At 36.6% G+C, this 46,551-nt stretch carries 41 protein-coding genes and 1 pseudogene; 18 read left to right on the top strand and 24 right to left on the bottom strand.

The features are described 5' to 3' along the window. Positions 1 to 77 precede the first annotated feature (77 nt). Positions 78 to 1,736: a hypothetical protein gene (locus GQ596_RS08895; protein ID WP_160401326.1), complete on the bottom strand. Its 1,659-nt coding sequence runs from the start codon at positions 1,734 to 1,736 to the stop codon at positions 78 to 80. A 527-nt stretch (positions 1,737 to 2,263) separates the two neighbouring features. Between GQ596_RS08895 and GQ596_RS08900 the strand changes: the two genes are divergently transcribed. Continuing rightward, positions 2,264 to 3,295: an AI-2E family transporter gene (locus GQ596_RS08900; protein ID WP_160401327.1), complete on the top strand. Its 1,032-nt coding sequence runs from the start codon at positions 2,264 to 2,266 to the stop codon at positions 3,293 to 3,295. Between the two features lie 131 nt (positions 3,296 to 3,426). Here GQ596_RS08900 and mnmE read toward each other — a convergent pair whose 3' ends face one another. From mnmE to GQ596_RS08915, 3 genes are all read right to left on the bottom strand, one after another. Further along, positions 3,427 to 4,788 (bottom strand): tRNA uridine-5-carboxymethylaminomethyl(34) synthesis GTPase MnmE, encoded by a 1,362-nt coding sequence (gene mnmE / locus GQ596_RS08905; protein ID WP_160401328.1) that lies wholly within the window; start codon positions 4,786 to 4,788, stop codon positions 3,427 to 3,429. Positions 4,789 to 4,926: 138 nt separating this feature from the next. Then, complete coding sequence (locus tag GQ596_RS08910; protein ID WP_160401329.1) at positions 4,927 to 5,520, bottom strand: YdcF family protein; 594 nt, start codon at positions 5,518 to 5,520, stop codon at positions 4,927 to 4,929. A 4-nt stretch (positions 5,521 to 5,524) separates the two neighbouring features. Further along, complete coding sequence (locus tag GQ596_RS08915) at positions 5,525 to 6,094, bottom strand: DNA-3-methyladenine glycosylase I (RefSeq protein ID WP_160401330.1); 570 nt, start codon at positions 6,092 to 6,094, stop codon at positions 5,525 to 5,527. Positions 6,095 to 6,332: 238 nt separating this feature from the next. Here GQ596_RS08915 and GQ596_RS08920 point away from each other — a divergent pair, with 238 nt between their 5' ends. Continuing rightward, positions 6,333 to 7,682: an MFS transporter gene (locus GQ596_RS08920; RefSeq protein WP_160401331.1), complete on the top strand. Its 1,350-nt coding sequence runs from the start codon at positions 6,333 to 6,335 to the stop codon at positions 7,680 to 7,682. Positions 7,683 to 7,745: 63 nt separating this feature from the next. Here GQ596_RS08920 and gorA read toward each other — a convergent pair whose 3' ends face one another. From gorA to ribE, 11 genes and pseudogenes are all read right to left on the bottom strand, one after another. Continuing rightward, positions 7,746 to 9,098, bottom strand: coding sequence for a glutathione-disulfide reductase (gorA, locus tag GQ596_RS08925; protein ID WP_160401332.1), 1,353 nt, complete (start codon positions 9,096 to 9,098; stop codon positions 7,746 to 7,748). A gap of 301 nt (positions 9,099 to 9,399) precedes the next feature. After that, entirely contained in the window at positions 9,400 to 10,824 is a 1,425-nt protein-coding gene (gene hldE / locus GQ596_RS08930) for a bifunctional D-glycero-beta-D-manno-heptose-7-phosphate kinase/D-glycero-beta-D-manno-heptose 1-phosphate adenylyltransferase HldE (RefSeq protein WP_160401333.1), read from the bottom strand. 47 nt (positions 10,825 to 10,871) lie between these two features. After that, positions 10,872 to 11,639 (bottom strand): twin-arginine translocase subunit TatC, encoded by a 768-nt coding sequence (gene tatC / locus GQ596_RS08935; protein ID WP_160401334.1) that lies wholly within the window; start codon positions 11,637 to 11,639, stop codon positions 10,872 to 10,874. Further along, complete coding sequence (gene tatB / locus GQ596_RS08940) at positions 11,636 to 11,992, bottom strand: Sec-independent protein translocase protein TatB (protein ID WP_160401335.1); 357 nt, start codon at positions 11,990 to 11,992, stop codon at positions 11,636 to 11,638. The genes tatC and tatB overlap by 4 nt, the downstream gene beginning before the upstream one ends. Positions 11,993 to 11,995: 3 nt before the next feature. Then, on the bottom strand, positions 11,996 to 12,217 hold the full coding sequence (gene tatA, locus GQ596_RS11265; RefSeq protein WP_160401364.1) for a twin-arginine translocase TatA/TatE family subunit: 222 nt from the start codon (positions 12,215 to 12,217) through the stop codon (positions 11,996 to 11,998). A 97-nt stretch (positions 12,218 to 12,314) separates the two neighbouring features. After that, positions 12,315 to 13,856 carry a ubiquinone biosynthesis regulatory protein kinase UbiB gene (gene ubiB, locus GQ596_RS08950; RefSeq protein ID WP_160401336.1) on the bottom strand — a complete coding sequence of 514 codons (1,542 nt, stop codon included), beginning with the start codon at positions 13,854 to 13,856 and terminating at the stop codon, positions 12,315 to 12,317. Between the two features lie 14 nt (positions 13,857 to 13,870). Beyond that, positions 13,871 to 14,647 (bottom strand): bifunctional demethylmenaquinone methyltransferase/2-methoxy-6-polyprenyl-1,4-benzoquinol methylase UbiE, encoded by a 777-nt coding sequence (ubiE, locus tag GQ596_RS08955; protein ID WP_160401337.1) that lies wholly within the window; start codon positions 14,645 to 14,647, stop codon positions 13,871 to 13,873. Positions 14,648 to 14,708: 61 nt separating this feature from the next. Beyond that, positions 14,709 to 15,668 (bottom strand): annotated as a pseudogene (gene nadR / locus GQ596_RS08960) (multifunctional transcriptional regulator/nicotinamide-nucleotide adenylyltransferase/ribosylnicotinamide kinase NadR); the annotation flags it as partial. Between the two features lie 135 nt (positions 15,669 to 15,803). Next, positions 15,804 to 16,859 carry a TrmH family RNA methyltransferase gene (locus GQ596_RS08965; protein ID WP_160401339.1) on the bottom strand — a complete coding sequence of 352 codons (1,056 nt, stop codon included), beginning with the start codon at positions 16,857 to 16,859 and terminating at the stop codon, positions 15,804 to 15,806. Positions 16,860 to 16,880: 21 nt separating this feature from the next. After that, positions 16,881 to 17,291, bottom strand: coding sequence for a transcription antitermination factor NusB (gene nusB, locus GQ596_RS08970; RefSeq protein ID WP_160401365.1), 411 nt, complete (start codon positions 17,289 to 17,291; stop codon positions 16,881 to 16,883). A 13-nt stretch (positions 17,292 to 17,304) separates the two neighbouring features. Beyond that, complete coding sequence (gene ribE, locus GQ596_RS08975; protein ID WP_160401340.1) at positions 17,305 to 17,775, bottom strand: 6,7-dimethyl-8-ribityllumazine synthase; 471 nt, start codon at positions 17,773 to 17,775, stop codon at positions 17,305 to 17,307. Positions 17,776 to 18,168: 393 nt separating this feature from the next. On the opposite strand from ribE, the gene lpcA reads away from it, so the two are divergent. Together lpcA and GQ596_RS08985 are read left to right on the top strand one after the other, a co-directional pair. Beyond that, positions 18,169 to 18,747: a D-sedoheptulose 7-phosphate isomerase gene (lpcA, locus tag GQ596_RS08980; RefSeq protein WP_160401341.1), complete on the top strand. Its 579-nt coding sequence runs from the start codon at positions 18,169 to 18,171 to the stop codon at positions 18,745 to 18,747. Position 18,748: 1 nt separating this feature from the next. Then, positions 18,749 to 19,528 carry a class II glutamine amidotransferase gene (locus GQ596_RS08985; RefSeq protein WP_160401342.1) on the top strand — a complete coding sequence of 260 codons (780 nt, stop codon included), beginning with the start codon at positions 18,749 to 18,751 and terminating at the stop codon, positions 19,526 to 19,528. Here GQ596_RS08985 and mdtH read toward each other — a convergent pair. The 6 genes from mdtH to pncB form a co-directional block, all read right to left on the bottom strand. Further along, positions 19,506 to 20,717 carry a multidrug efflux MFS transporter MdtH gene (gene mdtH, locus GQ596_RS08990; RefSeq protein ID WP_160401343.1) on the bottom strand — a complete coding sequence of 404 codons (1,212 nt, stop codon included), beginning with the start codon at positions 20,715 to 20,717 and terminating at the stop codon, positions 19,506 to 19,508. The genes GQ596_RS08985 and mdtH overlap by 23 nt on opposite strands. After that, positions 20,718 to 21,176 (bottom strand): methylglyoxal synthase, encoded by a 459-nt coding sequence (locus GQ596_RS08995; RefSeq protein ID WP_160401344.1) that lies wholly within the window; start codon positions 21,174 to 21,176, stop codon positions 20,718 to 20,720. A 135-nt stretch (positions 21,177 to 21,311) separates the two neighbouring features. Next, the gene (locus GQ596_RS09000; protein WP_160401345.1) at positions 21,312 to 22,457 is read right to left on the bottom strand and encodes a porin; all 1,146 of its coding nucleotides are present in this window, start codon (positions 22,455 to 22,457) and stop codon (positions 21,312 to 21,314) included. 302 nt (positions 22,458 to 22,759) lie between these two features. Next, positions 22,760 to 23,947 carry a porin gene (locus GQ596_RS09005; protein ID WP_160401346.1) on the bottom strand — a complete coding sequence of 396 codons (1,188 nt, stop codon included), beginning with the start codon at positions 23,945 to 23,947 and terminating at the stop codon, positions 22,760 to 22,762. A 285-nt stretch (positions 23,948 to 24,232) separates the two neighbouring features. Next, positions 24,233 to 25,636 carry an asparagine--tRNA ligase gene (gene asnS / locus GQ596_RS09010; protein ID WP_160401347.1) on the bottom strand — a complete coding sequence of 468 codons (1,404 nt, stop codon included), beginning with the start codon at positions 25,634 to 25,636 and terminating at the stop codon, positions 24,233 to 24,235. 157 nt (positions 25,637 to 25,793) lie between these two features. Further along, positions 25,794 to 26,987 carry a nicotinate phosphoribosyltransferase gene (gene pncB, locus GQ596_RS09015; protein ID WP_160401348.1) on the bottom strand — a complete coding sequence of 398 codons (1,194 nt, stop codon included), beginning with the start codon at positions 26,985 to 26,987 and terminating at the stop codon, positions 25,794 to 25,796. Positions 26,988 to 27,142: 155 nt separating this feature from the next. Between pncB and pepN the strand changes: the two genes are divergently transcribed. The 14 genes from pepN (at position 27,143) to citG (ending at position 42,283) form a co-directional block, all read left to right on the top strand. Continuing rightward, positions 27,143 to 29,776: an aminopeptidase N gene (gene pepN, locus GQ596_RS09020; protein WP_160401349.1), complete on the top strand. Its 2,634-nt coding sequence runs from the start codon at positions 27,143 to 27,145 to the stop codon at positions 29,774 to 29,776. Between the two features lie 136 nt (positions 29,777 to 29,912). Continuing rightward, a complete protein-coding gene (locus GQ596_RS09025) occupies positions 29,913 to 30,245 on the top strand; it encodes a rhodanese-like domain-containing protein (RefSeq protein WP_160401350.1) in 333 nt (110 codons plus the stop codon). A gap of 210 nt (positions 30,246 to 30,455) precedes the next feature. Further along, positions 30,456 to 31,271 (top strand): phospholipid ABC transporter ATP-binding protein MlaF, encoded by an 816-nt coding sequence (mlaF, locus tag GQ596_RS09030; protein WP_237398398.1) that lies wholly within the window; start codon positions 30,456 to 30,458, stop codon positions 31,269 to 31,271. Continuing rightward, positions 31,271 to 32,050 carry a lipid asymmetry maintenance ABC transporter permease subunit MlaE gene (mlaE, locus tag GQ596_RS09035; RefSeq protein WP_202113782.1) on the top strand — a complete coding sequence of 260 codons (780 nt, stop codon included), beginning with the start codon at positions 31,271 to 31,273 and terminating at the stop codon, positions 32,048 to 32,050. The genes mlaF and mlaE overlap by 1 nt, the downstream gene beginning before the upstream one ends. 10 nt (positions 32,051 to 32,060) lie before the next feature. Then, complete coding sequence (gene mlaD / locus GQ596_RS09040; protein ID WP_160401351.1) at positions 32,061 to 32,651, top strand: outer membrane lipid asymmetry maintenance protein MlaD; 591 nt, start codon at positions 32,061 to 32,063, stop codon at positions 32,649 to 32,651. 9 nt (positions 32,652 to 32,660) lie between these two features. After that, positions 32,661 to 33,305, top strand: a complete 645-nt coding sequence (mlaC, locus tag GQ596_RS09045; RefSeq protein ID WP_160401352.1) for a phospholipid-binding protein MlaC — start codon at positions 32,661 to 32,663, stop codon at positions 33,303 to 33,305. 5 nt (positions 33,306 to 33,310) lie between these two features. Further along, positions 33,311 to 33,583 carry an STAS domain-containing protein gene (locus tag GQ596_RS09050; protein ID WP_160401353.1) on the top strand — a complete coding sequence of 91 codons (273 nt, stop codon included), beginning with the start codon at positions 33,311 to 33,313 and terminating at the stop codon, positions 33,581 to 33,583. A 114-nt stretch (positions 33,584 to 33,697) separates the two neighbouring features. Continuing rightward, positions 33,698 to 33,955 carry a BolA family protein gene (locus GQ596_RS09055; protein WP_160401354.1) on the top strand — a complete coding sequence of 86 codons (258 nt, stop codon included), beginning with the start codon at positions 33,698 to 33,700 and terminating at the stop codon, positions 33,953 to 33,955. Positions 33,956 to 34,047: 92 nt separating this feature from the next. Further along, positions 34,048 to 36,075: an oligopeptidase A gene (prlC, locus tag GQ596_RS09060; RefSeq protein ID WP_160401355.1), complete on the top strand. Its 2,028-nt coding sequence runs from the start codon at positions 34,048 to 34,050 to the stop codon at positions 36,073 to 36,075. Then, the gene (locus tag GQ596_RS09065; protein ID WP_160401356.1) at positions 36,062 to 36,790 is read left to right on the top strand and encodes a class I SAM-dependent methyltransferase; all 729 of its coding nucleotides are present in this window, start codon (positions 36,062 to 36,064) and stop codon (positions 36,788 to 36,790) included. The genes prlC and GQ596_RS09065 overlap by 14 nt, the downstream gene beginning before the upstream one ends. A 25-nt stretch (positions 36,791 to 36,815) precedes the next feature. After that, entirely contained in the window at positions 36,816 to 37,505 is a 690-nt protein-coding gene (gene rsuA / locus GQ596_RS09070; protein WP_160401357.1) for a 16S rRNA pseudouridine(516) synthase RsuA, read from the top strand. An 85-nt stretch (positions 37,506 to 37,590) separates the two neighbouring features. Next, positions 37,591 to 38,115 (top strand): gamma carbonic anhydrase family protein, encoded by a 525-nt coding sequence (locus tag GQ596_RS09075; RefSeq protein ID WP_160401358.1) that lies wholly within the window; start codon positions 37,591 to 37,593, stop codon positions 38,113 to 38,115. Positions 38,116 to 38,227: 112 nt separating this feature from the next. After that, on the top strand, positions 38,228 to 41,272 hold the full coding sequence (locus GQ596_RS11270) for a DNA translocase FtsK 4TM domain-containing protein (protein ID WP_160401359.1): 3,045 nt from the start codon (positions 38,228 to 38,230) through the stop codon (positions 41,270 to 41,272). 99 nt (positions 41,273 to 41,371) lie between these two features. Continuing rightward, a complete protein-coding gene (gene citG / locus GQ596_RS09085; RefSeq protein WP_160401360.1) occupies positions 41,372 to 42,283 on the top strand; it encodes a triphosphoribosyl-dephospho-CoA synthase CitG in 912 nt (303 codons plus the stop codon). Positions 42,284 to 42,358: 75 nt separating this feature from the next. On the opposite strand, the gene GQ596_RS09090 is transcribed toward citG, so the two are convergent. The 3 genes from GQ596_RS09090 to GQ596_RS09100 form a co-directional block, all read right to left on the bottom strand. Further along, positions 42,359 to 43,501 carry an AAA family ATPase gene (locus GQ596_RS09090; RefSeq protein ID WP_160401361.1) on the bottom strand — a complete coding sequence of 381 codons (1,143 nt, stop codon included), beginning with the start codon at positions 43,499 to 43,501 and terminating at the stop codon, positions 42,359 to 42,361. Next, positions 43,501 to 44,361: an RNA ligase family protein gene (locus GQ596_RS09095; protein ID WP_160401362.1), complete on the bottom strand. Its 861-nt coding sequence runs from the start codon at positions 44,359 to 44,361 to the stop codon at positions 43,501 to 43,503. The genes GQ596_RS09090 and GQ596_RS09095 overlap by 1 nt, the downstream gene beginning before the upstream one ends. Positions 44,362 to 44,901: 540 nt before the next feature. Next, positions 44,902 to 46,551 (bottom strand): hypothetical protein (locus GQ596_RS09100; RefSeq protein WP_160401363.1); only part of this gene is annotated, 1,650 nt, incomplete at its 5' end.

The following is a 46,551-nucleotide window of genomic DNA, read 5'->3' on the forward strand; positions in this document are numbered from 1 at the left end:
TATTCTTTGTTATATTATCCCCTCAGGCACCATAATCGCCCCCCGCGCCCTAAGGATTAAGAACTAAACGCTAAAAGCTAAGGTGTGGTGCAAAGGACAGAACGGGAGAAGCTGGCTAGTAAGCTGTCGACGGCGCCGTTGTTCGAGCTGACAGTGAACTGGTTGCTACCCGTAGCGTCGCTCGTCCAGTAGGAGTTGTAGTAGACGAAGCCCGCATCAACGTAGGAGTACATGCGTCCCCACTCCATGAAAAATACTGATCCTATGTTACGCTGGTAATAATTACCTGATGAACGAGGTTGTGCGCCTAAACCGCCATAATTTGAATTGGTTAAATCACTTACCCTAGGCAATCGATAACCCAAACCTCTACACCATGCTGTTTGATTAGGAGGGGTGTCAGTTTTATTACCCCGATTGACGAACCACCGACTCAATACAAATCCATAACGAACCTCATTACCACTACTATCCCTTCCCACCAACTCAAACGTCTGTGGTAAAGATGGACGTGTAAGTCGACTTGGATTACTTGAGTTTATTTGACTACTATCAGCCCTAGGACCATGCAACGTTACCCGTGTTACATTTTTTGATTTATCCGTAATCCAAGCATCAGCGTCGTAAGTCTCCCCTTCTGGGGATGTGAATGTACCAGAACGCGGCCTTGTCCAACTCACCGTTGCACTTATACTACCACTTGTGTTAACTGTCCAACTTAACTGACTTCCGTCAATCACAGTAGGAATCTCCAAGTCAAAATACAAGCCATCTGCACCAGTCCTTGGAAAGTTTTGACCGTAAGATGACGGAGTTGTAAACGCGGTTAAAAAGCCCTTACTAGGATTCCATATGTTAGCCGGACCTGCATGGCGGGGGTGGTCGTTAGAAATGATGCCTGTTGTTCCACCATAAAACAAATTCGGCCTGACCGAACAAATTTTAGGACGAGCATTCGTACTAAAATAATAATCCACCGTAGCGCCACTAAAACTACTACTCCTTGGCACCCCATACTGCGTACTTAATGTGCCACCTGTACTTGTTAAAGTTACCTTATAAGGGGCTTTACATATATCTAACGCACTAGTACGACCAACCGTAGCACCGTTTTTATCGGTAAACGCCACCGATATACTCCCCGATGCCCTTACCTGTCCATCGCCATCATCATCACCCCACTTCCCTTGGCTAATCAAATCATCGATGGTGATTGAATTCTGAGTAGGCGGTACTATCGTCTTCATATCACGAAAAGAACGCCATCTTGATAATACTATTGGATTTGTTACACTTGTATTCGTCGAAGGTGTGTACTCGTCTCCATCTACCATCGTAATGGTGAACAACGATTCAAAGTCTGTTACCTTGGTTTGGCCTCTATCTAATGTTAAATACGGGCCGGAACCATGAATAACATTTGATGTCTGTGCCGATAACGCCTCTGTATCCTGTGTATATGACAATAACAACAATGGCGCTAAGAATAATGCCGATTTACATAATAATGGTGATTTAAATAGTAACGGCGGTTTGAATAACAATGGCGGTTTTAATAACCACTTGGATATCGGCGATAATTTTGCCAAAGATTTTGCCGATGACGGCGTCGATTTCGCTACGCGAAATGACTTCGGTGATGAAAATAACTGTGGCGCTCTATTTTGACCACTGTGCGAATCAATAAGATTTAGGGCATAGGTTTGGCAGGCCAGATGCCAGATGCCAGATGCCAACCATGGTAATGCATTTTTATTTCCTTGTCAAGTAATTTCTTGTTTTTTATCGATTTTTCTATCTGTTCGCTTTATTTTTGAGCGATTCCCTGCTTGAATAAGCAGGAAAATTATAGCTTGATGGTGCATAATCTGCCACTTTTTTTGTTAATTTATTGTAAAGAATTGTTAGAAGGTTGAGTGCGGTGGTTTGGTTTTTTGGGGGGAGTGGTTTTGTTTGATAAAAATGCCTTGAAAAAACTTCAATAAAATCAATACCTTTCCTGACTGATTTTTTAGGTTAAAAACTGTTATTTAGACGTGCTATTTTTGGTTTTGCTGATTTGTTAGCTGTCGGTATTTTGCTTGGGTGTGTAATTTTTTTTAGGCTATTAAATATTCTTAATTAGTGATGTGTAGTTTATATTTAATGAGTAACAAAAAGCGGACTAACAATTAGCCATCTGCTATAATCGCCTTTTATTTTTATCGTTATATCTATCTCGGTTTTAATTAAACAATTTGTTTATTAAAGGATATTTTTCTTTATGCTACTTAATAACAATCAAAAATTAGGTCTATTTTGTTTGGCGCTGTTTTCCGTTAGTTTCATTATTTTAATGCAAGTACATTTAATGCCAGCAGTGATAGCGGCGTTGTTGACCTATACGTTAACACAAAAATTAGATGATTTTTTGTCACGAAAAATGGTACGGTTTAGTCATCAGTCAAAATTAATTTCGGTATTAGTACTGACGACAGTGATTATTGGTATTTTTATTGGTGGTTTTTGGTATTTGTTTGCTTGGTTTGTTGATATGGTCAAGCATCCAACCGAAACGTTAACCAATATAAGATTAATCGTAAACAATGTAATAAACAGTCTACCAACAAACGTTACCCATTATTTGCCTGATAATATTGATGAAATTGAATCAACTATTATGGTTTATCTTAAAGAGCATGTTTTTTATTTACAATCGATTATCAAAAAAGTATTCCATGATTTCGTCATATTAATTGTGGGAATGATTATTGGATTAATTTTAGGCTATAAAGAAAACCAACGTAATACGGTTCATAATCCAGTGACACAAAGGCCATTAACTAAAGCGTTAAAGGCTAGTTTAAACCGATTAGTTGTGGTATTCCAATATGTCGCTATGTCTCAAGTTGTGATTGCTTTATTTAATGCGATAATGACTGCCATTTTGCTATTTATTATTTTGCCTATGTTTGGCATTCATTTACCGTTTAGTAAAAGTTTAGTGCTAGCCACATTTGTTTTTGGGCTTATTCCTATTATTGGAAATTTGATCGTCAATGTATTAATCTTTTTTGTTGCATTTACGGTATCGTTTACCGTTGCAATGGTAATTATTGTGTATTTAATTTTAATTCATAAAATGGAATATGTGCTTAATGCAAAAATAGTTGGGACTAAAATTCATGCGGGTATCTGTGAATTGTTAATTGCGATGCTTTTTTTAGAGACGCTTTTTGGCGTGATTGGTTTAATTTTTGCACCTATTTTTTATGCATTTATAAAATTGTCATTAAAAGAACTAAGAATTCTTTAAATTTATTCAAATTAAGATTTGTATAAATTAATATTTACCTAATTTTTATAAAATAAATTATCTAATTCATTTTATGGGCATTATCTAGTTTGTTATGAAACTAGATAATGTGACCATCAAGTAGTTTATCTCTACTTTCCAATACAAAATGAACTAAATATACGACCTAACAAATCATCAGAAGTAAATTGCCCTGTAATTTCACTTAAGGCTTCTTGCGCTAATCTTAATTCTTCGGCAAGTAATTCACCAGCATGGAATGTGATAAGTTGGTGCTTACCATTGTTTAAATGCCCTGCTGCCTTTTCAAGTGCTTGCAGGTGGCGACGTCGGGCTAAGAATCCACCTTCAGTACTACTAGTAAAGCCCATGGCCTGTTTTAGGTGTTCACGTAATAAGGTAATCCCTTCGCCTGTTCGTGCCGAAAGTTGAATGAGTGAGTAGCCGTTTACTTTGCTATATCCTAGTGCTTCACCCGTTAAATCGGCTTTATTACGAATTACAGTTACTGGCATATTTTTAGGTAAACGTTCAATAAATTCTGGCCATAGCTTTTCGGGGTTGGTTTCTGTTGTGGTTGTGCTGTCAACCATGAACAGTACCCTATCGGCTTGTTCAATTTCTTGCCAAGCACGTTCAATACCGATTCGTTCCACTTCATCACTTGCTTCGCGTAGTCCTGCGGTGTCAATAATATGCAGTGGCATGCCATCGATGTGGATATGTTCACGCAGTACATCGCGCGTGGTGCCGGCGATGTCGGTAACAATGGCTGCGTCACGCCCAGCTAAGGCATTAAGTAAGCTTGATTTACCTGCATTTGGTCGACCTGCGATGACAACTTTCATACCTTCACGAAGTAGCGATCCTTGTTTAGCTTCTTGCCTAACTTCGTTTAAGTGTGCAATCACTTCATTAAGTTGAGCTTCAATTTTGCCGTCAGATAAGAAGTCGATTTCTTCTTCAGGAAAGTCAATCGCCGCTTCGGTAAAAATTCTTAGATGAATCAACGATTCAACAAGTGCATCTATTTTCTTTGAAAAGACACCTTGTAGCGATGAAATAGCCGATTTTGCTGCTTGCTCAGAACTGGCATCAATTAAATCAGCAATTGCTTCGGCTTGAGCAAGATCTAATTTATCATTTAAAAATGCACGCTCTGAAAACTCCCCCGGCCGAGCAATGCGGACACTTGGGATTTCAAGAATGCGTTTTAAAAGTAAATCTAAAATAATCGGCCCACCATGACCTTGTAATTCAAGCACGTCTTCGCCCGTAAATGAGTGGGGATTAGGAAAAAATAAGGCAATGCCTTCATCTAACGTGCTGCCATCTGATGCTAAAAAAGGTAAATAATTGGCATAACGAGGTTTAGGCAATTTGCCCAATACGGCTTGAGCGACAGTTTGAGCCTGAGGCCCTGAAACACGCAAAATACCAACCCCCCCACGCCCTGGCGGGGTTGCTTGTGCAACAATCGTATCTAAGTTCATTCTTTTCATTTTTAAATTAAACAGCAATGTTGCCATAATATCATGGACAACAAGTAAAAACAGCTGTTGCTTATGGTGATGCTACGATTAGCTGATTGAATTAAAAAAATCGTAAAAAATTTGATTTAATCACAAGCATTAGCTTTTTTTAGCTTTAGGATGATCAAATACCCAAGAATTTGCTAATGCAAGTGGTTCTCTTATCATTGCAATATATTTATCAAAATTAGTCCAACTTAACGGTGCCGATAATCCTGATACTTCATTAAAACCCGAGCGTTTAGCTAACATAATTGAGCGCAATAGATGAAAATCATTCGTTACAATAACCGTGTTTCCTAATGGTAATACGTCATCTGCATATATAAATTGTTGAGCAGTTCGGGTTGATTTATCTTCAATATGAACTCTTGAAGATTCAATGCCTTTGTTGATTAAGTAATCAGCCATTACACTAGCTTCGCTTGCTGACTCATCTTTACCTTGCCCGCCACAAACAATGACTTTTGTATTGGGATTATTTTGCAAATAGCTAATTGCAGCATCTAAACGTGCTTGTAATGTCAAAGGCGCCTGCGCAGGTGTTCCCACTACTTGTGATCCTAAAATCACCATGGTGTCGGCATTGTCTTGTGGTTTTTGCTCGGCATAAATAAAAATAACCACATTACAGACAATAAAATAACTTAATATGGCAATAATGGCATATTTTACTAGTTGTATCATTTTCATTAACTTAAATTCCTTTTTTAAAGCAATCTTCAAAATGGTCATTGACTAATCCCATAGATTGCATAAATGCATAACAAATGGTAGAGCCAACAAAACTAAAGCCCTTCTTTTTAAGTGCTTTTGACATTTTGTCAGATGTTTCAGTGCTAACTGGTAATTCGCTTTTGTCTTTGTAATGATGAGTGATCGGTTTACCATCAACAAAAGACCAAATAAATTGAGAAAAATCTTCATTATTTTTTTGCATCAATAAATAAGCTTGGGCATTTTTGATTATGCTATTGAGCTTTAAGCGATTGCGTATTAACCCTTTGTTCTCCATAAATAATTCAATATCTTGTGCAGTTAGTTGAACAATTTTTTCAGGATTAAAATCAAAAAAACAACGGCGATACTCGTCTCGTTTTTTCAGTACTGTGATCCAAGATAACCCCGCTTGTTGCCCTTCCAAGCAGATTTTTTCAAATAACTTAAGGCTATCATATTGGGGAATGCCCCATTCGTTGTCATGATAAGCAATATAGAGCGGATCGTTTGTAACCCAACTGCAACGTTTTACTTTTTGATTTGTCATTAAATGATCCTTTTAGATTAACCACATGATAAATAATGAGATCGGTTATCCAATAAAATATAAATAATTTAAGATTATAAACCAAATATGCAGTTTAATGTCATTCATTAAATTTTTTTATGATGGAAAAAAAGACTTTTTTTTGTGGCAAAATGAGGACTCTTTATAAGATTCAGTCAAAAAAAATACATTTTCTTGATTTTCTATCTCAATTTAACAATAAGAATAAGGTTAGTTCATGAATCAGTCTGAAATCAATGCACAATGGCAACCCAATGCGCGGCCATTAAATAGTAAGGATTTAAAAACATTATTTTTATCGTCTTTAGGCGGTACACTCGAGTTTTATGATTTTGTTATTTACGCACTTTATATTGATACCATCGTTAAACCACTATTTTTACCTCATACATTATCGCCTTTAACGTTAGATTTGTTTGCTTGGGGTATTTTTGCTGCTGGTTATTTAGTTCGTCCTGTGGGTGGTATTATTATGGCGCATTTTGGCGATAAGGTGGGACGTAAAAAGATGTTCACCCTTAGTGTCGCAATGATGGCGCTACCGACGTTTATCATCGGGGTTTTACCGACTTATGAAATGATCGGTATTTTTGCACCACTATTGCTTTTGATCATGAGAATGTTGCAAGGTGCCGCCATCGGTGGCGAAATGCCCGGAGCTTGGGTATTCATTGCCGAGCATGTACCAAAGCAACGTTATGGACTGGGTGTAGGTACATTAACATCAGGAATTACTGGCGGTATTTTACTTGGTTTTATTGTCACAATTATTATTGATTTGTGTTTTACTAAACAAAATATTTTAGATTATGCATGGCGTATTCCGTTTATTATTGGTGGTGTTTTTGGTGTGATTTCCGTTTATTTGCGCCGCTTTTTGTCTGAAACCCCCATTTTCAAGGAATTAGCCGCACGCAAGGCGATTGAAAAAAACATCCCTGTTGTTACTGTACTACAAAAACACAAAACGGCTTGCCTGATTGTTGCATTGTTAACATGGTCATTGTCCACGGCAATTATGGTGGGGATTTTAATTACGCCGGGACGTATAGTTGGCAATATGTATCATTTTGCTAACCTTGATTGGCGGATCGGTGGCTGTATTGCCGCTTTAACCTTGACATTAGGTTGTATCGTTTTTGGTTGGTTAGATGATAAGCTCGGTTCAACAAAAACTGTAATCATTTGTTGGGGTGGACTTGCTATTTCTAGTTTGTGTTTTTATAGTTCTTTATCGCCTGATATGTCAATCGCCAAACTTTATGTAATTTGGGCAGTGTTTGGGCTTTTTATCGGATCTGTCGCTATGACACCAATTATTGGAACAAGAACGTTTCCCCCTGCAATCCGTTATTCTGGTTTGTCGTTTTCTTATAATTTAGCTTATGCGTTATTTAGTGCTATTACACCAACATTAACACTTTATCTATTAAGTCCTGAACATTTATTAGGAGAGTATAGTTATTTGGGAGCAGGCATTTATATTTCTTTTGTGGCATTAATTGCAGTAGCTGTCGGTTTTTATCCATTAGCCAAAAATGGTTGGCGTGATCAATCGACCAATTAGTTAATAAAAAATAAAAAAAGCAGGACAATTGCCTGCTTTTTTATTTTTACAATCATAATTAAATTAGCGCATAGTCACAAATTCTTCAGCTGCAGTTGGATGAATAGCAACGGTATTATCAAAGTCTTTTTTCGTTGCACCCATTTTTAGTGCTACCGCAAAGCCTTGTAACATTTCGTCCATGCCATAACCAATACCATGAATGCCAACAATTTTTTCATTATCCCCGACACAGACTAATTTCATTCTACATGGTTGACGGTGCGTTGTTACTGCGGTGTACATAGCAGTAAAAGTGGAGGTATAAACTTTGACATTTTGTTTACCAAATTGCTGTACAGCTTCTGGTTCAGTTAAGCCCACAGTTCCAATAGCTGGGTGAGTAAATACCACTGTTGGAATATTATTATAGTCTAAATGTTCATCAGGTTTATTGTTAAAAAGTCTTTCTGATAAGCGGCGACCAGCTGCAACAGCAACAGGTGTTAGTGCTAGAGCCCCTGTGTCATCACCAACAGAATAAATACCTGACACATTGGTGTTTTGGTATTTATCTACGATAACAAAGCCTTTATTATCAACATGAATACCTGCTGCATTTAAGTTCATATCCTCTGTTGCTGGCTGACGACCTATCGCCCAAATAAGGCAATCTACAGTGTAAGTTTCGCCATTTTCTAGCGTTAGAGTTAATGATTCATCACTATTTTTAGTAACAGATTTTGGAATGGCAAAAGTGTGAAGTTGTTGCCCTTCTGTTTTAATGACTTCCATTAAGGTTTCAATAATTAATGGATCAAAAGTGCGCAATGGTGTGGCATGGCGAATAAATTGGTGCGTTTGCGCGCCAAGTGCATGCAGTACGCTGGCAATTTCACAAGCAATATAGCCAGCCCCAACAACAGCAACCCGTTTAGGTAATGCGTTTAGCGCAAAAAAACCATCCGATGTAATACCATATTCCGCGCCAGGGATATTAGGAATGGTTGGTTTTCCACCAACAGCGATCAATATGTGATCGGCACTATACTGCTGACCATTGACTTCAACAGTATGAGCATCAACAAATTTAGCATAACCTTGAATCACATCAACGTTATTATTCGTCAGCACACGATCATAAGATTGGTGAATTCGATCAATATAAGCGCTTCGACTGGCAATTAATTTATCCCAGCTAAATTGATTAATAGTCGTATCAAAACCATAATCAGGTCCATAATGATTAATAGCTTCAGCTATTTGCGCCCCATACCACATCACTTTTTTTGGAACACAGCCAACGTTAACACATGTGCCACCTAATAATTTTGCTTCAATAATCGCACACTTTTTGCCATAAGACGCAGCTCGGTTAACTGATGCTATCCCCCCACTACCACCACCAATGGCGATATAATCATAATGTTTGGTCATTAAATATCCTCTGTACTGATTTTTCTATATTGTGTAATAGCTTTGCATAAAGTGAATAATAAAAAAAGTGTTAATTTTTAAATTTAATGATAGTTATTAACGATTGATTATACAATAACTGATATCGCTTCTTTTATTAAAGATGTGATTAACGTTGTGCGTGTTTTTTGATGACTTTCTAATTTGCTTTAAAGTGCTATTAAAATAAGAAGATAAACAACTGAGTTTTGCGGTTTTAAAACAGATCGGTTACTTGTTATCGGTTACTTATTGAAGTAACCGATTTGCTTGATAGTCGTATTTAGCGATTTTTGATTGCATTAATAATATTGGTCGTTGAGCAACCATCTTCAAAATTAAGCACTTTAACGCTTCCGCCAGCCGCAATAACTTCTTTACCCCCAGCAATATCTTCGGGTTTATAGTCGCCACCTTTGACTAAGACATCAGGTAAGATATTAGCAATAAGTCGTTGTGGGGTTTCTTCTTCAAATGGAACAACCCAATCAACCGAATCAAGTGCACCTAGTACAATCATTCGTTGCATGAGTGGGTTAATTGGTCTTGATTCGCCTTTTAGTTTTTTAACCGAGGCATCGCTATTTACTGCAACAATTAGTCGATCACCAAGTTTTCGAGCATTTGCTAAATAAGAGACATGCCCAGCATGTAAAATATCAAAACAACCATTAGTCATGACAATTTTTTCGCCACGCATTCGTGCTTTTTTGACTTCTTCTTTTAGCTCGTCTTCGCTCATAACGCCAAAACCATCATCAGCTCGAGCGCGGATGGCGTTTTCTAGTTCGACTTGTGAAACGGTCGATGTACCAAGTTTGCCCACAACCACACCCGCTGCGGCATTGGCTAAAAAGCAGCTTTCTTCTAAAGACTGCCCAGCAGCTAAGGCTGCGGCTAATGTCGCAATGACGGTATCGCCTGCACCAGTGACATCAAAGACTTCTTTGGCTTGAGTTGGCAGGTGGTAAATCGGTTTGTTTAATTGGAGTAGTGTCATGCCCTTTTCACTACGCGTGACAAGCAAGGCTTTGAGATCATACTTTTTGATAAGTTGATAACCTTTTTCGATAATCTCTTCTTCATTTTGGCAATGCCCAACTACCGCTTCAAATTCAGTCATGTTTGGTGTTAATAATGTTGCACCACGGTAACGCTCAAAATCGGTACCTTTTGGGTCAACTAAAATTGGCACATTGGCTTGATTTGCCAGCTTAATCATTGCTTGAACTGCTGATAATGCACCTTTGGCATAATCCGACAGAACTAATACTTTATTGGTCTTCAAGGCTGTTTGAATACGTTCAAGAATAGGCGCAGGCTCGACATTGCCAAAACCTTCTTCAAAATCAATTCGGATCAGTTGTTGATTGCGTGATAAGACCCGCAGTTTGGTAATGGTTGGGTGAGTTGAAACAGAAACAAAATCACATTGTACTTTGTGTTTACTTAACTGTTCATCAAGAATTTTAGCTGGTTCATCAATCCCAGTTAATCCAATCAATCGTGCGTTACCACAAAGTGAAGTAATATTCATTGCAACATTGGCTGCACCACCGGGTCTTTCTTCTAGAGAGTCTATTTTAACTACAGGTACTGGGGCTTCGGGTGATATGCGGTTAGTTCCCCCATACCAATAGCGATCTAACATAATATCGCCGACAACTAATACATTGGCACAATTAAAATCTGGTAATGATGTTTTCATTATCAATACTTATCCTTTACTTATCATTTTAATCACTATTCCCTTATTTATTGTTCATTGTTTGAGTCATGATAATACTCATCATCATTGTCCTTTTTGCGTGGTTGATAGAACCTTGCAAAAAAAGTACCAATTTCAAACAGTAAACAGATAGGTACAGCTAATAATATTTGTGAAAATACATCGGGTGGTGTAACAAACATGGCAATAGCAAATACACCAACAATAATATATGGGCGTTTTTTACGTAAACTTTTAGGTGTAGTGATACCTGTCCAGCAGATTAAAATAATCGCAACAGGTACTTCAAAAGCAAAACCAAATACCACAAAAAGAGTCATAACAAAATCAAGGTATTTGGTAATGTCGGTGTTGATTGCTACGTCAATCGGTGCGGTATGAATAAAAAAGTAAAATGCTAGTGGAAACACCACAAAGTAAGCAAACGCTATACCCATATAAAAAAGGATCGTGCTTGATACAATTAAAGGCATAACCAAGCGTCTTTCGTGTTGGTAAAGTGCTGGTGCAATAAAGCCCCAAATTTGGTATAACACATACGGTATAGAGATGAATATTGCCACCACTGCAGTCAGTTTAATCGGTGTAAAAAATGGCGCAGCAATATCGGTTGCGATCATACTACTACCTTGAGGTAACTGGCTAATGAGCGGATTTGCCACAATATGATAAATATCATTAGAAAAATAGAGCAAACAGGCTAAGACCAGCAAAATACAGATGATTGAGCGTAGAAGCCGTGTTCTAAGTTCAACAAGATGCCCAATTAATGGTTGAGTAGCGTCGTCTGTCATGATTTTTTATCTGAATGTGTTTGTGAATCAACTTGTGTTTGTGGTTCGATTTGCGTTGCCGAGCTGATTTCATTTTTTAATGATTCTGTTACACGTTTCAAGTCATCAATAGATTCTTGAATTTCTGGCGTAAGCGTAGTTAACCCACTTTGTTCAGCTTTTTTTAGGCTATCTTGTAATTCTTGTAATTTTAGTTCTTTATTTAATTCTAACTGTACCGTGGCTGACATTCGGCGTAATACTTTTATCCACCCTGCCACTGTTTTTATTGCAATAGGCAATCGTTCTGGCCCTAATACCACCAGACCAATAATTAATACTAATAATAATTGCCCAAAGCTGATATCAAACACGGGTTACTCTTCTTTGTTATTATTGGTATTAGTATCAGATGATTCGGTATTTTCGATTTTTTGTGAATTACCACTATCTTTTTTACCGTCATCATCACTCATCGCTTTTTTAAAACCTTTAATTGACTCACCAAGATCTGAGCCTAATGAACGTAATTTTTTTGTTCCGAATAATAATACGACTACAGCTATTAATATGAGTAGTTGTGGTAAGCTTGGCATCATGATGATTGTCTCCAATGGTGGTATTAAACCAAATTATACACGTAAATTATAATATTCCAAATATGTCCAACTTAATGTGTATTGTTAGTGTCCCGTTTTAATTGGCTATCAGTATAGTAATACATAAAACACAAACTAATCCAAGTATTCCATATAAGTTTCGTTCACGTTTTTTGCTTCGCTGTAATTGTTGTTCAATTTGCTTTAGCTGTACATTCATCTGTTTGGTGATGCGTTCGTAATTGTTTAATTTATCTGGTAATTGAGGCAATATATTGCGCCATTTAGGTAGTGCTCCCCAAGCTTGTTGTAGTATCTTTTTTGCGCTGTATTTATCTTGATACCACTCTTCTAAAAATGGTTTTGCCGTTTGCCATAAATCAAGTTCAGGATAAAGCTGACGACCAAGTCCTTCAATATAAAAGAGCGTTTTTTCAAGAAGGGTAAGTTGGGGTTGAATATCCATTTCAAATTGCCCTGCTACTTGAAATAATTGCAGTAAAATTTGTGAAAATGAGATTTCAGCCAGTGGTTTGGCAAATATAGGTTCACAAACATTGCGCATTGCTATTTCGAGAGCAATGACATCAGTATTTGCAGGAACCCAACCTGATGCAATATAAGTTTCAGCTATTTTTTGATAATCTCGATTAAAAAATGCTAAGAAATTTTCAGCAAGGTAGTGCTGGTCGTCATTGCTCAATATACCAACAATGGCACAATCAATGCCAATATAGCGTGGATTTTGTGGATCGGTAATATCAACAAAAATATTACCAGGATGCATATCAGCGTGGAAAAAGTTATCACGAAAAACTTGAGTAAAAAAGGCTTGAACACCTCGTTCAGCAAGTAATTTCATATTAACATTATGTTGTTTAAGTAAGTCAATATCGGCAATTGGCACACCTTTAATACGTTCTTCAACTATAATAGTTTTTCGACATAAATCTTGGTATACATAAGGAATATATAAAACATCGCTATTGATAAAATTGTTACGTAATCTGGCTGTGTTATATGCTTCTTTGCGTAGATCTAACTCTTTTAATAGCGTTATTTCATAATCACGCACGATTTCAACCGCGCGTAATCTTTCGCCTGATTTTATTCGTTTTGTAAATTGGTTGGCAACCCAATACATTAAACCAATATCGGCTTGGATAACAGATAAAATATTAGGCCGCAAAACTTTGATAACAACCTCGGTCTGACTAGACTTTAATATCGCAGTGTGAACTTGTGCAATTGATGCTGATGCGAGTGGTTTCTCGTCAAAATCACTGAAATAATAATCAATTGGTTTTTCTAATGCTTGTTCAATCAGGTGTTTGGCAATTTTTCCATCAAAAGGATCAACTTGATCTTGTAATTTAGCTAAAGCATTTGCTATGTCTTTCGGTAAAACATCGCGCCGAGTTGAGATCATTTGCCCAAATTTGATCCAAACTGGTCCTAACTCTTGCAATGCTTGCCGTAAACGCTCACCAATTTCTTGATGTTTTGCTTTAGGTCTAATCCAAAAAAGACAGAATAACAAAGTGCGGAGCCATTTTGATGAACGGTGTTTAGGTAACAGTTCATTTAATTGATAAGCTCGAAATACGGTTAATATTTTATAAATTCGAAAGAATGTCATTATGTTTCATCGCATCAAAATTTAAAGCCAGTATGTAATGCTACAATGCCACCAGTCATATTGTGATATTTCACATCAACAAATCCAGCATCTTCCATCATTTTTTTCAATGTATTTTGATCTGGATGCATACGAATCGATTCGGCTAAATAGCGATAACTTTCAGAATCATTTGCTACAATTTTACCCATTAGCGGTAACATGGTAAATGAATAAAGATCATAGGCTTTATTTAAAATTTGATATTGTGGTTTAGAAAATTCAAGAATTAATAAACGCCCACCCGGCTTCAATACACGCCACATAGAGCGTAAGGCTTTTTCTTTATCGGTCACATTGCGTAAACCAAATGAAATAGTGATACAATCAAAATAGTTATCAGCAAAAGGAAGTTCTTCAGCATTTGCTTGTACATATTCAATATTTTTAATTAAGCCTTTGTCGCGTAATTTATCTCGCCCAACTTTTAACATTGATTCGTTAATATCGGCTAAAATAACTAATCCATCATCGCCAACAAGTTGTGAAAATTTTGCAGTTAAATCACCTGTGCCACCAGCAAGGTCTAAAACTTTTTGACCTTTGCGCACACTACTATATTCAATGGTGATTTTTTTCCAAATTCGATGGATACCAAATGACATGAGATCATTCATGACATCATATTTATCAGCAACTGAGTGAAATACTTCAGCCACACGTTTTACTTTTTCTTGTTTGGGTACCTGTGTGTAACCAAAATCAATGTTTTCTTGGTCTGTGTTGTCTGGTTTATCAGAAGATTGAGACATAAAATTTACCTAGCACAAATATTTAGCTTATTTTAACACAAGCCATAATAAATGTGATGAACTAAATCAATAATGCTTCAACCTTCTTTGAAATTGTTTCAAAATATTCCAGTTGGGAGCATTGCTGTTTTAAGTCTTTTTCGTGAATAACCAAATCAAAATGATAACTGTCTTTAAGAGCTTTTAAAACTTCATTTTCTTTTTCGAAGATTTGGTTGTAATACTGCGCTAATGTGTCAAAATCAATCGAGGTAAAAACAAGTTTATTCGCAGTTTCAACTGCTTTTGATAGTCGTTCAACATGTAGCATTGCAATTTTAATATAATCGGATTCACTCAAATAACGCTTGTTATGGAAAACTGAGATTTCTCGCTCAATATAATTAATATAACCATTTGACACATAATTAGTATTATAAATATTAGCAAGTTGAATAGGTAAGTCACAAAATCTATTTTGACCAATAATAGCCACTTTTTTAACAAAAAAAGGCTTTGCCGATTGCGCAATAAACGACCAGTTTTTATAGGGATTTTCACGGATTTGTGTGGCACTGATATTCATAAAGTGCCGATCAGCATCAACAATAGAAACTGAACAACCAAAATAGTGTTCATGATTTTTGACATCTTGAGGTTCACTAGTAAAAATAACATCGGGAGTTATTTTATGCTCAGCAAGGATGTGCTTAACACGATCACTCCAATCTTGCCATCCATTAGGGTAAAACTCAATGCCAGTTTCATCAAGAACATGAATATGAATATTGTGGCGATCTTTAAATGTTTCTTTTAACCACGAAAAGCGATCACTAACTTGAGGTTGTTTAGAAAGTCGGCTTTTATTAAATAGTTGTATATCTCGTGATGCTTCACAACCAAGTAAAATATGCAACTCATCAACTTGGCTTGCAGCTTTTTCAATTAAATAAATATGACCACAATGTAAAGGATAAAACTTACCAAAAATTAAACCAACTTTATATTTAGACAACATAACTGCTACCGACATATTTAAATACTTGCTTACACACTCTACAGAAAAAAAATCCTATTTCTAATCAAATGATGCTATTGATATTAATCATCGATGAAAAATAACGTTATTATCTTTCTCATTAGTTAATCTAATGAGAAAGATAAAATGTACGAATATTTACTTTTGCAAATTTGATAATAAAATACCCGTTGCTACTGAAATATTAAGTGCCGGCATATTTTCATTACCTTGTAAATGCAAGATGACATCAGCATGATTAACCAACTTCATATTGATTTGCTGAAAAATAACCAAAGCTACTTTTTGGTTAAATCGGGTTTTATGCAATTCGGTAGATGCAATGGATTTTATCTGACAAGGCAATAGCGCAACAACTTGGTAACCATGTTGTTTAAGCATATCAATTGAGGCAATAAAATCGTCACTTTTAATTGCTGCAACGGCTTCTATTCCACCTTCGGCTACTCGCATAGCTGAGCCACTATCAAGTAAATTGGTTTGGCGTAACATAACACCATTAACACCATAAAAAGCTGCACTTCGCATTAATCCACCTAGATTATGAGGATTGTTGACATCGTCAATCGCTAAAATACAATCATGATCTTTATCACGATTGCTTTCTAAATAATCCAATAATGTAAGTGGCGCGCGCTTTTTAACAATTAAACAGACACCACCATGGTGCGGCGTTTCGGTTATTTTATTCAATTGTTCATTTGTAACAACGTCATAGCCTAAACGTTGCTGAACTAACCAGTTGATTAATTCCTTAAACTGATAAGTCATTTCTTGAACAATAAATAATTTAATAATGGCTGTGCGTCGATGTTTGAAAACCGCTTTACAGCTATTTTCACTATAGACTAATGTCTCTTCTTTGCGTTGACGATAGCCATCATAACCAAATGTGGGGGTTTGGTCATTTGCACGCACTTTTTTCTGCCATGGTGAACCATTGTCAATAGCTGGTTGAGATTGATTAAGTTCAACTGTAAAACGTTTTTTGACAAACTTTGTTTCGTCATTCTTAGGTTTAAACGTTTCAATACGGTCATTACGATCACGTTTAGACTTAAACTGAGATGAATTATCCTTACGCTTACCTTTCCACGCTATGGGCTTTTCTTGAGCTGAGCGAGAATGCTTTTTAGGTTCACTATTTTTAGCATAAAAAATAGTTGGTTTGCTTTTTTCGGTATTGTCGTTCATATCAATCTCACTATTAATCGATTATCGCGTACGAATAGTTGGGGCGATTTTATCTAATACACCATTAACAAATTTATGGCTGTCAGCTGCACCAAACGTTTTTGTGAGATCGATAGCTTCGTTAATCACAACTTTATAAGGTACATCTTGACGTTTCATTAATTCGTACAGCGCAATTCTAAGTATCGCTAATTCAATTTGACCTAATTCGTCAACAGTACGTTCTGTAAGGTATGGTGTCATTTTGACATCTAATTCGGCGGTATTTTTTGCCACACCGTTTAATAATTCACGAAAGTACTTGGCATCAACGCCTTTCATATCTTGTTCTGCAATAAAGCTGGACTCAACATCAGCAAGATCGTTTTTAGAAACTTGCCAAGAGTAAATTGCTTGTACCGCACACTCTCTTGCTCGACGACGAGGATTAATTAATGCCACTAAATTACTCCTTAATTGCTTTAATAATATTTAGCATTTCCAGTGCAGTTAATGCCGCTTCCGCACCTTTATTACCCGCTTTAGTGCCTGCACGTTCAATGGCCTGTTCGATACTTTCAGTAGTTAAAATACCAAATCCAACAGGAATTGTGTTATCTAAGCTTGCACTTAATAAACCTGAACTTGATTCACCAGCAACAAAATCAAAATGTGCAGTGCTTCCACGAATAACCGTACCTAATGCCACAATTGCATCATGTTTTTTTGACTGTGCAGCTACTTTTGCGGCAAGTGGAATTTCATAAGCACCAGGAACCCAGATAACCGTAATATTTTTATCATCGACCTGCCCAATACGTGTTAATGCATCAATTGCACCACTGACTAGGCTATCATTAATAAAATGATTAAAACGTGCCACCACAATTGCAATTTTAGCTTTCGGCGCAGCTACTTTACCTTCAATTGTTTGCATATCAATTCCTTATTGATTCTATTTTAAATGCTATTTCACTTTTTTTTATAAGTGAAAAATACTCATTAAATTGTATCACGAATTAAAGACTTATCCTATTGGCAAATAGCGTTACGACCAAGTTATATACAAGATATTATTTAAAAAAAATGCAAAGAATTTCACTATTGTAAAAACAACGCTTGTTAACATTAAAATTAATTTAAATTTTGTTGTCATTTTGTTTTTTATTAATAGTAACAATTTTAGTTTATTTTTATTTCGATATTCTTTTTTATACTTAAACACATGCTTTTTTGAAAATATTGTTCAAAATTGGGAATTTTATTTTATTACTTGCAAGCTATTTGGAACGAATTAAAATGGTATATAAATTTATTGAGGAGAATAGTAGTGTACATTAACAATATTCGTAATGAGTTAAACCAAGCTATTGATGTGTTAACTCAATTTGTTTCGGATGATAAAAACCTTGAACAGATTCAACAAGCAGCAATTTTAATTGCAGATTCATTTAAACAAGGCGGCAAAGTTCTTTCATGTGGCAATGGTGGTTCTCATTGTGATGCAATGCATTTTGCTGAAGAATTAACAGGGCGTTATCGTGATAACCGTCCAGCTTACCCAGCGATAGCAATATCTGATGTAAGTCATATTTCTTGTGTTGGTAATGATTATGGGTTTGATAATATTTTTTCTCGTTATGTTGAGGGAGTTGGGCAAAAAGGCGATGTGCTTTTGGGTATTTCAACTTCTGGTAATTCAACCAATGTTCTTAAAGCAATTGAAATAGCAAAACAAAAAGGAATGAAAATCATTACATTAACAGGTAAAGATGGTGGTAAGATGAATGGGCTTGCCGATGTTGATATTCGTGTTCCACACTTTGGTTATGCTGATCGTGTGCAAGAGATTCACATCAAAGTTATTCATATTCTTATTATGCTTATTGAAAAAGAGATGGCTAAATAATATGTGCGAATTATTGGGTATGAGCGCCAATGTGCCAACCGATATTTGTTTTAGTTTTACAAGCCTAATAAAACGTGGTGGGGACAAAGGTCCTCACAAAGATGGCTGGGGAATTACTTTTTATGAAGGTAAAGGCTGCCGAACATTTAAAGATCCAGAGCCTTGTTGCCATTCGATAATTGCGAAAATGGTTAAAGATTACCCAATAAAATCTAAAGCGGTGATTGCTCATATTCGACAAGCAAACCGTGGCGGTGTTGCACTTGAAAATACCCATCCATTCACCCGCGAGCTTTGGGGAAGAAACTGGACTTTTGCGCACAATGGACAACTAACCAATTACCAAGATTTAGATACAGGTCTATTTCGACCAGTTGGAGAAACCGATAGCGAATATGCTTTTTGTTATTTAATTAATCAATTACAACAAAAATATTCGCAAAAACCTAGCGATGATCTTGAGTTGTTTAATTTTATCAAACAATGCGCTAATCAACTAAGTCAACTAGGTATTTTTAATATGCTACTGTCCGATGGGCAATATGTTTTTGCCTACTGCACAACAAATTTACACTGGATCACCCGTAAAGCACCATTTGGTAAAGCAAAATTACTGGATGAAGATGTTGAAATTGATTTTCAACAACATACTACTCCTAATGATATCGTGACTATTATTTCTACGCTACCATTAACATCCAATGAAACATGGCATAAACTCAATACTAGTGAAGCGATTCTATTTAAAGATGGTGAAATTAGCCAATCTTTTTCATTTTAGAGTATCGTATTGGAGGCTCATTTTTAAATTGATATTGCAAATAACTTAATGTTAATAATCCAATTATAGTCAGTACTATCCAAGGAATATGTGGAAACCCTATTTTTATTGCTACATCATATAACCAGCCCGCACCTGTATAACCAATAAATCCACCTAAGGCGAGCCCTAAACGGCTAAACCCCATATAGCTACCTTTTGCTTTTGGGTTACTGAGCATTGTTGATAAGGTTTCTCGTGCTGGTTCAGCTATAATAGCGCCAAAATAAAAGAGTGCAATAAGCGATAATAATATTGATAATTGTGTGGTAAAACCAATAATAATAAAGGCCATTGACATCAAAAATAGACCAAATTTGAGACGCTGATCTAACCTGAAACGTTTTTCACTCCAACGAGCAAGAGGATAAAGAAGTAAAAGTGAAATCCCAGCTTGAATTGCATACATCCATTTTACATAACTAGGACTACCTGATACGCTTGTAATTGTTAAAGGCAACATTAACATAATTTGTACCCACAACACATAATACCCCGTTAACGTAAGAACATAACGTGTAAACTTCTTATCTTTTATAACCATTTTCATACCGCTAATAATAGGCGTTTTGCCAATAGCAATATGATAAGCAGGCAGAAAAAAGATATTAAAAATACCACATAAGAAAAAAATAAAAGCGCCACACCAACAGACTAAATGGAAGTCATAATCAATTAAAATACCACCAATAAGGGCACCAATAACAGCACCAGCGTTATCTTGTATCATCAATAACGATATAAATTTACCACGCTCGTGAGGGCGCGTAAATTTAATCGTCAACCCCATTCTAGGCGGATCAAACAGTAATCCTCCTAACGCTGAAAATAAACAAGAAAGTAATAATAACCAAGGATTGCTAGCAATTGCCATAAAAATAAAACCAACACAACGTAAAAACATACCAGCAACAATCATAGGTTTTGCACCAAAACGATCAGCAATAGCGCCACCAATAATACCAAAACCTTGTTGTACAAATTGCCTAAATCCTAAGGCAAAACCAACAAATAAAGCACTCCAACCCACTTGGCTAACAAAATGAGTGGATACAAGTGGGAAAACAACATAAAAACCTAAAATAATAAACAGATTATCAAGCAGCAATATTTGTCTGCCTGCTTTACGTATTTGGGATGGTATTGGCATTTATTTGACTCTTTCAGCTAAATATCTTTGATAATCAGGAATCTCAATATCAACTTCCTGCGTAAAAATAGAAGATTGAATTAATGCGTTAGCTGTAGCTTGATTAGTAGCAACAGGAATATTCCAAACCGTTGATAACCGTAAAAGTGCTTTAACATCGGGATCATGAGGCACCGCATTAAGTGGATCCCAAAAGAAGATTAAAATATCAATTTTACCTTCAGCAATTAAAGCACCTATTTGCTGATCGCCTCCCATAGGACCACTAAGCATTGGCGTGATATTTAGCCCTATTTCTTGCTTTATTAATGTTCCAGTGGTACCCGTGCCACATAAATTATGACGAGAAAGTTCCTCACGATTTTTTCTGCACCAATTAAGTAAAGAGTCTTTCAAATGATCGTGGGCAACTAAAGCAATATTCTTTTTAGCTGGCAATTTGCGTGTGGTATAAAGCATTATTATTATCCTGATTTATTATTATTTTTATAATTTTTTAACAGAGTATTAGTTAAAGTGCAAGAAATATTTAATTTGTAAAAGATAATAAAAAAGGCACCGAAGTGCCTTTGTAATATACCAAAATTTAATCAATTAAAATTGATAAATTAAACCAAGTGCCACTGTATCTTTGGTTGTGCCATTGATTTGTGATTTTGTAAATGAACCATCTTCATATAAGGCACGACGAGCACCAATGTCATTTTTATCTAACAAGTTGATTTTATAATCGATAATAGCTTGTAGATTTTTGTTAAAGTCATAGGTTAAACCAACATCAACATATTTAGCTAAATCATTACCTTTAAGTCCTGCATCACTTGAATAACTAGATGCATCCTTAACTTTATGTTGGATATAAGCAACTGATGGCGTTAAACGTCCTACTTCAAAGTCAATGCCATATTGTGCAACAAGTTCATAACCTTTGGTTTTTAAGTCATTAGCACGGTGAATAGATGATGCATTATCCCAACCATATTTTTGCTTGCCTTGAATATATAATGCCGCTAAATAAAGGTTGGCGTTATTATATTTTGCACCAGCAGACCATGCTTTAGCATCTTTATGACCACCAGTTTGTGCATAACCCGCACCAACTGATAACCCCGTATCAAGCACATCCCAATCAACAACTGAACCCCATGCTTCAGCACTATCATTTTTATCATCATCACGCGTATGGTTATTTAAATGACTAGTTGAGCTATTATCGCCATTATCCGCATATTGAACAGCAAAACGTAAGCCATTTGCTAAACCAAAGAAATCTGAATTACGATAAGTAGCAACGGCTTTTGTTCGAGCGGTTAACGCATAAAGATCATTATTTGAAGCATCACCACCAAATTCAGGTAAAACATCAGTATAAGACGTTAATGTTTTTAACACACCATCATTGCGGCCATAGTCGAATGAACCAAAATCACCAAGGTTCAAACCCGCAAATGCATAACGCACTTCATTATCGGAATTAGTACCTGTTTTAGCTTCGTATTCCCAACGACCGTAACCCGTTATGCCGTCAGTTACTTGAGTTTGACCTGACATACCTAAACGTGCTGTAGTGTTATCACCTTCACCAGTTTGATTATTACGATCAGTGATATAATTTAATGCATAAACTCGACCATAAAAGTCGACTTTATTACCATCTTTATTCCACACTTCGATAGAAGCGTTTGCAGCACCTGCAACTAAAAGCGCAGGAATAGCGATTGCTAATAGATTACGTTTCATTTTTACCCTCATAGGTATTTTATGTTATTAAAGATGCAAATTACTTTGCACTGATTTAATAAATAATTGCTAATCAATAACAATTATATTATTACTGTGATAGCCAATTTACCTTATAAAAATTGACTTTATTATATATATTTTATATTTAACAATGGAATTTAGATTAATTCTGCGAATTTACAAATATTTTAATACTTAATATGATTTTATTTAAGAACAAAAAGTGCTTTTGAGAGTAGAAAAAGTTTAGAAATGAAAAAAGGCACCTAAGTGCCTTTTTATATCGATATCAAACAATATTAGAATTGGTAAATTAAACCAACACCTAACACGTCTTTAGTACCTGGTTTGAATTGGTGACGACCACTGCTTTCGCGAACAGTATTTGCTTCCGCACCAATGTCATATTTCTTAAGTAGATTGAATTTATATTCTACAATAGCACTAAAGTTTTTGTTTAGATCATATGTTGCACCAAGTGAAACATATTTAGCTAAATTGCGACCTTCTTTATGATCGTCATCATAATAACCAACATCGCTATTACTAACTTTATGTTGAACATAAGCCAAAGAAGGAGTTAAACGTCCAACTTCTAAATCAATACCATATTGAGCAACTAACTCAACACCTTTGATTTTTGGATCTTTATATCTTTCACCATCAATACGATCGTTCCATGTATTGAATTTAGACTGGAAATAGTTAGCAGCTAAATATAAATTGTAGTTATTATATTTGATACCAGTAGTCCATGTTCTAACTCTTTTAACTTCTTCAGCTTCGTATTTAGATTTACCAGCTGTTTGAGCATAACCAGCACCTAAAGTCAAACCTGAATCAAAAATTTGCCACTGAACATTTGCACCATAGGCTTCACGACTATCACCACTAAATCCATCGAAATCACCGTCTTCATCTAATTTAGTTATAGCACGTTTACCATCAAAAGTATCTGAATTATCACCATTATCAGCATATTGTAATGCAAAGCTTAAATCGTCAGTTAAACCGAAGAAGTTGTTGTTACGATAAGTTGCAACAGCTTTAGTACGAGCTGAAAGAACGTTCCAATCGTTATTTGATGCATCGCCACCAAATTGTGGTAATACGTCAGTATAAGCAGTAATTGCTTTTAATACGCCGTCGTTACGACCGTAATCGAATGAACCTGCGTCACCAAAGTTTAAACCTGCAAATGCATAACGTACTTCGTTGCTAGAATTTTTACCAGCATCAGCTTGATATTCCCAACGACCGTAACCAGTTACACTGTCAGTGATTTGAGTTTGGCCTGACATACCTAAACGAGCTGAAGTATCATCACCCTCACCTTTTTGACCACGGTCAGTGATGTTGTTAGCTGCTTTTACACGACCGTAGAAGTCAACTTTATTGCCATCTTTATTCCAAACTTCGATAGATGCATTTGCACCAGCCGCTACTAAAAGAGCAGGGATAGCGATTGCTAATAAATTACGTTTCATTTTTTACCCTCATGGTTATTTTTTTAAAAAGACACATCCCATAAGTTTAGTGTCAATTTTGTTTAAAAATTCTTCACACAAAAGATAATTGTATTTCGATTATCTTTATTTACTTTTTACAGTATCGTAAATTATGTATAAATTTTTTTTAAAATCAAGCGAACTTTTTACAAAATAAGCTGTCTAAGCCTAAAATTAAGTCTGTTTGGTTATTTTTTAAACTACTTTAAGTTAGGTTTAGTAAAAAATTCCCAATCTTATATCAGATTGGGAAATAAAACTAGACTAAAAATTAGCATTACGCGGCGTTCTTGGAAATGGAATCACATCGCGTACATTCTGAACACCAGTGACATACACAATAAGGCGCTCAAACCCAAGACCAAAGCCTGAATGTGGCACAGTGCCATAACGACGTAAATCACGATACCACCAGTAATCTTCTTTTTTGAGCCCTAATTCATCCATGCGTTTATCTAACATATCTAGACGCTCTTCACGTTGTGAGCCACCAATGATTTCACCAATTCCTGGGGCTAATACATCCATTGCTGCTACCGTTTTACCGTCATCATTCATTCGCATATAAAACGCTTTAATGTCTTTAGGGTAGTTTTTAACAACTACTGGTGCTTTAAAATGTTGTTCAGCTAAATAACGTTCGTGTTCTGATGCTAAATCAATTCCCCAACTGACTGGGTTTTCAAACTTAGCATCACAGTTTTGTAATATTGTGATAGCGTCAGTGTAATCCACTTGCGCAAAATCAGCTTTAATAAAGTTTTCAAGCCGATTAATGGCTTCTTTATCGACATGCTGAGCAAAAAATTGCATATCATCAGCTCGTTTTTCAAGTACCGCTTTAAACACATATTTAAGCATGTCTTCAGCCAGCTTTGCATTATCATTTAGATCAGCAAAAGCGACTTCAGGTTCCATCATCCAAAACTCAGCTAAATGTCGCGTAGTATTTGAATTTTCAGCTCGAAAGGTAGGACCAAAAGTATACACTTTAGAAAGTGCACAAGCATAAGTTTCAGCATTTAATTGCCCAGAAACAGTTAAAAACGCTTCTTTACCAAAAAAATCTTTATCAAAATCGACTTTACCATTATCTGATTTAGGAAGATTTAATAGATCAAGCGTTGAAACGCGAAACATTTCACCCGCTCCTTCAGTATCAGACGCGGTAATAATTGGGGTAGATAGCCAAAAAAAGCCTCGTTCATCAAAAAACTGATGAATTGCTTGCGCAAGCGTATGGCGCACACGCGTTATGGCACCAACAATATTGGTTCTTGCACGTAAGTGTGCTACTTCTCGAAGATATTCAATAGAGTGACGTTTTGCTGCCATTGGGTAGGTTTCTGGGTCATCAACAAACCCATATACTTCTACTTGCGTTGCTTGCAGCTCATATTGTTGACCTTGACCCGGTGATTCAACCACTTTACCGGTGACTTTAACCGAACAACCTGCCGTTAAACGTAAAACATCTTGCTCATAATTAGGAAGATCTTTTTCAATAACGGCTTGGATAGGATCAAAGCAAGAACCGTCATAAACAGCCAAAAATGAAATACCTGCTTTAGAATCACGTCGAGTTCTTACCCAACCTTGAACAGAAATTGTGCTACCAACAGCAATTTTGCCTTGTAACACATCAACAATAGATGCAACTGAGTTCATTTTAATTATCCATCTCTACATTAATTAATTTGTTTAAGTCATATTTAAGTAATATAAATATATTCTAAGGTTTATTCCGTAACTAAATGGAATTAGTCAATAAGAAAATCTTTATCACTGATTTTTTATTTTAATATTAATAATAGGCTAATGATTATCAATATTTAACACTAAAAGTTCGTTTTAATTCATCAATAAAAGCTAAATCTTGAGATATGGTTTTACCAGGACTGTCTGATAATTTAGCAACGGATTGATTATTACACTCTGTTAATTTGATGACAATATTCAATGCTTTGGTATTGGCCTCTTTAGAGGGAATATCGCAAGCTAAAAAACCACCTACACCAAAAGATAATTTTACCCGATGATTAAAATGCCGATAAATATTAAGTGCCTTATCAAAATTTAAACTGTCTGAAAATACTAATAATTTTGTTTTAGGATCGATACCTAACTGCTGATAATGGGCTATTGCCTTTTCACCCCATTGAATTGAATCACCTGAATCATGACGCAATCCTTGATAATGCGAAGCAAAATGAAGATCAAAATCCCGTAAAAATGCATCCATCGTAATACAATCAGTTAAAGCAACGCCCAAATCATCGTGATATTCATCTAACCAAACCTGCAATGCATTTTTTTGGCAATCCTCTAAATTCGGACTTAAACGCTGATGTGCTTGAAACCATTCATGCGCTTGTGTTCCAACCGGCGTAAGTCCTAAACGATAAGCAAGCAAATAATTACTCGTACTATGAAAATTAGTAAAATGATTTTTCAAATAACCAACAACTGCCTCTTGTACCGCAAACGAATAACGCCTACGTGTACCAAAGTCCATTAAATTAAAGTTCGACATATCCATATCGGCTGTCTGTTCATTAAATAACGTTAATTTATCTTTTAGTCGAGCAAGTGCCTCGGGAACGCCAATATTTGGCGATCGATCTTTATGCACAATTTCGCTAATTACGGCAAGTAATGGCACTTCCCATAAAATAACATCTAACCACTTACCTTCAATACGAATAACTAGCAAGCCTTCTTGATTTTCAATTGTCAGTAACTCACTATTAAAACGCCAATTTTTGAGCCAATTCAAATAATCAGGTTTAAAAAAAGGCATACGAGATAAATACTCAAACTCATCATCTAAAAGTGATAACGATTCCATTAATTTAACTTGATGAGTTATCTCATCAGCATATTTCCCCAATAAATCATCGCTACGACAACGGAACTCTGCTGTTACTGTTGCATTTGGATAGTGATGAAAAACAGCTTGTTGCATATGCAGTTTATAAGCATCTGTGTCTAATAGTGATGTAATTATCGCTGGTAACATGTGGCTTTATTGTTAATACTCTAATTAAAATGTCAAAGATTATAGCAGAATAATAATGAAGATATAGATTAATTATATAATAAGATTATTTTTAATCGGTTATACTATTAACCAGATAAAACTTGAACAAAGTATAAATAAAAGGCTCTATAATAATGAACACAACTACAACTCAATCTCAACCAAAGGCAAAATATCGTCTAGATTATCAAGCCCCCGATTTTACTATTACTGACATTGATCTTGATTTTGATTTAGCCCCTGAAATAACAACCGTTACAGCACGTAGTCATGTAATTCGAAAAAATAATAACGTTAATGATCTTATTTTAGATGGTGAAGATCTGAAATTGATTTCTGTTAATATCGATGAGCAACCGTGGCATGATTATCAAATCACAAAAACAGGATTGCTGATTCAAGGTGTTCCCGCAGAATTTACTTTAACAATTGTTAATGAAATCAAGCCCATTGATAATACCGCACTTGAAGGATTATATGTATCAGGCGAAGCGCTTTGTACACAATGTGAAGCCGAAGGATTTCGACATATCACTTATTACCTTGATAGACCCGATGTATTAGCTCGGTTTTCAACACGCATCACCGCCAATAAACAACACTACCCTTACCTACTTTCAAATGGAAATCGTGTAGCACAAGGCGATCTATCTGATGGACGACACTGGGTACAATGGCAAGATCCGTTTCCAAAACCCGCTTATTTGTTTGCACTAGTTGCTGGTGATTTTGATATTTTAAAAGATCAGTTTATTACACAATCAAAACGTAAAGTTGATTTAGAAATTTATGTTGATAAAGGTAATTTAGAACGCTCACATTGGGCAATGACCAGTTTAAAAAATGCCATGCGTTGGGACGAAACGCGTTTTGGACTTGAATACGACTTAGATATCTTTATGATTGTTGCGGTTGATTTTTTCAATATGGGCGCGATGGAAAACAAAGGTTTGAATATCTTTAATTCAAAATATGTACTTGCCAAACCACAAACCGCAACAGATGATGATTATCTTGGTATTGAAGGCGTGATTGGTCATGAATATTTCCATAACTGGACAGGCAATCGAGTCACTTGCCGAGACTGGTTTCAACTCAGTCTAAAAGAAGGCTTAACTGTATTCCGTGATCAAGAGTTTAGTGCCGACCTAGGTTCAAGGGCCGTTAAACGAATTGATGACGTAAAACTGATGCGAACCGTGCAATTTGCCGAAGATGCTAGCCCGATGTCTCACCCTATTCGCCCCGATCAAGTTATCGAAATGAACAATTTTTACACAGTTACAGTGTATGAAAAAGGTGCTGAAGTTATTCGCATGATGCATACATTATTAGGTGAAGACAAATTCCAAGCAGGCATGAAACTTTATTTTAAGCGCCATGATGGTAGCGCCGCAACTTGTGATGATTTTGTTTCTGCCATGCAAGATGCTTCTGGTATCGATTTAAGTCAATTTAAATTGTGGTATAGCCAATCAGGTACTCCTGAATTAACGGTAACTGATAGTTATGATGAAAAAACTCAACAATACACCTTAACAGTTGAGCAATGTACAAAGCCAACACAAGATCAGCAGCAAAAACAAGCCTTACATATTCCTCTTGATATTGAATTATACAAAAAAAATGGCGATATTATTGCATTGCAACATCAAGGTAAGCCTGTTCAGCATGTTTTAAATGTAACCAAGGAAAAACAGCAGTTTGTATTTGACAATGTCAGTGAAAAACCAATTATTTCATTATTACGTGATTTTTCAGCTCCTGTAAAATTACACTATGATTACCAAGATAATGACCTAATTTTTTTAATGCAACATGCCACTAATGCATTTAGTCGCTATGATGCAGCACAAATGTTACTGGCCAAATATGTCAGAATAAATGTCCACAATTACCAACAAAATAAAAAGCAAATATTGCCAGAAGTTGTCATTGACGCTTTTAGAGCTGTGTTACTTTCTGATTCAATCGATCCTGCATTAATTGCTCAAATATTAACGCTCCCATCTGAAAACGAATTAGCGAATTTATTTACTGTGGTTGATCCGATTGCTATTCATCAAGTACGTTTGTTTTTCTTAACACAATTTGCCAATCAACTTTATGATGAGTTATTAGCAGTTTACTACCACAATAAAACAACACAATATCATATTGAACATATTGAAATTGCCAAACGCTCACTTAAAAATTGTTGTTTATCTTTACTTGGATATGCTGATAATAAAACGCAAATTAATTCACTTGTTACTCAACAATATCACCAATCCAATAATATGACCGATTGTTTAGCTGCCTTGAGTATAGCTGTAAAAGCTGAACTTGATTGTCGAACTGAGTTATTGGTTAACTTTGATGACAAATGGCATCAAGATGGACTTGTTATGGACAAATGGTTAACACTAAACGCAACAAGCCCAGAAAAGAATGTTCTTGCTACCGTGAAAAAATTATTAACTCACCGCTCATTTACACTCAGTAACCCAAATCGGATTCGTGCATTAATTGGAGCTTTTGTAAATAATAATCCTGTGGCATTTCACGCTGAAGATGGCAGTGGTTATCAATTTTTAGTTGAGATTCTCATTGAGTTAAACCAAAAAAACCCTCAAGTTGCCGCAAGACTTATCGATCCATTGATTCGATTAAAACGTTATGACGAAAATCGCCAAAAACAAATGCGACAATCACTCGAAGCATTACTAAAAATCGAAAATCTTTCTAAAGATTTATATGAAAAAATCAATAAAGCGTTAGAGGCATAATCTAAAACCGATCATCCTGTTAATTACTAACAGGGTGATCTTTATCATAGAAAACAGTTGCCAAATTCAACCGGTATTTTTTTAAGCGCAGATACTACCAAACACTTTTTGACAACTATTTTGAAGGCTGATCATTATGGCAACAATAAAAGAAATAACCCCAACCAAACTAGCACAAAAATTAAACCAGTCCAATGATATTTTTTTACTTGATGTACGCGAAGCTAACGAAGTTGCAATTTGCAACATTCATGGATCAACACATATTCCAATGAATCTAATTCCCCTTTATTTAGACAAAATTCCGGATGAAGTCGATATTGTTATTTATTGCCATCATGGTATAAGAAGCCTTAATGTCGCCAATTATTTAGCTGAAAATGGCTTTGATAGCGATTATCTTTACAATCTTACAGGTGGTATTGATGCTTGGGCTTTAATGGTGGATCTACAAATGGCAAGGTATTAAAACACTTATTATCAATAATATTGTAAACAAGCTAACAAAAAAGACATAAACGCTTTCTACTTTTTTACTTTTTTGGTATAAAAAGTAATGAGCGTTTTATATTAACAATTAATATCATTACAATAAAACAATAACTTTAATACATTTCCTTTATTCTCAATTATCAAGTAAAATAGCGACAACTTTAGATCAGTAGTGTAGGGAATCACTTTGACAAACGCATTACAGCAAAATTTGGTTGAAATTCACGACATGTCTTTTTACCGTGGAACGCAGCCTATTTATAAAAATATGAGTTTGAACGTTCCTAAAGGCAAAGTCACCGCTATAATGGGGCCATCAGGAATTGGTAAAACAACGCTACTACGACTCATTGGTGGTCAATTAAAACCACAATCAGGTAAAATTCTATTTGATGGCGAAGATGTGCCAAGCATGTCGCGCTCAAGGTTATATGAAGTTCGTAAACGTATGAGCATGTTATTCCAATCGGGAGCTTTATTTACCGATCTAACTGTGTTTGATAATGTTGCTTACCCACTACGTGAGCACTTCAAATTACCTGAACCTATATTGCATAATTTGGTCTTAATGAAATTACAAGCTGTTGGTTTACGTGGTGCAGCTCAAATGATGCCATCGGAACTATCAGGCGGTATGGCAAGGCGAGCCGCTTTAGCTCGAGCTATTGCGCTTGATCCTGATCTAATTATGTTTGACGAACCTTTTGCAGGGCAAGACCCTATTTCAATGGGAGTTATTGTTAAGCTGATATCTGAAATTAACCAATCATTAGGGTTAACTTGCATTGTTGTCAGCCATGATGTAAACGAAGTGTTAAGTATTGCAGATTATGCCTATATTGTAGCTGAACAACATATTATTGCAGGTGGTACATCACAGCAATTACGTGACAATGATGATTTGCGAGTAAAACAGTTTCTTGACGGATTGGCAGATGGTCCTGTGCCTTTTCATTATCCTGCTGATGATTACAAACTAGACCTAAGCAGAGGTGTAAAATAATGTTGAATTTATTGGCAAAATTAGGACAATGGATTATTAATATCATTGCGATGATTGGCCGTTCTGGTGTGATGCTTTTTGGAGCATTAATTGGTAAACCACAATTTAATAAACAATTCCCATTACTCATTAAGCAATTTTATTTTGTTGGAGTACAATCACTCACTATCATTATTGTTTCTGGTCTTTTTATTGGCATGGTTTTGGCCTTGCAAGGTTACTTTATTCTAACCACCTTTGGTGCCGAAGCAAGTTTAGGGATGATGGTTGCCCTTGCGCTACTTCGTGAGTTAGGCCCTGTTGTTGCCGGCCTACTATTTGCTGGTCGTGCTGGTTCAGCCTTAACCGCTGAAATTGGTTTAATGAAAGCTACTGAACAACTATCAAGTTTAGAAATGATGGCAGTTGATCCGTTAAGACGCATCATTGCGCCACGCTTTTGGGCTGGATTTTTTTGCATGCCATTTCTAACAGCTATTTTTGTTGCGGTTGGCATTTTAGGCGGTATGTTGGTTGGGGTTGATTGGAAAGGTATTGATTCAGGATTCTTTTGGTCATCGATTCAAAGCAATGTCGATTGGTGGCATGACTTAGGAAACTGTTTTGTTAAAAGCTTTGCATTTGCCATTGCAAGCACTTGGATTGCACTGTTTAACGGTTATGATTGCGTACCAACATCAGAAGGAATTAGTCGAGCAACAACAAATACTGTTGTTTATTCATCATTAGTTATTTTGGGGTTAGATTTTATTTTAACCGCATTAATGTTTAGTCATTGAGGTCATAGACATGAATCGTAAAGTTGAAATTACCGTTGGATTATTTATGGTGCTGGTTATTTGCTCAGTGCTATTTTTGTGTTTTAGAGTTACTGATCCAACATCATTTGCTAGCCATAACACTTATCGTGTCTATGCTGTGTTTGAAAATATCGGAGGATTAAAAGCTCGCTCACCTATCAAAATTGGTGGGGTAGTCATTGGTCGCGTCAATAATATTTCGCTAAATTCGTCGAATGGTAATCAATACAAACCTTATGTAGCAATGGATATCGATACACAATATAACAAAATTCCAAGTTCAAGTTCACTTGCAATTAAGACATCTGGAATACTTGGAGAACAATTTATTGATATCAATATAGGCGTTGATAGAGAAACAGAATTTAATGTTGACGCAATAGGCGTTGACCCTGCTGTTGTAGCTAAAGCAGAAAAAAATAAAACTCCGCCATACTTACTCGAAGGTTTTGTTGTGCAAAACACCACACCAGCCATCATTTTAGAAGATCTTATAGGTAAATTCCTTTACAGCATAGGTGGCTCATCAGATAAAGACAAAGCTACCAAAGATAAAAAAGAAGATACAACTGAAAACTAAGGAGTTAACATGTTAAACAAATTTAAAACAACCATTCTTTTAGTATTAGCTTTATTGTTTAGTTCTACAGCCTTTGCTGAAAACGATCCCTATAAAGAAATGCAAGTTTCTGCTGATAAACTTTTTAGCACTATGAATTCACAATCTGCTGCACTAAAATCAAACCCTAATAAACTTAAAGAGATTGTAAGAAAAGATTTATTACCTTATGTGCAAGTAAAGTATGCTGGCGCATTAATTTTAGGTAATTACTATAAAAGCGCTACAGAAGCACAACGTACAGCTTACTTTACTGCTTTTGAAAACTACCTAGTACAAGCATTTGCTCAAGCGTTATCTATGTATAATGGTCAAACTTATCAAGTTGAATCTCCTAAAGATTTAACTGGAAAAACACTTATTTCTATTCGTGTTTTATTAAATCAACCGGATAAAAATCAACAACCATTGCGTATTGATTTCCAGTGGCGTAAAAATTCAGTGACTGGCGAATGGAAAGCGTATGATTTAATTGCCGAAGGCGTTAGCATGATAACAACCAAACAAAATGAATGGTCAACAATTTTACGTCAAGATGGTATTGATGCATTAACCAAACAATTAAATGAACTTTCAAATCGCAATATAGACCCAAACGCTAAACCTAAAGGCTAGTGATAATGTCGCGAATAAAAACAGAAAAACAACAAGAAGTATTGTCTTTACAGGGTGAACTTGATGTTCACTCTTTAAATGATTTATGGTCAACACAAAGCACCATTCTAAATGGTGTAAAATACATTGATGTAGCGCAACTGACTCGGGTTGATTCTTCAGGGCTCGCGACTTTAATTTATTTTTGCAATAAATATCATGTCAAGCTCAAAGGTATCAATCCTCAGTTACAAACATTAATTACCTTGTATGATCTACAACCCGTAATCAACATTTAAAATATGTCAGGTTTCCGTATGAAATATCATGCAAAAAACGCACCACAATACAGCGTTACCTAGAACATTTTAACAAAAATAGCCCTACATTTATATTAATGATGAGTATTACTAATGAATAAACAAGAAATTATAGACAAATTAAACAGCTCACTCGAACTTGATGATATTCATGTTTTAACTGACGATGGCAGTCACTTTCAAGTTATTGCAGTGGGAGAATTATTTGCTGATTTAACTCGAGTAAAAAAACAACAAGCAATCTATGCTCCTTTGGCTGAATTTATTAGCGATAACCGTATCCACGCACTTTCTATAAAAACATATACACCTACTGAATGGCAACGCGAACGTAAATTGATGGGATTATAAATATTCCCTAAAACAACATCCCTTGAATTAACAGCATTTGCCACCATATTATGTTTAATCAACAAACTCCATTTGTATAAAGGTATTGCAACATGACCAATCCATTATTAACAAAAGCCCCATTACCCCTTTTTTCACAAATTAAGCCCGAGCATGTTTTACCTGCTATACAAGAAACCTTAAAAAACTGCAAAAATACCATTGAAACAGTATTAAAGCAAAACAGCCAATATACTTGGGATAATTTAATTCAACCTATTGACGAAATGGACGAAAAGTTCAGTCGCGCTTGGTCACCTATTAGCCATCTTAATTCGGTTAAAAACAGCCCTGAATTACGAGAGGCTTATGAAGCTTGCTTACCACTACTATCTGAGTACAGCACATGGGTTGGACAGCATAAACCTTTATATCAAGCTTACAAACAAATCAAAGAAGGCCAACACTATGCTACTTTAAGCAAAGCGCAAAAAAAAGTTATTGACAATGCATTGCGTGATTTTGAATTATCGGGAATTGGATTGCCTGATGATAAACAAAAACGCTACGGTGAGATAGTTGCAAAACTATCAGAATTATCATCACAATATAGCAACAACGTATTAGATGCGACCATGGGATGGTCAAAATTAATTACCGATATTAAAGCACTTTCTGGTATGCCTGAAAGTGCGCTTGCAGCAGCAAAAGAACAAGCAAAAATGAAAGACAAAGAGGGATGGTTGCTTACCTTAGATATACCAAGTTACCTACCTGTCATGACCTATTGTGATAACCGTGATTTACGTTTTGAACTTTATCAAGCTTATAACACTCGAGCATCGGATCAAGGTCCTAATGCGGGTAAATGGGACAACACCGAAATCATCAAACAAATATTAACATTACGTGATGAACTAGCCCAATTACTTGGATTCAATACCTATGCGGATAAATCCCTAGCCACAAAAATGGCCAAATCAACTACTCAAGTTATCGAATTTTTAACGGATTTAGCAAACAAAGCCAAACCACAAGGTGAAAAAGAGTTAGCGGAACTTAAACGTTATGCCTATGAATTTTTTGGTGCAAGCGACATCAAACCATGGGATGTTGCTTATTATAGCGAAAAACAAAAACAATACTTATACACCATCAACGATGAAGAATTACGTCCTTACTTCCCTCAGCAACGAGTGATAAATGGTCTATTTGAAGTAGTACACCGCATTTTTGGCATTACAGCCAAAGAACGACAAGGTGTTGAAGTTTGGGATCCTGAAGTCAAATTCTATGATCTATATACAGCTAATGGTGAATTAAAAGGTAGCTTTTATCTTGACTTATATGCACGAGAACATAAACGCGGTGGCGCATGGATGGATGACTGCATTGGTCGTATGCGCTTTACTGACGGTCATGTACAAACTCCCGTTGCTTATTTAACCTGTAACTTCAATCGCCCTGTTGGCGACAAGCCTGCCTTATTTACTCATGACGAAGTAACAACCCTATTTCATGAATTTGGTCATGGCTTGCACCATATGCTAACCGAAATTGATGTATCCTCTGTAGCAGGAATTAATGGCGTTCCTTGGGATGCTGTTGAGTTACCAAGTCAATTTTTAGAAAACTGGTGTTGGCAACCTGAAGCCCTTGCTTTTATTTCAGGACATTATCAAACCGGCGAACCACTCCCTACTGAAATGTTAGAAAAAATGCTAGATGCTAAAAACTATCAAGCAGCGCTATTTATTCTACGCCAATTAGAATTTGGGCTTTTTGACTTTAAATTACATACCCAACAAAACCCCGATATTTTAAACACATTAGCTGAAGTCAGAAAACAAGTTGCCGTTGTGCCAACTGTTGAATGGGGACGATTCCCGCATGCCTTTAGCCATATTTTTGCAGGTGGTTATGCGGCAGGTTATTACAGTTATTTATGGGCCGAAGTACTCTCTGCTGATGCATTTTCCCGCTTTGAAGAAGAAGGCATTTTTAATGCCAAAACAGGTAATGCGTTTCTTGATAACATCTTGTCACAAGGTGGTAGCGATGAACCAATGACATTATTTAAAAACTTCCGAGGTCGTGAACCACAACTAGAGGCATTACTTCATCATTATGGCATCCGCTAGTTCTAACTTAGTTCAGCTAAAACAGTTAGCTGAACTGTGGTTATCCACAAATAAAGATCTTCCCTTTACATTAACACAACAAGAAAATCATCTTGCCTTACAAAAAACCGATGAACCTAAATTAGGAGCAATAACGGTGGATTTCTTATCGGGTGTAATGGCGCATCGTCGCCAATTTGGCGGTGGGCGTGGGGAAGCTATTGCAAAAGCAGTTGGAATAAAAGGTGAGTATTTACCCACTATTGTTGATGCAACAGCAGGACTTGGACGAGACGCCTTTGTACTTGCCTCACTTGGGTGTTATGTAACAATGTTTGAAAGACACCCAGTGGTTGCGGCGTTATTAGCCGATGGCTTACAACGCGGTTATCAAGACCCTAAAATCGGAGACTGGCTACAACAACGCTTACAATTGAATTATAGTTCAAGCCAAACAGGCTTAAATTCGCAACTTGAAAAACCAGACGTAGTTTACCTTGACCCAATGTTTCCACATCGTCAAAAAAGTGCGCTTGTCAAAAAAGAAATGCGTATTTTTCAACTATTAGTTGGTAGCGACAACGATGCTGACAGCTTATTAGAACCCGCAAGGCAACTCGCAAAAAAACGCGTGGTAGTAAAAAGGCCAGATTACGCACCCTTTTTAGCCAACCAAAAACCAACGGCAGAAATTAAAACTAAAAATCACCGTTTTGACATTTACACTCCCCTTTAATTCATAAGGATAAATGATTTAGATTATGCGATTAGATAAATTTCTTGCTCATCATTTAGGCATAAGTAGAACAATTGTTAACAAAGAACTGAAAGCTAAAAAAGTCACCGTCGATGGTGAAATAGTAAAATCAGGTGCTTACCAGCTATTACCGGAACACGTGGTTGAGTATGATGGCTATGAAATCATCCCCGTAACCAATAATCGTTACTTTATGCTCAATAAACCTCAAGGTTATGTCTGCTCGACTGATGATCCAGATCACCCAACTATACTCTATTTTATTGATGAACCCATGCCTGAAAAATTGCATGCAGCAGGTAGGCTTGATCTTGATACGACTGGGCTTGTTTTACTAACTGATGACGGTCAATGGTCACACCGAATCACATCCCCCAAACATCATTGCGAAAAAGTCTATATCGTCACAGTTGAACAACCATTACAAACTGAACTCATTGATATATTTAAAAACGGCATTCAATTAAAAAGTGAAAAATCACTGACTAAACCCGCTAAATTAAATATTATCGATCAATACCATGCCGAACTAACCATTAGTGAAGGGCGTTATCACCAAGTTAAACGCATGTTTGCAGCAGTCAATAACCATGTTGTTGCGTTGCATCGCAAACAAATAGGTAAAATAATTGTTGATATTCCAGAAGGCGAATACCGCCCTCTTACACAAGATGAAATTGATTCATTTAGCTAATATAAATAATAGCTAGCTATGAGTTTAGATAACCTTATTACATTAGCATTATTTTAAGTATAAAAAGTCCGAAAAGAGGTCAAGCATGATTTATCAACTAGACAACTTACGCCCCAAAATCGACGCAGACTGTTTTATTGCAAAATCGGCCGATATTATTGGCGATGTCACCTTAGCCGAAGGTGTCTCTATCTGGTTTAATACTGTTTTGCGTGGTGATATTGCACCTATTTACATTGGTAAAAATAGTAACGTACAAGATAACTGCACAATTCATCTTGAAACCAACATACCTTGTATTGTTGGTAAAAACGTCACTATCGGTCACAACGTCATTCTTCATAGCTGTACGATTGAGGATAATGTACTAATTGGCATGGGCAGTACAATTCTCAATAACGCCAAAATTGCTAAAAACTGCTTAGTAGGGGCTAACTCACTTGTTACCCATTCTCTCCCTTATGAAGAAGGTTGTCTAATTATGGGATCGCCTGCCAAAATCGTCCGCAAACTTACCGAAGCAGAAATCAACGGCAACATAAAAAATGCACAACATTACGTACAAAATGGGAAACGATTTAACCAAAATCTAACACCAGTTAACCCATAACGATACGATAGATAATAATAAATGCGGTTTTATCTTTTATTCACTCTTTGAGAGAGTGCAATTTATGATAAAATGCCCACAATTTTAATAACGACAATGTTTAGGTACGTGTTTGAAAAAGCCAAAAATAACAAGAAAACAAATTACAACCCAACTTATTTTACTAACAATAATTGGGTTAGCTGTTTGTTTATTTTTATCACAATTCACTTACGATCCATCTGATCCAGGCTGGTCTCGTACGGCTTGGCATGATCCTATTAGCAATTTTGGCGGTTATATTGGTGCTTATACCACTGATATTTTTTTCCAATTTTTAGGCTTTATTGCTTATAGCATACCTTTCATTATCATTTTTATTTGTTTACAGCTAAGCGTTTATTTTTATAAACATACCGATGATCCGATTAACTACTTTAGCTTATCGTTTCGGATTATTGGCGTTTTAGCATTTATATTTAGCGCTACTGGCTTTTTTGCGCTAAATATTGGTGATTCTGAACAATTTGAAGCGGGTGGCTACCTTGGTGCAATAGTGATTGAAAGTCTTTTATCCATTATAGATCGCTTTGCTTTATCCTTAATTCTTCTTGGAACTTGCTTAGCCTGTGTCACATTATTAACGGGATTATCATGGTTAAATCTAATTGAAAAATTGGGCGCTTTTGTCATGTTATTACTCTTACCAATTAGATGGTTAATAACGCCAAGAAAAACCCATAAAATAGAACAAACAGATGCAATATCAAAAAACCCAATTGCATCAACCAATGAAGAAACAAAAGAACCGCAATTTACCATTCCTTTCGATCAAAAAGAGGATAATTGCAATCTAATTCAATCACCATCTATCGTTAATAACGAAGCATCTCAAGCAGAATCTTTGGATAACAGCGCATCGATACAAGATGAAACAATAACAATAAAAACAACAGACGAACTACTCAATCGCCATCAAGATGCACAATTACCAACATTAACAACATTAACAACATCGACCCAGACGGTAGAAACATCACCTAAAACAGATAGCCAATCAAAAAAAGAGCTCGACCCAGACGAGATCTTATCTCGCCTTGAATCAATTATTCAAAACATGAATAACAATCAAGCAACGCCAGAGCAAGAAAAAACGCTATCTTCATCGATGGAGCAAATAAAACAAGTCATACAAACACAAAAATCAGAACAAAAATTACCATTCGAAGAACCAGAAAAGTACACAATTTCAGATGCACCAAGTAAACCCTTATTTACTTCAGTGCATAATGAACCTGAAATTACATTTACTAATGAACAAACACCATCTGAAGCAACCCTCGACGTTTCCACAATTGAAATAGCGGAAACTAAACAACCATTTATACCAGAATCAGAAGTTACAACAAACACAGAAAACTCGGCAAATATAGAGCTTATAACAGATACCGAAACGGAAACAAACATAGAACAACAAGAATACGTTGATACCGAAGCACTCAAAAAAGAAAACCCAGTTATCGACGACATCTACCCAGAAGAAGCGAGGATTGAAAACGCCCAAAAAAGTGAGCAATTTGAACAATTTGAACAAGTTCCAGAAATTGAACAAATTCAACACATTGAAGAAGATGACAAAGACAGCTTAATACACCCATTATTAAGACGTAATGACAAACCATTACCGAAACCGACCACACCACTGCCGTCTTTAAACTTATTAACTGCACCACCAACGGCACGCATTGAAGTGGATCATGCGGCACTCAGCGCAATGTCTGAACTTATTGAAAAAAGCTTATCTGACTACCGCGTTAAAGCAAAAGTGGTTGACTACATGCCTGGCCCTGTTATAACCCGTTTTGAGATTGAACTTGCCCCAGGCATTAAAGCTGCACGAATTTCAACACTTGACCGAGATTTAGCACGCTCACTCTCCATGCCTTCGGTACGTGTGGTTGAAGTGATTCCGGGCAAACCTTATGTTGGTATTGAATTACCGAATAAAAATCGCCAAACAGTCTATTTTCGAGAAGTCTTAGACAGCCCACAATTTAAAGACGCACAATCTCCTCTTACCGTGGTATTAGGTAAAGATATTTCTGGGCAATCAGTGGTTGCTGATCTGGCAAAAATGCCACATTTACTGGTTGCAGGTACCACAGGATCGGGAAAATCAGTTGGCGTCAATGCAATGATCCTAAGCATCTTATATAAGTCACAACCCGAAGATGTCAGGTTTATAATGATCGACCCCAAAATGCTTGAGCTTTCTATTTATGAAGGGATCCCTCACTTACTAACTCAAGTAGTAACCGACATGAAAGATGCTGCTAATGCGCTCAACTGGTGTGTTAACGAAATGGAACGTCGTTATCGCTTAATGTCAGCATTAGGCGTACGCAATATTGCAGGCTATAACGAAAAAATAAAATTAGCAGAACAAATGGGCAGACCAATTCCTGATCCACTTTGGAAACCAACCGACAGCATGGATCTTAACATGCCAACGCTTGAAAAGTTACCATACATTGTCGTTATGGTTGATGAATTTGCTGACCTTATTATGGCTGTTGGTAAAAAAGTCGAAGAACTAATTGCACGGCTTGCACAAAAAGCAAGAGCGGCAGGCATACACCTTGTACTAGCAACACAACGCCCATCGGTCGATGTCATTACTGGATTAATCAAAGCCAATATTCCTACACGGATTGCCTTTACCGTATCAAGCAAAATTGACTCACGCACTATTTTAGATCAAATGGGTGCAGAATCACTACTTGGCATGGGGGATATGCTATATTTAGCCCCGAATAGCTCTATACCAATTCGTGTACACGGCGCCTTTGTCCGTGATGAAGAAGTGCATGCTGTTGTGCAAGATTGGAAAGCGCGTGGCACGCCAAAATATATTGAAAATGTCACTGTAGCAAGCGATGATAGCGAAAACAGCAACGCTGATATGTTAGGCGAAGAACTTGATCCATTATTTGATCAAGTTGTCGCATTTGTTGTCGAAACCCGACGAGCGTCTATTTCTAGTGTGCAACGAAAATTTAGAATCGGCTATAACCGTGCTGCCCGAATTGTAGAACAAATGGAAGTTGAGGGCATCATTAGCGCCCCAAGCCACAACGGCAATCGGGAAGTACTTGCTGTATCAACTAGTGATTACTAATTTTTATAATAAACCAAACCATTTAAAGCAATGGATTGGTTTATTACACCATCGTAGCGCACAACATACTAACTCTCATCCCAATAGGTAAAAATAATAATGAATAATTATTATCAGCAAATAGCATTATTAGAACTAAAACTCAATAATGACCCCAACCGATGTTTACCTGCAAAACTGGCAACCCAAGCGCTCATTAAAGAAATTTGTCTGTCACCTAAGCCCGGACTGGTTGATATGAATAATAGTGGCTCCCATCGTGACATGGATTTTCAAACCTTTGTCCACAGCATCAACGCCATTAGTCACTGGTTTGAACATTTTTACAACTACGGAAAAACATCAGCTTTACACGATAACAACCTATTTTTAGCCGGTATTAGACCTATTGGTATTGAGTGCGAACAAGCCATGTTCCAAGCCACTAACCAAATAAATACCCATAAAGGAGGAATTTTTGCCTTTGGATTGTTGTTAGGGGCGATAGGTCGATTAGAACAACTCGGCTTGTCGACCAATGCACAAAGCATTTGTGAGCAAGTTTCAGCAATTTGCCAAGGCATCGTCCACAGCGAACTACAACAAAATAACCAAGCTAATTCAATAGGCGAAAAATTATTTAAACGCCACAAACTCTCTGGCGCACGAGGTGAAGCTGAATCAGGTTATGCGACAGTTAGAAACATTTCATTACCTATTTATCAAGAAATGCAAAATCACAGTTACGACGAAGAAACCAGCTTATTACAAGTAATGTTACATTTGCTTGCCTTTAATCAAGATACCAACTTGGTTGCTCGAGGTGGACTTGAAGGGTTGGCTTTTGTTCAAGAGCAAGCCCAAAAACTGATCAAACAAGGCGGTATTGCTCATCCTCAAGCACGGCAGAACCTTCATCAGCTTGATATTGAATTAATTAAACGTAATTTAAGCCCAGGAGGCACGGCGGATTTAATTGCGGTGACTTGGTTTTTGTTTCAATATAATAAAGAAAATAAGCAAAAAAAATAAATTATCACTATCATTCAACCAATTTTGGGGCTTAATATCAGCCCCAATGAGTATGATATAATATGAATAATAGTGTTATGAATTAATTAAATAACTCACCTTATGCGCTTCAGTCTGTAGTGGAACTTCCCATTTATTTAATAACCGTTGAATGGTTTTATTTGGCAAGGTCGTATCCCGCGCAGAGTTACGGCGATACAACTCTTTTTCTGGCTGTTCAAGATAGACGATTTCCACATTCGCATGATAAGCATAAAGCAAATCCAATGCCTTTTGACGCATCTCTTGCGATAAGTGAGTCGCATTCCAAATAAAAGGTTGTTTTGCTCTTAACCACTGTTTAACCTTTGCCAGAACAAATTGAATAACAAGCCCTTCGTTTTCACCATGCTTTAATTTTAGCTCAGTTCTAGCATCATCATAAGAAGCAACCGCCCAAGTTGGGTAATGCTGACTGATCCAACTATTTTTACCTGAAGCAGGTAAACCCGATAGCATAATCACATGAGAACCTTTTTGCGGAAACAATGGATAATCAGGTAACACATTACTGCCTCGAAAATATTGCACTCGAGTATAATCATCAACAAATTGGCGAGGCTGATATAAACACGCCTCCTCAAGCGCCAACTGCTTGAATAATTCAACTTCATCAAGTGCTTTTTTTTTATCAGCACAAATGCGCCCTTTCATATCCACTTTTGCTTGCAGGCATAACATCCAAATAGGCAATTGCCATGATAAACGATGAATTAAAAACTCAGGCGATCTCTTTTTTTGCGCATCACTTAATGCAAAAAAAGGCACTTGATGTACACTAATGATTCGGCAAATTTGCTCACGTAAATCAAATGGTACACCCATTCGCCATAATAAAATACGACTACGAATCTCGCCTTTTTTGGAATGCCGTGGTTGCGTAATTTTACCTGTGTCTTCATCAATAACCGTGGTTTCAGGTTTAGCGATATCATGCAACAAAGCCGTCATAAATAATACAAACTGCTCATCTTCTGTTGCATTGGCAAATTCTTCTTCTGCCAATAATGCCCGTATCACCATTTGCGTATGAATCCAAACGTTACCCTCGCCATGGTGCGAGGGATCTTGCGGTGTAATGATTAAGTCATTCAATTCAGGAATACACGTTAACCATGGACTAAAATCATCAGTTGCCAAGGTACTTGCTATTTGCTGTTTTAATGCTTGGTAATTCATCACTTACCTCCATTTAGGCATCGATTATTCCAATTCACCGTCAATTGTGGCGTATATAACTGAGCATTTTGAGCCAATTGGTTTGGAATAAAAGGCTGTTCACTATGGTGCTGTCCTGCATCTAAAATCGCCTGAACAAAATCTTGCCTAACCCATTTTAAGCGATCAAGCGTTTGCTCTTCCGATTCGATTTTAATATATAATCCCTCCATCAAATCAGAATCATCACATTGTTGCCAAGCTTTAGTTAAATCAAGTTTTTCACGCATTACCATCTTTTCAAAACAAGCACGCCAATTGGCGGTTTTAGCTAAAGAAGATGTAATTAACGCTAATAAATCACTTAATTTAGCGGGAGCAAGCCCTGCAAACAACACAGGTACCGATAAAATAGGACCGTCAGCTAATAACTGATGTCGTTTTAAAGTCGATAAAAAACAGTTTTGTTGCCTATCCCAAATATCAAATTCACAAAAATAATGAGGTAATGCATCATAAAAAATAGCATGCTTTTTATGTAACCATTCACCATAAAGGATATAACGATCTTCTAAACGCTCAAGTAGCCATTTTTCATGCACGCAAGCCCAGTGTTTTAATAGGTTAAATTGACGCTCTCTAGCTCCCCCTATCAAATAATGTCCTCGGGATTGAAGCAAAAGTTCACCACTTGCCGAAAAACTAATTGCACAGTTTGCACCATCAAGCTTTTCTTCAACAACAATATACTGACCAGTTAACTGTTTATAAGGACGTTGTCCATGTTCACTATCACCAAATTGTAAGCGTGATCCTTCTAAATGAGGTGTTCGTGGATATTTAATTAATTCTAAATTTTGAATATAAGATTCCGTTGTCATAATGTTTTCTCCAAAAAATAAGGGAAAACCGACAAGGCAAAAATCTATAGATTGAATTGCAACGAAGAAGCTTAGAAAAAACTAAGCAAAAGACAATAGGATAGAAATACCAAGTCGGCATTAAGATAAAGTGTTAATTACAGGCATTTTGCCACCTCGTTATAATGAAGTTATTAGATTAAAAAAACGGCGCTATTATCAAGAGTTGCTAATTTATTGTCAAGTTTAATGATAAGAAATAGTTAGTATTGTTAAAAATAATACCTTTCCTGACCGATTTTTTAGCGGAAAATCAGCCTTTTTTGTTTTTGTGAATAGAATAAATTGAGTGCGATGGTTTCAGACGTTTGGGCTTTGGGTGGATAAAATAGCTGTTGTGGTCACACGTCCGAGTCAGGGAATTAAAGCGAATTACCTTGGCTCGGACGTGATCACTGTGACTACTTTGTTCACCAAAGGTCAAAACATCCGAAACCCTACCAAACTAAAATAGACCACAGTTTTAAACCACCCCGTTCTCTTAGGATTAAGAACTAAAACCTAAAAGGTGCAAACAGCGTAAAAGCGAATGGTCGTGTCGTTGTTGACGAAGCCGTCGCTTGAGTGGACACGGAAATTCGAGTCTATAACGTCGCTTGTCCAATAGTAGTCGTACACAAAGCCCGCATCAGCGTAGTTGTCCATGCGTCCCCACTCCGTGAAAAAACCTGCACCTATGTGACGCATGTAAACATTATTACTAGACGACGGCGTAGCGCCTACTGCGCCTCGACAATTACTGTCTGACTGCCAACCAGAACAAACCGCATTGGTTAAATCCCTTACCTGTGACAAACGATAACCCAAACTATTACACCATGTGATGTGATTAGGAGTGTGATCATATTTATAACCCCGATTGACAAACCACTGCCTCAACACAAATCCATACCGAAGCTCATTACCACTACTATCCCTACCGACCAACTCAAATGTCTGTGGCAAAGATGGACGTGCTAATGAACTTGGATTACTTGAACTTATTTGAGTACTATCAGCTTTAGGACCATGCAACGTTACCCGCGTTACATTCTTGGATTTATCAGTAATCCAATTATCGTGTTGTATGGTAGTTCCACGCCATGGGTCTCGGTGTGAATCTGTACGCGGCCTTGTCCAACTCACCGTTGCGCTTAGACTACCTACTGTGTTAACTGTCCAACTTAACTGACTTGCGTCAATACCCCCTATATCCAAATCAAAATACAAGCCATCTGAACCCGTAGTAGGAAAATTTAAACCGTAAGATGATGGGGTTGTTGACTGAACTAAAAAGCCCTTGTCAGGATTCCATATGTTAACTGGGCCTGCATAGCGTGGGTCGTCCCGAGCATAATTTGTGCCACCAAACAACAAATTCGGCCTGACCGAACAAAGACCTATATTATCATATGGGTTAATATAATAATCCACCGTAGCACCATTGAAAATCCTACTTCTTGGCAATCCATACTGCGTTGTTAATGTGCCACTTGTACTTGTTAGGGTTACCTTATAAGGTGCTTTACATATATCTAATGCATCACTACGACCAACTGTATTACCGATTTTATCGGTAAACGTTACTGATATCTTACCCGTTGCCGTTGTCTGTCCATCACCATCATCATCCCCCCAATATCCTTGAGTAACAAAATCATTGATATCGATTGAACTTTGTGTCGGCGGAATAATTATTGTGATGTCATCTAATTTACTCCCTGCATTTGGCAATTTTATTGGATTTGTTACACTTGTATTCGTCGAAGGTGTGAACTTTGTTCCATCTGGCAACGTTATAAACAATAAATTTTCTGTATCAGTTATCTTTGTTTGACCACCATCAAACGTTAAATATGGTGCACTACCCTCAATGGTATTAGTTGTACTTGCCGTTAAAGCCTGTGTACCCTGCGTATATGACAATAAGACTAATGGCGCAAAAAACAACGAGGATTTAGACAACAATTTGAAAATCGACGATAATTTGTCCGATGATGTTACCGATAAAGCCGTCGATATCGCTATGCGAAATGACTTCGGTGATAAAAATAAGAATGGAGTCTGTTTTTGACTATCAACAGATTGAATAAGATTTAGAAATAGGGCTTCCAATGCCGCGCGGTTGCCGGTTGCCGGTTGCCGGTTGCCGGTTGCCGGTTGCCGGTTGCC

The sequence above is a fragment of the Gilliamella sp. Pra-s60 genome, from assembly GCF_009795755.1.
Classification (GTDB): domain Bacteria; phylum Pseudomonadota; class Gammaproteobacteria; order Enterobacterales; family Orbaceae; genus Gilliamella.

Excerpts from the sequence above, each read along its gene's own strand:
- GQ596_RS09065 (WP_160401356.1), top strand. The coding sequence starts at position 36,062 with ATGGCATCCGCTAGTTCTAACTTAGTTCAGCTAAAACAGTTAGCTGAA.
- GQ596_RS09090 (WP_160401361.1), bottom strand. The coding sequence starts at position 43,501 with ATGAATTACCAAGCATTAAAACAGCAAATAGCAAGTACCTTGGCAACT.
- GQ596_RS09025 (WP_160401350.1), top strand. The coding sequence starts at position 29,913 with ATGGCAACAATAAAAGAAATAACCCCAACCAAACTAGCACAAAAATTA.
- pncB (WP_160401348.1), bottom strand. The coding sequence starts at position 26,987 with ATGTTACCAGCGATAATTACATCACTATTAGACACAGATGCTTATAAA.
- prlC (WP_160401355.1), top strand. The coding sequence starts at position 34,048 with ATGACCAATCCATTATTAACAAAAGCCCCATTACCCCTTTTTTCACAA.
- pepN (WP_160401349.1), top strand. The coding sequence starts at position 27,143 with ATGAACACAACTACAACTCAATCTCAACCAAAGGCAAAATATCGTCTA.
- GQ596_RS09075 (WP_160401358.1), top strand. The coding sequence starts at position 37,591 with ATGATTTATCAACTAGACAACTTACGCCCCAAAATCGACGCAGACTGT.
- hldE (WP_160401333.1), bottom strand. The coding sequence starts at position 10,824 with ATGAAAACATCATTACCAGATTTTAATTGTGCCAATGTATTAGTTGTC.
- GQ596_RS08965 (WP_160401339.1), bottom strand. The coding sequence starts at position 16,859 with ATGAACGACAATACCGAAAAAAGCAAACCAACTATTTTTTATGCTAAA.
- mlaE (WP_202113782.1), top strand. The coding sequence starts at position 31,271 with ATGTTGAATTTATTGGCAAAATTAGGACAATGGATTATTAATATCATT.
- ubiE (WP_160401337.1), bottom strand. The coding sequence starts at position 14,647 with ATGTCTCAATCTTCTGATAAACCAGACAACACAGACCAAGAAAACATT.
- mlaC (WP_160401352.1), top strand. The coding sequence starts at position 32,661 with ATGTTAAACAAATTTAAAACAACCATTCTTTTAGTATTAGCTTTATTG.
- asnS (WP_160401347.1), bottom strand. The coding sequence starts at position 25,636 with ATGAACTCAGTTGCATCTATTGTTGATGTGTTACAAGGCAAAATTGCT.
- GQ596_RS09000 (WP_160401345.1), bottom strand. The coding sequence starts at position 22,457 with ATGAAACGTAATCTATTAGCAATCGCTATTCCTGCGCTTTTAGTTGCA.
- tatA (WP_160401364.1), bottom strand. The coding sequence starts at position 12,217 with ATGATGCCAAGCTTACCACAACTACTCATATTAATAGCTGTAGTCGTA.
- GQ596_RS09050 (WP_160401353.1), top strand. The coding sequence starts at position 33,311 with ATGTCGCGAATAAAAACAGAAAAACAACAAGAAGTATTGTCTTTACAG.
- ubiB (WP_160401336.1), bottom strand. The coding sequence starts at position 13,856 with ATGACATTCTTTCGAATTTATAAAATATTAACCGTATTTCGAGCTTAT.
- mlaD (WP_160401351.1), top strand. The coding sequence starts at position 32,061 with ATGAATCGTAAAGTTGAAATTACCGTTGGATTATTTATGGTGCTGGTT.
- mnmE (WP_160401328.1), bottom strand. The coding sequence starts at position 4,788 with ATGAACTTAGATACGATTGTTGCACAAGCAACCCCGCCAGGGCGTGGG.
- mdtH (WP_160401343.1), bottom strand. The coding sequence starts at position 20,717 with ATGCCAATACCATCCCAAATACGTAAAGCAGGCAGACAAATATTGCTG.
- rsuA (WP_160401357.1), top strand. The coding sequence starts at position 36,816 with ATGCGATTAGATAAATTTCTTGCTCATCATTTAGGCATAAGTAGAACA.
- GQ596_RS08900 (WP_160401327.1), top strand. The coding sequence starts at position 2,264 with ATGCTACTTAATAACAATCAAAAATTAGGTCTATTTTGTTTGGCGCTG.
- tatC (WP_160401334.1), bottom strand. The coding sequence starts at position 11,639 with ATGACAGACGACGCTACTCAACCATTAATTGGGCATCTTGTTGAACTT.
- gorA (WP_160401332.1), bottom strand. The coding sequence starts at position 9,098 with ATGACCAAACATTATGATTATATCGCCATTGGTGGTGGTAGTGGGGGG.
- GQ596_RS09005 (WP_160401346.1), bottom strand. The coding sequence starts at position 23,947 with ATGAAACGTAATTTATTAGCAATCGCTATCCCTGCTCTTTTAGTAGCG.
- GQ596_RS09095 (WP_160401362.1), bottom strand. The coding sequence starts at position 44,361 with ATGACAACGGAATCTTATATTCAAAATTTAGAATTAATTAAATATCCA.
- GQ596_RS08910 (WP_160401329.1), bottom strand. The coding sequence starts at position 5,520 with ATGAAAATGATACAACTAGTAAAATATGCCATTATTGCCATATTAAGT.
- GQ596_RS08995 (WP_160401344.1), bottom strand. The coding sequence starts at position 21,176 with ATGCTTTATACCACACGCAAATTGCCAGCTAAAAAGAATATTGCTTTA.
- citG (WP_160401360.1), top strand. The coding sequence starts at position 41,372 with ATGAATAATTATTATCAGCAAATAGCATTATTAGAACTAAAACTCAAT.
- GQ596_RS08915 (WP_160401330.1), bottom strand. The coding sequence starts at position 6,094 with ATGACAAATCAAAAAGTAAAACGTTGCAGTTGGGTTACAAACGATCCG.
- GQ596_RS08920 (WP_160401331.1), top strand. The coding sequence starts at position 6,333 with ATGAATCAGTCTGAAATCAATGCACAATGGCAACCCAATGCGCGGCCA.
- GQ596_RS08985 (WP_160401342.1), top strand. The coding sequence starts at position 18,749 with ATGTGCGAATTATTGGGTATGAGCGCCAATGTGCCAACCGATATTTGT.
- GQ596_RS09055 (WP_160401354.1), top strand. The coding sequence starts at position 33,698 with ATGAATAAACAAGAAATTATAGACAAATTAAACAGCTCACTCGAACTT.
- ribE (WP_160401340.1), bottom strand. The coding sequence starts at position 17,775 with ATGCAAACAATTGAAGGTAAAGTAGCTGCGCCGAAAGCTAAAATTGCA.